Source organism: Chloroflexus sp. MS-CIW-1 (genome assembly GCF_030444705.1).
GTDB lineage: Bacteria > Chloroflexota > Chloroflexia > Chloroflexales > Chloroflexaceae > Chloroflexus.
Genome location: NZ_JAUBWR010000002.1, coordinates 865,072 through 922,742 on the forward strand (window position 1 = coordinate 865,072; position 57,671 = coordinate 922,742).

General features: G+C 54.5%; 50 protein-coding genes and 1 pseudogene (1 of these 51 running past the window's edge). 27 read left to right on the forward strand and 24 right to left on the reverse strand.

Annotated features, from left to right (window positions below; all coding sequences use genetic code 11):
- Positions 1-916 carry the 5' portion of an STAS domain-containing protein gene (locus tag QTO31_RS16470; protein ID WP_031461020.1) on the reverse strand. Its footprint begins 518 nt before the window's first position, so only the first 916 of its 1,434 coding nucleotides appear in the window; its start codon is at positions 914-916; its stop codon lies beyond the left edge, outside the window.
- 278 nt (positions 917-1,194) lie between these two features.
- Here QTO31_RS16470 and QTO31_RS16475 point away from each other — a divergent pair, with 278 nt between their 5' ends.
- The 3 genes from QTO31_RS16475 (at position 1,195) to QTO31_RS16485 (ending at position 3,330) form a co-directional block, all read left to right on the forward strand.
- A complete protein-coding gene (locus QTO31_RS16475) occupies positions 1,195-1,887 on the forward strand; it encodes a histidine phosphatase family protein (protein ID WP_236631291.1) in 693 nt (230 codons plus the stop codon).
- A 4-nt stretch (positions 1,888-1,891) separates the two neighbouring features.
- A complete protein-coding gene (locus tag QTO31_RS16480; protein ID WP_031461022.1) occupies positions 1,892-2,419 on the forward strand; it encodes a DUF3090 domain-containing protein in 528 nt (175 codons plus the stop codon).
- Positions 2,420-2,586: 167 nt separating this feature from the next.
- Entirely contained in the window at positions 2,587-3,330 is a 744-nt protein-coding gene (locus tag QTO31_RS16485; RefSeq protein ID WP_031461023.1) for an SCO1664 family protein, read from the forward strand.
- Between the two features lie 376 nt (positions 3,331-3,706).
- Here the strand turns inward: QTO31_RS16485 and QTO31_RS16490 are convergent, their stop codons facing one another.
- The 9 genes from QTO31_RS16490 to QTO31_RS16530 all read right to left on the reverse strand — a co-directional run bounded on the left by QTO31_RS16490 (position 3,707) and on the right by QTO31_RS16530 (position 14,652).
- Positions 3,707-4,447 carry a response regulator transcription factor gene (locus QTO31_RS16490; RefSeq protein ID WP_031461024.1) on the reverse strand — a complete coding sequence of 247 codons (741 nt, stop codon included), beginning with the start codon at positions 4,445-4,447 and terminating at the stop codon, positions 3,707-3,709.
- Positions 4,410-5,075, reverse strand: a complete 666-nt coding sequence (locus QTO31_RS16495) for a sulfite oxidase heme-binding subunit YedZ (protein WP_301430170.1) — start codon at positions 5,073-5,075, stop codon at positions 4,410-4,412. Before QTO31_RS16495 ends, QTO31_RS16490 begins: the two co-directional genes overlap by 38 nt.
- Positions 5,076-5,298: 223 nt before the next feature.
- On the reverse strand, positions 5,299-6,240 hold the full coding sequence (gene msrP / locus QTO31_RS16500) for a protein-methionine-sulfoxide reductase catalytic subunit MsrP (RefSeq protein WP_031461026.1): 942 nt from the start codon (positions 6,238-6,240) through the stop codon (positions 5,299-5,301).
- 704 nt (positions 6,241-6,944) lie between these two features.
- Complete coding sequence (locus QTO31_RS16505) at positions 6,945-7,529, reverse strand: hypothetical protein (protein WP_301430172.1); 585 nt, start codon at positions 7,527-7,529, stop codon at positions 6,945-6,947.
- Between the two features lie 741 nt (positions 7,530-8,270).
- Positions 8,271-8,846 carry an ANTAR domain-containing response regulator gene (locus QTO31_RS16510; protein ID WP_012257866.1) on the reverse strand — a complete coding sequence of 192 codons (576 nt, stop codon included), beginning with the start codon at positions 8,844-8,846 and terminating at the stop codon, positions 8,271-8,273.
- A gap of 136 nt (positions 8,847-8,982) precedes the next feature.
- The gene (locus QTO31_RS16515; protein ID WP_301430174.1) at positions 8,983-11,691 is read right to left on the reverse strand and encodes a CapA family protein; all 2,709 of its coding nucleotides are present in this window, start codon (positions 11,689-11,691) and stop codon (positions 8,983-8,985) included.
- Positions 11,692-11,776: 85 nt separating this feature from the next.
- The gene (locus QTO31_RS16520) at positions 11,777-12,613 is read right to left on the reverse strand and encodes a metal ABC transporter permease (RefSeq protein ID WP_301430175.1); all 837 of its coding nucleotides are present in this window, start codon (positions 12,611-12,613) and stop codon (positions 11,777-11,779) included.
- Complete coding sequence (locus QTO31_RS16525; RefSeq protein ID WP_301430176.1) at positions 12,610-13,443, reverse strand: metal ABC transporter ATP-binding protein; 834 nt, start codon at positions 13,441-13,443, stop codon at positions 12,610-12,612. The genes QTO31_RS16520 and QTO31_RS16525 overlap by 4 nt, the downstream gene beginning before the upstream one ends.
- A 111-nt stretch (positions 13,444-13,554) precedes the next feature.
- Positions 13,555-14,652 carry a metal ABC transporter solute-binding protein, Zn/Mn family gene (locus QTO31_RS16530; RefSeq protein WP_301430178.1) on the reverse strand — a complete coding sequence of 366 codons (1,098 nt, stop codon included), beginning with the start codon at positions 14,650-14,652 and terminating at the stop codon, positions 13,555-13,557.
- Between the two features lie 347 nt (positions 14,653-14,999).
- Here QTO31_RS16530 and QTO31_RS16535 point away from each other — a divergent pair, with 347 nt between their 5' ends.
- Complete coding sequence (locus QTO31_RS16535) at positions 15,000-15,971, forward strand: GDP-mannose 4,6-dehydratase (RefSeq protein ID WP_367620654.1); 972 nt, start codon at positions 15,000-15,002, stop codon at positions 15,969-15,971.
- A 5-nt stretch (positions 15,972-15,976) separates the two neighbouring features.
- Positions 15,977-16,852 carry a 16S rRNA (cytidine(1402)-2'-O)-methyltransferase gene (gene rsmI / locus QTO31_RS16540; protein WP_301430181.1) on the forward strand — a complete coding sequence of 292 codons (876 nt, stop codon included), beginning with the start codon at positions 15,977-15,979 and terminating at the stop codon, positions 16,850-16,852.
- Between the two features lie 290 nt (positions 16,853-17,142).
- Here rsmI and QTO31_RS16545 read toward each other — a convergent pair whose 3' ends face one another.
- Positions 17,143-18,210: a glucose-1-phosphate thymidylyltransferase gene (locus tag QTO31_RS16545; protein ID WP_031459428.1), complete on the reverse strand. Its 1,068-nt coding sequence runs from the start codon at positions 18,208-18,210 to the stop codon at positions 17,143-17,145.
- A gap of 234 nt (positions 18,211-18,444) precedes the next feature.
- On the opposite strand from QTO31_RS16545, the gene QTO31_RS16550 reads away from it, so the two are divergent.
- The 3 genes from QTO31_RS16550 to QTO31_RS16560 all read left to right on the forward strand — a co-directional run bounded on the left by QTO31_RS16550 (position 18,445) and on the right by QTO31_RS16560 (position 22,521).
- Entirely contained in the window at positions 18,445-19,338 is an 894-nt protein-coding gene (locus QTO31_RS16550) for a dihydrodipicolinate synthase family protein (RefSeq protein ID WP_031459429.1), read from the forward strand.
- Positions 19,339-19,443: 105 nt separating this feature from the next.
- Positions 19,444-20,499 carry a 3-deoxy-7-phosphoheptulonate synthase gene (locus QTO31_RS16555; protein WP_301430183.1) on the forward strand — a complete coding sequence of 352 codons (1,056 nt, stop codon included), beginning with the start codon at positions 19,444-19,446 and terminating at the stop codon, positions 20,497-20,499.
- Positions 20,500-21,105: 606 nt separating this feature from the next.
- Positions 21,106-22,521 (forward strand): ammonium transporter, encoded by a 1,416-nt coding sequence (locus QTO31_RS16560; RefSeq protein WP_301430184.1) that lies wholly within the window; start codon positions 21,106-21,108, stop codon positions 22,519-22,521.
- Between the two features lie 265 nt (positions 22,522-22,786).
- Here the strand turns inward: QTO31_RS16560 and QTO31_RS16565 are convergent, their stop codons facing one another.
- Positions 22,787-23,629: an ECF transporter S component gene (locus tag QTO31_RS16565; protein WP_301430186.1), complete on the reverse strand. Its 843-nt coding sequence runs from the start codon at positions 23,627-23,629 to the stop codon at positions 22,787-22,789.
- A 657-nt stretch (positions 23,630-24,286) separates the two neighbouring features.
- Here QTO31_RS16565 and QTO31_RS16570 point away from each other — a divergent pair.
- Genes QTO31_RS16570 through QTO31_RS16585 form a run of 4 tightly spaced genes read left to right on the forward strand, consistent with a single transcriptional unit; the run spans position 24,287 to position 26,979 of the window.
- Positions 24,287-24,496, forward strand: a complete 210-nt coding sequence (locus tag QTO31_RS16570) for a hypothetical protein (RefSeq protein WP_301430187.1) — start codon at positions 24,287-24,289, stop codon at positions 24,494-24,496.
- An 11-nt stretch (positions 24,497-24,507) separates the two neighbouring features.
- Entirely contained in the window at positions 24,508-24,888 is a 381-nt protein-coding gene (locus QTO31_RS16575) for a DUF2089 domain-containing protein (protein WP_301430188.1), read from the forward strand.
- A complete protein-coding gene (locus tag QTO31_RS16580; protein WP_301430190.1) occupies positions 24,872-25,237 on the forward strand; it encodes an SHOCT-like domain-containing protein in 366 nt (121 codons plus the stop codon). The genes QTO31_RS16575 and QTO31_RS16580 overlap by 17 nt, the downstream gene beginning before the upstream one ends.
- A gap of 38 nt (positions 25,238-25,275) precedes the next feature.
- A complete protein-coding gene (locus QTO31_RS16585; RefSeq protein ID WP_301430192.1) occupies positions 25,276-26,979 on the forward strand; it encodes a DUF4097 family beta strand repeat-containing protein in 1,704 nt (567 codons plus the stop codon).
- A 171-nt stretch (positions 26,980-27,150) separates the two neighbouring features.
- Here QTO31_RS16585 and QTO31_RS16590 read toward each other — a convergent pair whose 3' ends face one another.
- The 3 genes from QTO31_RS16590 to QTO31_RS16600 form a co-directional block, all read right to left on the reverse strand.
- Entirely contained in the window at positions 27,151-27,951 is an 801-nt protein-coding gene (locus QTO31_RS16590; RefSeq protein WP_031459438.1) for an alpha/beta fold hydrolase, read from the reverse strand.
- A gap of 295 nt (positions 27,952-28,246) precedes the next feature.
- Entirely contained in the window at positions 28,247-28,876 is a 630-nt protein-coding gene (locus QTO31_RS16595; protein ID WP_301430193.1) for a DUF4388 domain-containing protein, read from the reverse strand.
- A 314-nt stretch (positions 28,877-29,190) separates the two neighbouring features.
- Positions 29,191-30,159, reverse strand: coding sequence for a COX15/CtaA family protein (locus QTO31_RS16600; protein WP_301430195.1), 969 nt, complete (start codon positions 30,157-30,159; stop codon positions 29,191-29,193).
- 156 nt (positions 30,160-30,315) lie between these two features.
- On the opposite strand from QTO31_RS16600, the gene QTO31_RS16605 reads away from it, so the two are divergent.
- Complete coding sequence (locus QTO31_RS16605) at positions 30,316-31,647, forward strand: M20/M25/M40 family metallo-hydrolase (RefSeq protein ID WP_301430196.1); 1,332 nt, start codon at positions 30,316-30,318, stop codon at positions 31,645-31,647.
- 565 nt (positions 31,648-32,212) lie between these two features.
- On the opposite strand, the gene QTO31_RS16610 is transcribed toward QTO31_RS16605, so the two are convergent.
- The 3 genes from QTO31_RS16610 to QTO31_RS16620 all read right to left on the reverse strand — a co-directional run bounded on the left by QTO31_RS16610 (position 32,213) and on the right by QTO31_RS16620 (position 35,523).
- Positions 32,213-32,548: an STAS domain-containing protein gene (locus QTO31_RS16610; RefSeq protein ID WP_031459442.1), complete on the reverse strand. Its 336-nt coding sequence runs from the start codon at positions 32,546-32,548 to the stop codon at positions 32,213-32,215.
- Between the two features lie 189 nt (positions 32,549-32,737).
- Entirely contained in the window at positions 32,738-34,423 is a 1,686-nt protein-coding gene (locus tag QTO31_RS16615; protein WP_301430197.1) for a SpoIIE family protein phosphatase, read from the reverse strand.
- 8 nt (positions 34,424-34,431) lie between these two features.
- The gene (locus tag QTO31_RS16620; protein WP_031459444.1) at positions 34,432-35,523 is read right to left on the reverse strand and encodes a HEAT repeat domain-containing protein; all 1,092 of its coding nucleotides are present in this window, start codon (positions 35,521-35,523) and stop codon (positions 34,432-34,434) included.
- Positions 35,524-35,706: 183 nt separating this feature from the next.
- On the opposite strand from QTO31_RS16620, the gene QTO31_RS16625 reads away from it, so the two are divergent.
- From QTO31_RS16625 to QTO31_RS16670, 10 genes are all read left to right on the forward strand, one after another.
- Positions 35,707-35,898, forward strand: coding sequence for a hypothetical protein (locus QTO31_RS16625; RefSeq protein ID WP_031459445.1), 192 nt, complete (start codon positions 35,707-35,709; stop codon positions 35,896-35,898).
- A gap of 8 nt (positions 35,899-35,906) precedes the next feature.
- Positions 35,907-36,062: a hypothetical protein gene (locus QTO31_RS16630; RefSeq protein ID WP_173424553.1), complete on the forward strand. Its 156-nt coding sequence runs from the start codon at positions 35,907-35,909 to the stop codon at positions 36,060-36,062.
- Positions 36,063-36,410: 348 nt separating this feature from the next.
- Positions 36,411-37,214: an ABC transporter ATP-binding protein gene (locus QTO31_RS16635; protein ID WP_301430199.1), complete on the forward strand. Its 804-nt coding sequence runs from the start codon at positions 36,411-36,413 to the stop codon at positions 37,212-37,214.
- Positions 37,215-37,266: 52 nt separating this feature from the next.
- Complete coding sequence (locus QTO31_RS16640) at positions 37,267-39,216, forward strand: long-chain fatty acid--CoA ligase (protein ID WP_301430201.1); 1,950 nt, start codon at positions 37,267-37,269, stop codon at positions 39,214-39,216.
- Positions 39,217-39,236: 20 nt separating this feature from the next.
- On the forward strand, positions 39,237-40,118 hold the full coding sequence (locus tag QTO31_RS16645) for a branched-chain amino acid ABC transporter permease (protein ID WP_301430202.1): 882 nt from the start codon (positions 39,237-39,239) through the stop codon (positions 40,116-40,118).
- Between the two features lie 29 nt (positions 40,119-40,147).
- Positions 40,148-41,206 carry a branched-chain amino acid ABC transporter permease gene (locus QTO31_RS16650; protein ID WP_301430204.1) on the forward strand — a complete coding sequence of 353 codons (1,059 nt, stop codon included), beginning with the start codon at positions 40,148-40,150 and terminating at the stop codon, positions 41,204-41,206.
- Positions 41,207-41,228: 22 nt separating this feature from the next.
- On the forward strand, positions 41,229-42,437 hold the full coding sequence (locus QTO31_RS16655; RefSeq protein WP_301430205.1) for an ABC transporter substrate-binding protein: 1,209 nt from the start codon (positions 41,229-41,231) through the stop codon (positions 42,435-42,437).
- Positions 42,438-42,494: 57 nt separating this feature from the next.
- Positions 42,495-43,286 (forward strand): ABC transporter ATP-binding protein, encoded by a 792-nt coding sequence (locus tag QTO31_RS16660; RefSeq protein WP_301430206.1) that lies wholly within the window; start codon positions 42,495-42,497, stop codon positions 43,284-43,286.
- A 70-nt stretch (positions 43,287-43,356) separates the two neighbouring features.
- On the forward strand, positions 43,357-44,577 hold the full coding sequence (locus tag QTO31_RS16665; protein ID WP_301430207.1) for a phenylacetate--CoA ligase family protein: 1,221 nt from the start codon (positions 43,357-43,359) through the stop codon (positions 44,575-44,577).
- A 671-nt stretch (positions 44,578-45,248) separates the two neighbouring features.
- The gene (locus QTO31_RS16670) at positions 45,249-46,364 is read left to right on the forward strand and encodes a Uma2 family endonuclease (protein ID WP_301430209.1); all 1,116 of its coding nucleotides are present in this window, start codon (positions 45,249-45,251) and stop codon (positions 46,362-46,364) included.
- Positions 46,365-46,670: 306 nt separating this feature from the next.
- Here the strand turns inward: QTO31_RS16670 and QTO31_RS16675 are convergent, their stop codons facing one another.
- From QTO31_RS16675 to QTO31_RS16685, 4 genes are all read right to left on the reverse strand, one after another.
- On the reverse strand, positions 46,671-46,853 hold the full coding sequence (locus tag QTO31_RS16675) for a hypothetical protein (protein ID WP_301430211.1): 183 nt from the start codon (positions 46,851-46,853) through the stop codon (positions 46,671-46,673).
- A gap of 629 nt (positions 46,854-47,482) precedes the next feature.
- Complete coding sequence (locus QTO31_RS19360; RefSeq protein WP_367620645.1) at positions 47,483-47,932, reverse strand: glycosyltransferase 87 family protein; 450 nt, start codon at positions 47,930-47,932, stop codon at positions 47,483-47,485.
- A gap of 447 nt (positions 47,933-48,379) precedes the next feature.
- The gene (locus QTO31_RS16680) at positions 48,380-48,943 is read right to left on the reverse strand and encodes a hypothetical protein (RefSeq protein WP_031458892.1); all 564 of its coding nucleotides are present in this window, start codon (positions 48,941-48,943) and stop codon (positions 48,380-48,382) included.
- Positions 48,933-49,514 (reverse strand): PH domain-containing protein, encoded by a 582-nt coding sequence (locus QTO31_RS16685; protein ID WP_031458891.1) that lies wholly within the window; start codon positions 49,512-49,514, stop codon positions 48,933-48,935. The genes QTO31_RS16680 and QTO31_RS16685 overlap by 11 nt, the downstream gene beginning before the upstream one ends.
- 467 nt (positions 49,515-49,981) lie before the next feature.
- On the opposite strand from QTO31_RS16685, the gene QTO31_RS16690 reads away from it, so the two are divergent.
- A complete protein-coding gene (locus QTO31_RS16690; protein WP_031458890.1) occupies positions 49,982-50,851 on the forward strand; it encodes an alpha/beta fold hydrolase in 870 nt (289 codons plus the stop codon).
- Between the two features lie 143 nt (positions 50,852-50,994).
- Positions 50,995-53,805: a helicase C-terminal domain-containing protein gene (locus QTO31_RS16695; protein WP_031458889.1), complete on the forward strand. Its 2,811-nt coding sequence runs from the start codon at positions 50,995-50,997 to the stop codon at positions 53,803-53,805.
- Positions 53,806-53,854: 49 nt separating this feature from the next.
- Here QTO31_RS16695 and QTO31_RS16700 read toward each other — a convergent pair whose 3' ends face one another.
- On the reverse strand, positions 53,855-54,613 hold the full coding sequence (locus QTO31_RS16700; protein WP_301430214.1) for a DUF5131 family protein: 759 nt from the start codon (positions 54,611-54,613) through the stop codon (positions 53,855-53,857).
- A gap of 443 nt (positions 54,614-55,056) precedes the next feature.
- Here QTO31_RS16700 and QTO31_RS16705 point away from each other — a divergent pair, with 443 nt between their 5' ends.
- Both QTO31_RS16705 and QTO31_RS16710 read left to right on the forward strand, forming a co-directional pair.
- Positions 55,057-55,680, forward strand: a complete 624-nt coding sequence (locus tag QTO31_RS16705) for an IS607 family transposase (protein WP_411278406.1) — start codon at positions 55,057-55,059, stop codon at positions 55,678-55,680.
- Between the two features lie 18 nt (positions 55,681-55,698).
- Positions 55,699-57,039 (forward strand): RNA-guided endonuclease InsQ/TnpB family protein, encoded by a 1,341-nt coding sequence (locus tag QTO31_RS16710; protein WP_301430218.1) that lies wholly within the window; start codon positions 55,699-55,701, stop codon positions 57,037-57,039.
- Here QTO31_RS16710 and tcmP read toward each other — a convergent pair.
- Positions 56,966-57,612 (reverse strand): annotated as a pseudogene (tcmP, locus tag QTO31_RS16715) (three-Cys-motif partner protein TcmP). The gene QTO31_RS16710 and the pseudogene tcmP overlap by 74 nt on opposite strands.
- Between the last annotated feature and the right edge of the window lie 59 nt (positions 57,613-57,671).

Here is a 57,671-nt window from a genome sequence, read left to right on the forward strand (position 1 = left end):
CAACCTCCGAGACCAGCAACACCTGACCATTGCTTCGCGCAAACCGACGACTGCCAAGCTCACGATCAGTATCGGTTGTCTGTTCGTTGAAGCCAGCCTCAGCCAGAGCGTCATCAAACGACCGTTCCGTATTCAATGCGAGAACTTGCTGCGCGGCTCGATTGGCAAACCGAATCTGCCGATCAACATCAAGCACCAGCACCCCATCGGGAAGGTGTTCGACAGCAGTTTGTAGAGCAACCTGCGAAGGTCGAAAGATACCGTAACGCAACGTGACCCAGCCAAACGAGAGATGCAACGGAAGAAGACTGGCATAGGCAAGGGCCACCAGGCCCATTTCACGCGAAATATAACCGGTCAGGAAGGTCAAAATAGCCCCTGCCGTCAACCAAACGGCAGGGAGACGTTCTCTCGGATGCTGAATTGCAATCGTAACCAGCATCGTTACTGGAACAAGGATACAACCAATGATGTAGAGCGCAAATACCGGCCAAAAGGCCGGCCCACGGACAAAATTAGTGATCCCACTCTCATCGCGAACCACATCAATGCCAACAAACCCGAAGCGTCCGTACCAGTCTATTGCTAAGCCGATGGTCATCAGAGCATAAGGCGCCAGCACGCTCCACCGTAGAAGTGATTGCTGGTGGCGATGCGGCATAAACAAGATCATAATCAACCAGATCAAAAACCCAAAGATTGCCGCTTGCAGAGACGTCAGTAACCCGGAAAGAAGCCACACTTCAACCGTATTTCGGCTGGCAAAACGTACTGCACCAGCACAGCTCAAGAGTAGCGAACCGGTCGTGAACGCGGCAAAGATACGATTCGGCAGGGCGCGATAGTCTTGCAACAAGACATATACGACGCTTGCGACCAAAACAACGATGGTGAACAGGATAATGAGTAGTTCCATATGAGCTTCTACGGTTCTGTGTGATCTGGCAATCAGGTGAAACGCAGGACGAAGATGAGGTCAACATGAATGGTCATCTTGACACTTTATTATCGGTTTTTTGACGAGGTTTGTCAAAGAATTTCTTATCATCACTGCCAGATAGAAAAATTGTTGCGCAGCCTTGAGATGCAACACCTTGCTGTGAAATTATGTAACCGTGGTATCATGGAAATGGGAAGGCCCCGATTATTGGTCGTATCGCACAGAGTGCAGTTGCAGAGATAGCAGGTGTTGTAGTGTCAAACGGAGAACGGCGGGTAACGACAGTCCTCTTAATCCGTCACGGAATGAATGATTGGGTGCATGGTCGGTTGGCTGGCTGGTTACCGGGGGTTCATCTGAGCGAAGAGGGTCGACGACAAGCGCTGGCGCTCAGTGAACGGCTCGGCGATCTACCGATCACGGCACTTTACACCAGCCCTCTTGACCGTTGTATCGAGACCGCACGGGCAATTGCCGAACCGCGCGGTTTGCCATTGCGCATTGTCGAGCAGATCGGCGAAGTGCGTTATGGTGAATGGGAAGGGGCTGAGCTGAAAGAGTTGTACACCCACGAGCTATGGCCAGGGGTTCAGCACTATCCGAGTGGTACCCGCTTTCCCCGTGGCGAGACCCTCGGTGAAGCACAGATGCGTATGGTGAGCGCGATTGATCAATTACGCGCTCGCCATGTGGGGGAAATGATTGCAGTGGTGTCGCACGCCGATTTGATCCGGTTGGCATTAGCATACTATATTGGTGTGCACATTGATTTGTTTCAGCGGCTAGTTGTCAACCCGTGCTCCCTGAGTGCGATAGCGTTTGAGCCGATGGGGCCTCGTCTGTTGGCCTACAATGATACTGGGTCGCTTGAGCATCTTCGCCCTAAACCGTCATCGCCAACGCCTACACCGGAGGCAGCGTCCCTGTCATCAACGGAGGCAGAGTAGTACCATGGCAGAGTTTACGTTTGATCTCGAATCGGTGCATCGCATCACCGCCGGCGCAGTTGGGCCGCGAGGTCGGCGGGTCTTCTACTTACAGGCCCGACGTGGCAACCGTCTGGTAACCTTACTGGCGGAAAAAGAGCAAATTCGCGAACTGGCAAATGCCATTAATCGCTTGTTGGAAGCTATCGGCGAACGTAATCCACGTCTGGCAACTTCCGACGATCTGCTGGTTACTGATATGAGTCTCGAAGAGCCGCTTGAACCGAAGTTTCGTATTTACCAGATGGGGTTAGGGTACGATAGCGAGCGGGATCGGATTGTCTTGTTGGCCCAGGGGATGCCAGATGGAGAAAATGAAGAACCGTTGTCAGCGCGCTTTTCGGCCACACGTGAGCAGATGAAGGCCCTGAGCATTCATGCAGAGCAGGTAGTTGCTGCCGGTCGCCCAATCTGCGGTAACTGCGGTCGTCCCATTGATCCCAGCGGTCACTTCTGTCCCCATCGTAACGGTCATGGCCCAGTCTATAGTTAGCGAAGTGAAGTGGTTGTTGCACCGGCCTCTGCTTTCGTATTTGTCAGCATTCCAACTGCTTGTTTCCTTACCGCACAAGTTGGCAGAAGGTGGGATCAGGGGAAAGCCGGTGATAACACCCATCTTAGGATGTTCGTAACCCCCTACCTTGTCGTGAAAGGGATGGTATGGAAGGTGGTCACTCACACGAACTGAGCGTTGCGCGGGTGTTGACAGCACTGGCCCAGGGTACCATGAATATTGAGGCAGCGATGCCGTATAGCAGCAACTATACCCTGTTGACCAGCATTGTTCACGAAGACCTGCACCTGCTGGCGGTGTATAAACCACAGCGTGGTGAACGTCCGCTGTGGGATTTTCCGCGTGGAACGCTCTACCGTCGCGAAGCGGCAGCGTACATCGTGAGTGAGGCGCTCGGTTTTCATCTGGTGCCGCCAACCGTGGTGCGCGATGGACCGTATGGCATCGGGATGGTGCAGTTGTTCATTGATAACGATGAAGATATTCACCTGTTCACGATGCTGAAGCAAGGCGGGTACGAGCGCGAGATCAGGCAACTCTGTGCCTTCGATTGTCTGGTCAACAATGCCGACCGCAAGAGTGGCCACTGTTTGCAAGGACGAGACGGACGTTTGTGGGCTATTGACCACGGCATTTGTTTCCATGTTGAACCAAAGTTGCGGACGGTGCTCTGGGATTTTGTGGGAGAACCTTTTCCTGATGAGGTTATGACTGCGTTTACCAGTTTTCGTCAGCAGCTCGATCAGAACGAACACCTGACCCAAGCCCTGCATACATTACTCGACCGGGCAGAGGTGCGAGCGCTGCGGCGGCGGCTTAATAACTTGATCGAGAGTGGACGTTATCCACCGCCGGGGCCAGGGCCGCACGTACCATGGCCGCCAGTCTAAAGGGTATTTCCGAACGAGACCCTCTATGCTGAGAACCTATCCGCATATCTTATACCGTTACGTTCACGACGGATGAACCTGATAGTAGGGGCAAGGCGACATTTCACCTCTACAAGTTACCCTCATAGAAATGGGTAGTACCGGGTTCAGCGCCGGTGCTGAAGAGCACGCCTAGCGTCATCACCTTTCCTCCTAGCCCCCTTTTTACTACCACAAGGGGCGAGGAAGGGCGACCTCACACAATGATTGCGTGGATGCGGTACGTGCCCAATGAGAAATCTGGGTTTTTGATCAGGCTCTAAGCCGTTCAGATAAGTGCCAGAGTAACGCAAAACCTACCCTAATGCCGACGGCATTGTGTTTGTGGTCAGGATACTCATACCGGCACATCGCCGGTGTTTATCCGACGGGCGCCGGGGAAGTCAACGAAGCGATAACCGACACCGCGCTCGGTGAGAATATAGCGTGGATTCGCAGGGTCTTCTTCAATCTTTTGGCGCAGATAGGTAATGTACAACCGCAGGTAGTGACTCTCATCACGGTATTCCGGCCCCCATACCTTGCTCAGCAGCATTTCATGGGTCAGGACATACCCAGCATTTTGCACCAGGTGATACAGCAGCCGGTATTCGGTTGGCCGCAAATTGACTCGTTTCCCCTCAACTAACACTTCACGACGGGCAAAATCAATGCTCAGCCGATCATCAACTTTAACCAGCGTCTGGGGAATTGGCGGTTGCGTGTAGTGACGGCGCAATACGGCTCGAATACGACTGACCAGCTCGCGCTGGCTGAACGGTTTGCCAACGTAATCATCGGCGCCAAGCTCTAGCCCGCGTACCCGATCCTCTTCTTCATCTTTGGCGGTAAGAATGATGACCGGCACCTGCGAGAAGCTCCGAATCCGACGCAGTGCCTCAAATCCGTCCATCACCGGCATCATAACGTCGAGCAAGACAATATCGGGCATCTCCTCGCGCACCTTCTCGACCGCTTCACGGCCATTGGTGGCGGTTGTTACCCGCATACCTTCTAACTCGAGATTCATGCGCATGAAGGTTATCATGCGCGGCTCGTCATCAACGACGAGCACCAGTTTGTCTTTGAGTTCGCTCATATCGCCATTGTACCACACGCTGCCAGACTTGCCTAGCCGGAATGCGGGCGAACAGCAGGATTGCGAGTAGAGTTCCGGCAATGAGCGCCGGACGCGGATCTTTGCTCAGCCACAGATAGTGTATCACGGCCAGGATTGCGGCCGGGTAGACGAGCCGATGCAGACGGCGCCAGCTCTGCCTGAGCCGTCGCTGCCAGCCGGTCGTTGAGGTTATCGCCAGGGGTACTAACAGCATAAAGGCCAGCAGCCCAGCAATGATGTAACGCTTTTCAGTCATCACCTGGAGTATCAGACTCAGGTCAAGACCGTAGTCTATCCCGACAAACACGGCAACGTGCAGACTGGCGTAGCCAAAACTGTAGAGGCCAAGGGGGCGCCGCCAGCGCATCACCTGCTTCCAACCCAACCAACGATTTAGCGGTGTGCAGGCGAGCGTCATCAACAACAAGATCAGTGCAAACCAGCCGGTGCGTTGAGTGAGGTATTGGATCGGATTCACCGTTAATCGTCCGCCAAGGGCATCGCCGATGATAAACCCCAGAGGGAGCAAACCGATCATGTGGGGAAACAAGTGGATGATGTACGCTGTACGGGTAGCAATCCATTGATAGTAGAAGCGAAGAGACATTCGAAATGCTCCAGGTTTTTTGTTCGTCAATCGTTCGTTCTGTCGCAACCGTTACCGATGAGTAGGTTCCGTATGCGCAATGCTCGCTAATAGACCCTGCACACCAATCGCAATCTAGCGCAACCGGCACTGCACAGATGTTTACAATGCCTGCTTTTTTCGTACCCAGAGCGACAGACGGTACCGTCAGAAGAACCGATGACCGACATCACCTGTAATCAGATCAATAGTTCTGGCGCAAATCCATACCGGCATAGAGCGCGGCCACCTGTTCGGCATAGCCATTAAACGGCAACGTCTTGCGCCGTCCTAACTCGCCGATCCGTCGTTCAGTTGCCTGCGACCAGCGCGGATGCGGAACGTCGGGATTGACATTAGCGTAGAAACCGTACTCATGCGGTGCGACCGCCATCCACAATGACACCGGCATCGTGTCGGTTAACTCAATTTTAACGATAGATTTGATACTCTTAAAGCCATACTTCCACGGCACAACCAACCGAAGTGGTGCTCCGTTTTGCGGTAGAAGAGTACGTCCGTAGAGACCAGTACTCAGTAACGTCAGATCGTGCATCGCTTCATCGAGACGTAAACCCTCAACGTAAGGCCAAGGAAAATAACGGTCGCGCTGGCCCGGCATCTGGTCAGGATCGTAGAGAGTTTCAAAACGAACATATTTGGCCTGTGCTGTTGGTTCAACAATGGCAAGCAGTTTGTGCAACGGAAACCCCTGCCATGGAATAACCATCGACCATCCTTCGACACAGCGCAAACGATAGATGCGCTCCTCCTGATCGAACATGGTTAGAATATCTTCGATGGCAAATATGCGTGGTTTGTGCACCAACCCTGTCACTTCGACCGTCCACGGCCGAGTAGCAAAATTCGCCGCCCGCCGGGCCACGTCTTCCTTGTTTGTACTGAATTCATAGAAGTTGTTGTAATTCGTAATCTGCTCAAAGCTGTTGGCCGGATCACCAAGTTCATCACGACGTTCATTTCCATCAACGATAGCCTGTTGGCGCTCCTGGCCGCCAGAAATGCCACATGCACTCAGCACCGCACCCACACCTAGCGTACCTAATCCGCGCAAGAACGCACGTCGGTTAAGATACACCGTTTCTGGGGTAATTTCGGAAGAGCGAATGGTTGGATCGCGATACATACAAATGTCCTTTGCCAAAATCGGGTTTGGATAAGCCGCAGCACTGCAAGCACGGAAATCTCCTTGTACTAGCAGAAAATGTTACTTTAAAAAGAATTCACTATTGATATTATACGTCTCCTTGTGAGGATTGGGAGATTTTCTTACTCATTCCTCATCTTTGCACGTGCCTGACCATCAACGGGCAACGCTATCGCAATCATCGTTGCGTGGCTGAATGATCTCTGCTGTCACATGGAAGATTTGCCACCATACACTATCATAGGAGGGCGGTAATGCCTAGCCCGTATACCAATCCTGTCTGTGACAACCGTGTATCATCCTGCCAGCCTGGTATGGCATCTCGGTTCTGTCAAGAGAACTATGGATTAGCGAAGAAGTTGCAGCGTTTGCTGCGTTGGGGTGCCGATGTAACGACCGAGGGATACCGAAAACGCTCCCGTCTCTGCTGCTGATGACTCCTGCCACACACGGTTACTTGGGTGTGCGGGATACTCCCTACCTCCCCTCCGCTTGCGGGGGGAAGGGGTACTTATGGAGGCAGGGGGAGTGGGAGGAGCCAGCGGAGCGCACCATCGTTCGTCTACACAGTGGAGAATGCGAACTAGAGGCCTGCAAACCAGGATACACGGTTGTTGCGAACAGATTGGTATTAGATCACGTGGGGCGATCACCTCCGCCTGCCTACAAGCTGAGAATAGAACTCATTCATCAACCAACGCCAGTATCAAACGCCGTACCTGCCACAGACGTCGATCAGCACCTTCAGGCCTAACACCGAGATCATCTCGAATCTGGCTGATCTGGAGCCGAATAGCGTCGATGGGACCTTTTTGGGGTTCTGTACTCAGGTTGTAGGCCCGATCAAGCGCACGGCGTGCCATCATCAAGGCCCGGTCAGCTTCGGCGAAATCGTTACGCTGGAGCGCATTGAGTGCCTCATCAAGGGTGATTGCGGCGCGTAAGAGGTGGGTTATTGTGCGTAATTGGGCGTTTTCAGCCTGGAGATCGAGGATGGTCAGGCGCAGTAACCCTTCACTTGGTGGTGGAGATGGTGGGGTGGGTTGCGGGGTTGGGATTGGCGTGGGAGGGATGGTCGGAACAGGTGTAACGGTCGCGATCAACGGTGTGACTGGTGGCGGTACTGCCCAAAACCAGCGGTGAAGGAGGGAGAACAGCAATAGGCTGATCGCGATCGTCAGGACATGCGGTATCACGAATCGGGCATACCGTCGCCAGCGTGCCGATTGCGCTACCGAGACAGATGAAGTTGGTTCAGAAGATGCCATGACGACAAGAATACCGTAACTGCCGCAATATACTATCGTGAGAGCAATTAATACGAGAACACAAAGCAGGACCTTAGAGCATGATCGAAAACCCGGATTTCTTGTTAGGAATATACCGTGCCTGTGCAACCACTGCGTTAGGGGGCTAACGTTCTGTTCTGCTATCCGCGCTGTGGGTGCCCTCACCCCCAGCCCCTCTCCCGCGCTGCGGGAGAGGGGTGAGTCGTGGTCGCGGCATCGTTGCAAGATGCAGACCCAGAATCACCACTGCTCCGCTCCCATCCACCTCTTCCGCTCCCAATGTGTGAGGAGACGGGGCAAGGGGGAAGGTGCGGACTGCCCTCACCCCCAGCCCCTCTCCCGCGCTGCGGCGGCCCTCACCCCCAGCCCCTCTCCCGCACTGCGGGAGAGGGGTGATTGTGGTCTCGGCATCGTTGTAAGACGCAGGCGCAGAGTTGCCACTGCTCCGCTCCCATCCCCCTCTTCCGCTCCCCGTGTGGGAGGGGACGGGGCTGGGGGGAAGGTGAGGGCCGCCAGGCGTGCTCTACAGCACCGGCGCTGAAATCGTTGCAACCCTGTCCCAGCACGTCGCGGAGCCGCATACGTTGCCCGCCACTGTTTCCCTGACCATCATATCGATGTCATGGTCGAGACTCATCAACAGCCCAGGTTTTTGATCACGTATCAGGTGCCCACTTTGCGTTGGTCGTGTATCGGATGAAACCGGTCACTTGATGCACCTTAAATCTCGTGTGCCAGCAAGATGGCCTGCGCAATCTCTTTCATCGACTTGCGGGTATTCATCGAGAGTTGCTGAATTTTACGGAACGCTTCAGCCTCCTTCAAACCCTGGGTATCCATTAAGATGCCTTTGGCCCGCTCAACCAGCTTGCGCGTCTCGAGCGTCTCTTTCAGGTCGGCAACCTGGCGATCCATCTCCAGGAATTCTTGATAACGGGCAATGGCAATCTCGATAGCCGGCAGTAATTCGGCTTCACGGAACGGCTTGACGATGTAGTTCACCACGCCGGCTTCTTTTGCCCGCTCGACCAGATCGCGATCCGAGTACGCGGTCAACAACAACACCGGCGCAATCTTCTCTTCAGTGAGGATGCGAGCAGCCTGGATACCGTCGAGTTTCGGCATTTTGATGTCCATGAGTACCAGGTCAGGGCGCAACTCACGTGCAAGGTTGATAACGCTCACACCATCACCAGCTTCGCCGACGACCAGATAGCCGAGACTGACAAGCGTCTCTTTCAGGTTCATACGGATGATCGATTCATCATCGGCGATTACCAGTCGCGTCTGCGGCATATGCTCTTCTCCTCTATACTGACTGACAACCTGTAATAGGCCGTGAAGTACATTGATTAGGGTTGATGCGTGCAGTATATCATTCAACTGTTTGCTGATCAACCACCAGGTACAATTTTGTGCCTAACTGACACTATTATATCCCAAGCAGTTCCCGTAGCAGGTCATCGTCGTTGGTCGAGCGCACCGGTTTTGCGCCAGACAACACATGCTCATCAAGACGGCTCTCTACCCGCCGCTCCTGATCAGTCGTCGGCTCGGCCAGAACACTCTCATCGAGACGGCGCGTCGTCCGCCGATCATCCTCGTGATTCGCCTGACCTGCTGGCCACGTTGCAGGAGATTGATCCGGCGCCGAGGCGGTCTCGGCCCCGGCCAACTCACTCTGCCAGCGGGCGCGCTCGGTCGGCGGGACATCAGCGGCTGTTTCGTCAACCAGGGGGCCAAGCTCGGCCAGCCAGCGTTCTCGTTCAGCGGCGGGTAGATCGCCCCAGTCTACCGGCTGTTCGGTGCTATACCCGGCCTGCTGTCGCCCGGTAGTTGGCCCACTATCGGGTTCGTCGAACCATTCCGCCAATTCATTGTCCATCAGTGACGGGCCTTTAGGGGACTGCTGGACAGCACCCTGTGGTAAGGTTGGTAGTGCCTGATCAGGATCAGGCACTGCGTGCGCAGGACCCTGGGTTTGAGGCACTGACGTTACCGGCGCAGCCTGAGAAGATGACAGGGTTCGCACAGGACGACGCCATGCCGGACCCTTTGCGGTCGTCGTGCGACCGGCGTTATTGCGCTTGAAGAAGCGACCTAGCCACGAACGTTCACTACTCGGTGGCGGCATCTCAGCTTCAGCAGCAGGCGATGACTCAGCAGGGGTACGCCGAACAAAACCCTGTAGCTGTTCGCGCCACGCCTCAAAGCGAGCAGCTGCTACTTCTGATGGCGAAGATCGAGTGCTATCAGCGGTGCGATATCCACTGCGACGGTTGGTTAAACTGGTCAGATGAGCATAGTGCTCGCTGAAACGGTAAAGATCGTAGATAGCGTAAAGAATCAGCACAACCAACAAGATTGTCAGAACGATAATCATAAGCAAAGTCCAGGAAAAACCATCGCCGCTGTTCTGCACCGTCCTGTCAAGCGCAGTTGGTACATCTGTCGGTACCGCAGTTGTCAGCAAGGTGTTTGTCGTCGGGGCCACGGCAGCCGGACACAGCACACGCACCGTCTGCGCGCCAACTTCCCGCCCCAGTAATCCCAAGCGCACCTGCCAGAGCGGATCGTCAGGCAGCGGAGCAGCCGGATCAAGCTCAAAACGAGCACGCTCAAAGTACTGAACAACAATATTTCGCCCCGTGTTGGGGTCACGTTCGCTCAATGCACCGCTGATTGGATAGCCAAAGAGACTTATCCCGCCGTACCGTTCGTAAAAACTCCGAAAACGAGGATCAGCAAACGCCTGCGGATCGCTTAGATCGGTGCGTGGCACAACCGGCTGATCAGGATAGGTAAGCCGCAATGCCACAACACCCAAATGTGAACCGAGTACCCGATTCGGCCAATCGTTGTTCAAGTGCAACTCCAATCGCTGACGTTCCGTGTAGAGCACCGCTACCTCTTGCCGACAATCTCCGGCTAATTCGCGGGTCACTGCACCCAACGGTAGGCCAAGCAACGCAATACCCTCGATTAGCGAACGGGCCTGCTCGCCGCCGAAGGTCTGGTAAAAGCGGGCAAAATCACCGCTGATCGGGGTTTGCGGCGCTTCTGGCAATATCAGTGGCGGGCAAACTTCAATCTTTCCGGTTGGTGGTATGGGCTGCACCAGGTGCAATTGCCCTGGATCGCCCAAGCGGATAGATAATTCACGGGGTACCGCTGATAACGGCGTCGGTCCGCGATTCCCCTGACCGGGCGTGATGGGTAAATAGCGCATACCGGTTAGCCGGGCAGAACCATCTTCATCGCGTGTTACACCGACGTAAATCAATGCAGCCGACGTCGCCGTTGCGCTTACCAGATCGCCCGCCGAGAAGATCACCAGACCCTCGCGATCAGCGGCGCGCACCCAATCAATCGTTGCCAGCTCACCGGGAATACTGCCGATCACCAAATCTGCGCCACTTGCAATTAAATAACGTGCCGCATTGACACGAGCCTGCACCGGATCGGGATCGAGTGGCTGACTCCATGCCGCCATCACCACCACCAGATCGGTCTCACGGCGCGCCTGTTCAATCGCAGCTACAATCGTCGGCAGCACACCTGCGGAATCGGCTAACAGGTTGAGCTGGCCCTGCGGATCGGCATTCCCATCAAGACCCCAGGTAGCACTCAGGAAACCAATCGTTAATGGCGATTGTGGATGGGGAATGGTTACTTTCAAAAATGGCGGTTTTGTTTCGCCAGCGCCAGTAGCACCATGCTGAAAAATGCCGTAACGCGCCAGCGTTTGCAAGGTGGCATCAACTCCTGATGGCCCGCGATCTAGCAGACGAGGATGTGCGGCGCCTAGCAACAACAGGTTGTGCTCGGCCAGAGCCGCGGCCAATGCCGGAAGCGGCCCACCGGCCAGTGGCCCGGCCAGGGTTGCGATGCCCAAATCAGCAGCCGTAAAAAACGGTCGCAGCGGCGCAAATGCTTCGGCATAGCTGGGTGTCTCAATACCACCAGGGTTTAGAGCGTCAGGGACAATTGCTCCGGCAATTGCTAACGTATATTGAACGGTGTCGCCTGCACCACAGCGGTTAAGCGCAGACCGTGGTCCCTTCGGCGGCTGCGCAGCGACAACCGGAGACCAAAGAACCGTCAATAGCAGCAGTACAAGAAGCGCCAGCCGACCTGTCATTGTTACCTCACCCCCGCCGGTACATCTATCGGCAGAGATTGCTGTCAGGCGATAGGAACCCGACTGCAACAATTGTACTACAGGATCAGCTATTCCGGCGAAGCAGACGTGAACCGGCCCATGCAAGGATGAACATCAAGGTACTAACTAGCACAATCGCGGCGCCCGAGGCAATACTGAAGTAATATGAAGCGTACAGCCCCAAGACACCGGCCAGCATAGCCAGTAAGGCTGCCATAATCATCATAGTGTGCATGCGATGGGTAAAAAGTGCTGCTGTTGCCGGTGGGGTAACGAGCACTGCTAGCGTCAGCGCCACTCCAACTGTCTGGATCGCAACCACAATCGCGATGGCAAGCAGGATCAGCAAAAGCAGATCGAAGGCCTGTACCGGCAAGCGCAAAGTCGCGGCTAACACCGGATCGAAGGTCACAACCATCAACTCCTTGTAAAAGAGAACTATCGCAGCGATCACAACCGTACCAAACAGGGCAATGCGCCAGAGATCATGCTCACTCACGCCTAAAATATTGCCAAACAGAAAGTGCGAGAGATCAACCGCCGAATTCCGCACGGTTGAGATCAACGCCACCCCTAGCGCAAACATCGCAGCAAAAACAATACCAATTGCTGTATCCTCACGAATTCGGGCAGCGCGACTGACGACCCCTATCGAGAGCGAACTGATTATCGCCGCCCCCAATGCCCACCAGAAGAGTGCTCCTCGATTGGCACCATTGACCAGGTAACCCACGGCAATGCCGGGCAAAATGGTATGGGCCAGCGCATCACCCAGGAAGGCCATTCCCCGCAACACCACATACACGCCAACCACGGCACAGACGGTTCCAACCAACAGCGCTGCGATCAGACCACGCTGCATAAACGCATAATTGAGGGGAGCAGTCAAAACATCGATCATAGGGTGTTGTCCAGAGAAGGATTACAGCAACTATCGGCCACGGTGAGCAGGCCATCACCACTGCTCAGGAGATGCAAATGACCACCATAGGTCGCAACGAGATTGGCAGCGGTAAATGCTTCGCGGGCCGGCGCAAACGCAATGAGAGTGCGATTGAGCAACATCACCCGATCAAAATAGCGAGCCGCCTGTTGTAAGTCATGCAATGCTGTCAAAACCGTAACACCCTCTTGCCGCAACGTGGTTAGCGTCCGAAATATCTCGTCCTGCGAAGGAATATCTAAACCGACCAGCGGTTCATCCATCAATAATAATCGTGCTTCTTGGGCCAGTGCGCGCGCCAGAAAGACCCGTTGCTGTTGACCACCCGATAACTGCCCAATCTGACGGTTGGCAAAGGCGGCCAACCCAACTCGCTCGAGCGCCCGCTGAGCCAGTAATCGATCATGACGTGAAGGACGACGAAACAGCCCAATTCGCCCAACACGACCCATCAAGACCACATCACTGACCGAGACAGGAAAGCGCCAGTCGATCTGTAGACGTTGTGGCACATAAGCTATCTCATTCGGCACAATGCGCTCAACACCGAAATAGCGGATAGTACCAGACGAAATTGGCTGAAGACCGGCAATCACCTTGAGCAACGTGCTCTTTCCAGCGCCGTTTGGCCCCACGATTGCCACCTGTTCACCAACATTGATAGTGGCAGAAATATCGTGCAGAGCCTCGTGCTGGCGATAATGCACGGTCACATGATGCAGGCTCAGAGCAGGCACTGCCGCTACCTGAGCAACATCTCTCCCAACAGAAACAGACGGCTCCATCATAAATGAGTTTCTCCGCATGTAGTGTAGCATCATCTGATGCCCAAACCAGCGCAACGTCGGTTAGGACCGTTAACGAAACCGACGCTGCTGGTATTGTACGCCAGAATGCAACTATCCGCGCAGACCATCAACAATCGTCTGCACATTAAAGCGCATATAGTCGATGTACGTTGCCCCCGGCCCGTCTGCATCGGTTAGCGACTCGGTGAGCACCGTAAAGATGCGCACACCCGTATCACGGGCAATCTGTTCTGCTAGTTGTTTATTGGCAATATCACCAACGAAGATAGCAGGTACGCTATAATCGGCAATCATGTCTTGCAACGCAGCAAGTTCTTGGGCCGAAGGTGAAGCACTGGTGCTCACACCGGGAATGATCGATCCCAATTGCCGTAAACCGTAGCGATCAGCCATATACCCGAAGATGATGTGGTCAGCGACAATCAAGCGACGCTCGGCAGGAATGGCCGCAAATTGCTCTGCAATCCAGCGATCAAGTTCATCGAGCTGGCTCCGGTACGCAGCCGCCCGCGCAGCATAAGTATCAGCATTGGTCGGGTCAAGGCGACTCAGAGTCGCGTAAATCACCTCTACCCAGGCCTTCACATTGTTCGGATCCATCCAGGTATGAGGATCGACAGTGCCAGCACCGTGTTCATCACTGTGCTCGTCACTATGCTTATCACTGTGCTCGTCACTATGTTCGTCGCCGTGCGTATGCCCTCCAACTTCCTCCTCACTCAGGGTACGCAGAGTCAGATTCTCCGACAGGGCCACCACTTCAGCCTTCGTCCCTGAACTTGCGATCAGGCGATCAAGAAACTCTTCGTAGCCGACCCCTACGGTAAAAATAATCTGGGCAGCACTGACTCGGGCCAAATCCACAGGTGAAGGCTCGTAGCTGTGCCCATCTGCCCCAATCGGTACAATAGTCTCAACCTGTACCAATTCACCACCAACCTGACGCACAACGTCAGCAACGATGCTCGTACTTGCCATCACCATAAGAGGAGCTGCCGGAGCGGTAGTTGGCTGTGCCATTGATGCCGTTGCTGTAGGCTCCGCTGGGGCACTAGTAGGCTGTGCCATTGATGCCGTTGCTGTAGGCTCCGCTGGGGCACTGGTAGGCTGGCTTGCCGGCGCCTGCCCACATGCAGCAATCAGGAATGCGCCGATCAGTAGTATCACAATCTGTCGAATACGCTGCATAGCTTCCTCCTTCAACCTTAATGAAACATTGTTTCAAGAGATGTTATACTCTACCTGGGTATTGATTGTCAAATCAGTGATTGTTGCTTCCATCACGTATTTCCATATGCAAAAGTAGAGGCCCGGCGCCGCCGGGCCTCTAGCAGTTCTGTGCCGTCGAAACCGCTGTGTCGCCGATGGTGTCAAGGCAGGGGATGATGATCGGGGGTACCAGTGCTACCGGGGCGGCGATGGCGGGGTGGGACGGTTGGGATGACGGTGGCGGTTTGATCGACATCGGCAGTACCGTACCCCATCCGTTCCCCCAAACGTGGTATGATAGCCACGATTGCAATTCTGGAGGCGTTATGCGGGTCTTGATTACCGGTATTACCGGACCGGTGGGAAGTTTTCTGGCCGACTATCTGTTAACCATTCCTGGGCTAGAGATACATGCCTTTAAGCGTTGGCGGAGCGATCCGCGACCGATTGAGCATTTGTTGGGAAAGATCACCATTCACGAAGGTGACATTGAAGATGCGTTTTCGGTAGATCGAGCAGTTGCTACCGCGCGTCCAGATCGAATTTTTCACCTGGCCGCCCAGAGCTATCCGAGTGCTTCGTGGGATGCACCAATTTTAACTATGCGGGCAAATGTCGAGGGTACCTTGAACCTGCTCGAAGCAGCGCGTCGCCATGTTCCCCATGCCCGTATCCACATTGCCGGCACCAGTGCCGAATATGGGCCGGTGCGGCCTGACGAAGTGCCAATAAGTGAGGAACATCCGCTACGCCCGGCCAGCCCGTATGGAGTAAGCAAAGTCGCCGCCGAACTGAGCGGCCTTCAATATCACGCCAGTTATGGGATGCATGTAATCGTTACTCGATCGTTCAACCATGTTGGGCCGCGGCAGGGCGATCGCTGCTCGATCCAAACGTTCTGCCGTCAGATGGCCCTGATCGAGGTCGGGAAACAGGCGCCAGTTATGTATGTTGGTAATTTATCACCGAAGCGTGATTTTACCCATACTCGCGATGTGGCGCGTGCCCTCTGGCTGCTGATCGAGCACGGCGCGCCAGGCGAAGTGTACAATCTATGCTCAGGGCAGGCTATCAGGATCGGTGATATTGTTGATATGGTGGTTGCGATGGGGCGCGTACCGGTCACAGTACAGGTTGATCCCTCTCGGCTGCGACCAGTTGATGAACCCATCTTGCAAGGCGACAATCGCAAACTTCGGGCTACTACCGGTTGGCAACCTGAAATTGGCATTGAGCAGATGGTTGCCGAAGTGCTTGACTACTGGCGTCAGCAATTGGCTATCACCGACGGGCGATAAGCAATATGGGCACTCTCTACATTGTTGCGACCCCAATTGGCAACCTTGAAGATATTACTCTTCGCGCCCTCCGCATCTTGCGCGAAGTTCGGCTGATCGCTGCCGAAGATACACGTCATACGCGCATCTTGCTCGATCATTATCAGATCAATACACCATGTATTTCGTATCACGAGCACAACAAACTCACCCGACGCGATGAGATTCTTGCGGCCTTAAACAGCGGTGATGTAGCGTTGGTTTCTGACGCCGGAACCCCGGCGATTGCCGATCCCGGCCAGGAACTAGTTCAGGCGTGTCTGGCCGCTGGTCATACGATCACACCTGTGCCTGGCCCTAGCGCACCCATCGCTGCGCTGGTGGCATCGGGTATGGCAACCGACCGCTTTGCCTTTATCGGCTTTCTCCCCCGTCAGCAGCGCGAACGGCGTGAGCTACTGCAAGAAATCGCCGATCTTACCCTGACTGTGATCTGTTTCGAGACCCCGCACCGTCTGCTTGAGACACTAGCAGACATAGATACCATTCTTGGTCAGCGTCAACTGGCGGTCGCCAACGACCTGACCAAGCGCTTCGAGGCAATCTTCCGTGGTACAGCAGCGGAGCTACTGACTCACTTTACCCACCAGATGCCCCGTGGCGAATTTACTATTGTGATAGCCGGAGCCGCGGCGGGAGCCACCCGGAAACGTGATCGCTTGCGTTTACGTACCACCCCGGCAACCGTGGAACCGGCAGTGATCGCCGCCCATCTACAACGATTGCGCGCTGCAGGGTTGAGCGGCAGCGCCGCTGTACGCCAGACGGCCCAGGAACTCGGGGTGGCGAAAAATACCGTCTACGCGATCTGGCTGGAAATCGCCGCTGACGAAACTGCGTAAGACCGGCTCAAAACAAGAGTATGGTGGCGTTTTCGGTGCCATTCGCTGAACACGATTCAGCAACCGATGAATAGCACTCATCAATTCAAGGGTGGTAGAGTATCGCTGGCATCACCTTGCCCAGGGGCAGGGAAACCCGCCCCTACGCACATGATGAGCGAGCTAAGAGGGGTAGGGCAGACCACCCCCAACGAGAAGCTATGACATCCGCTCGCACGGCGGTCAGGTCAGGAGTCTATACCACGCTATCCCACTGGAGGGGAGAATAAAAACTTTGGAAAACCTCCGCTTCACAACACGCCAACCGTACTATTGTCGCCCAGCATAAAGCGGTACGCCTTCGGGCGCAACGGACTACGGGTAATCTCCACGTTCCGCCCGATCAAGCTATCTTCCAGGCGATGCGGGAGACCACGGATGGTACAGTATTCAAGCACAATACTGTGCTCAATTTCGCATTCTTCGATGTGGCAGTGGTGATAAATTGAGGTAAATGGGCCAACATAGGCATTCACAATCCGCGTATGCTCGCCGATAATCGCTGGCCCACGGATCGTACTGTTAATGATCTCAGCCCCTGGCTCGATAATCACCTTCCCGATAAGCTGCGAGTCGCGATCCACATACCCATGTACGGCAGGTTCAAGCTCTTCAAGGACAAGACGATTCGCCTCGAGCATGTCATCCTTTTTACCGGTATCGATCCACCACCCTTCATGAACGTAGGGATAGACCCGATAGCCATTGCTAACGAGCCACTGAATCGCATCGGTGATTTCCAGCTCACCACGTGCCGATGGCCTGATCGCCTCAACCGCTTCAAAGATGTGGTGGTCAAACATATAGATGCCAACCAACGCCAGATCAGACTTCGGCTCGCGCGGCTTTTCAACCAGACGCACCACGCGCCCGTCGTCATCGAGTTCCGCTACGCCAAACGAGCGTGGGTCACTTACCTTCTTCAGTACAATTTGGGCATTGTAATCACTCTGCCCAAATTGCTCGATCAATGAGCTGATCCCGCCTTGAATACAGTTATCACCCAGAAACATCACAAACCGTTCATCGCCGAGAAACTCGCGACTGATCTTTACGGCATGGGCCAGCCCAAGCGGCGCTTCTTGCGGGATGTAGGAAATCTTTACTCCCCAGCGCCGACCATTGCCCACTGCTGCCCGAATCTCATCGCCCGTATCACCGATGACGATACCAATATCGGTAATCCCCGCATCACGGATCGCCTCAATAACCCGAAAAAGTACCGGCTTATTTGCGACCGGTACCAGTTGTTTCGCACTGGTATACGTGATCGGTCGCAGTCGGGTTCCTTTACCACCGCTGAGCACAAGACCTTTCATAGACCGCCTTCTTGGTTCGTGTACATCTGCATGTCCTCGCCGGTTGATTCTACACCATGTATCGTAAACGGCAACTTATGGTAGAGTGAAGCCAGCGGAAAGGCAGCCTGGCCTCTCCTGAGATGATTGGTATCTACCGGTTATCAGGAAGATGATCACGACGACAAAGGATGTGGCTGTACACTTTTTGTATGGCATTAGACAGGTATCAACACGGTGAAAGGAGATACGACAATGGCAGACATTCGTGGCATCATCAGTGCAATGCTTACCCCCTTTGTTAGCGATGTTGGACCGGTCGATTACGAATGGCTCCCGGGATACCTGCGTTTCCTGGCTGATGGCGGTTTACACGGGGTATTGGCGCTAGGAACAACCGGCGAAGGACCCTCCATGAGTGTTGCCGAACGGATTCGCACGCTTGAAATCATTATGGCCCACCGTGGTGAACTGAGTGTTATTGCCGGCACCGGCTGCGCAGCGCTTACCGATACGATAGCGCTCAGTCGTGCTGCGGTAGACCTGGGTGTTGACGCAATTCTGGTGATGCCACCATTTTACATCAAGCAACCGAGCGAGGCTGGGATTCTCGCCTACTTCCGGGCGCTGTGCGATGCGCTACCGGCCGAAGCACGGGTCATGCTCTACCATATTCCACAAGTCACTGGCGTGCCTATCACTACTCCTATTATTGACGGCCTGCTAGCAAGCCATGGCGAACAGTTTTACGGTATAAAAGACAGTAGCGGTGATTGGGAACACTCTAAAATGCTGATCGATCGTTATCCCCAGTTGCGCATCTTCACCGGGAGCGACCGTCTCATCGCCCGTGCGCTGGCTGGCGGTGCGGCAGGCGCAATTACAGCCCTCTCTAGCGCCTTCCCGAAACTGGCCCGTGCCGTCTTCGATGCCTTCCACCAGGGTGGTGACGTTTCGGCAGCTCAGGCCCGGCTCAGCGCAGTGCGCGACCTGATTGATCCGATCAATACACCACCCGCACTCAAAGCCGCCTTGACCTGGACGAGTGACTTGCCGGAAACAGCCCTGCGCTTGCCACTCATGCCATTAAGCAATGAGGAAGTAACTGCGCTACGAGTAGCTTATGAGCGGATTATGACCGGCTCGTAAGGAGCTGAAAATCGTCTACCGGCAGTAACCTACCTTAATATGGAGAGCACGAAACCGCGTTATACTTCATTTTGACCAGAAACTATAGGAGAAACCGTTAGTCGTATGAGCCAGACTCCATTAGCAAACCTACACGTTCGCGAACTTACGCCACTCATGCCACCGCGAACGCTGAAGAACGAGCTACCCATCACGCCGACCGCAGCCCAGACGGTCGCCGAAACACGAGCGGCGATCCGACGCATCTTGCGCGGTGAAGACCATCGCCGCATCATGGTTGTTGGTCCGTGCTCGATCCACGATCCCGAAGCTGCTCTTGAATATGCCCGCCGCTTACAGGCATTGCAGGAACCACTAGGCGATCAGCTCCTGATCGTGATGCGCACTTACCTCGAAAAACCGCGCACCACCGTAGGTTGGCGTGGTCTGATTAACGACCCGCACCTCGATGGATCATTTGACATGGCTGCGGGTCTACGGATTGCGCGCCAACTATTACTCGCCATTAACGAGCTAGGTGTGCCGGTGGCAACCGAAATGCTCGACCCGATCAGCCCACAATATCTTGACGACCAGATCAGTCTGGCAACCATTGGCGCCCGTACCAGTGAAGCTCAAACGCATCGCGCACTGGCCAGTGGTGTCTCGATGCCGGTTGGGTTCAAGAATGGCACCGATGGCGGTATTCAGGTGGCGGTGAACGCATGCGTTTCAGCAGCGGTTCCACACAGCTTTCTAGGGATCGATGAAGACGGACGCAGTGCGGTGGTACGCACGACCGGCAATCCCGACAGCTTTGTGATCCTGCGCGGTGGTCGCTATGGTCCCAACTATCACCTGGAATACATTGTGCAGGCAACTCGTCTCATGCGCGAGGCCGAACGCACGCCAGCAGTGATGATCGACTGTAGCCATGCCAACTCTGGCAGTGATTTCCGTCGTCAGGAAGCTGTTTGGCAGACAGTCCTCGGCTACATGGTCGAGGAGTCGCTGCCGATTATCGGGATGATGCTTGAAAGTAATCTCTTCGAGGGCAAACAACCACTGGTCGCCGACCGCAGCGCTCTGCGTTACGGTGTGTCACTTACCGATGGCTGTGTTGGTTGGGATACAACCGAACGGCTGCTCCACGAAGCTCATCTGGCTCTTGCGCGACGGTAACCGGCACGGGCAGGAAGAAAGCAGGGCAGGTTCCCTTCCCGCCCTCTGCGATACACGATGTATCCCCCATGATGAGAAACAAGCGGGCGCGGCAATGTCGCGCCCCATCGTTATGCATCCATCATCGTGGACTGACGTTATCCGGTGATGATACCGCTATTACACCAGTACAGTCATTCCGATTTAGACAAAACATCCAACCTTCGCTGCACAGATATTAGTACTCCTATCCATTGGCAGCACCATTAAAGCCTGTTATCATACCAGCGTCTACAAAAGCACAAATTGGTGATTGCCACGACGCATTGGCAGTAAGGGGGTGAGCGTGCGTTACGCGGACATCTTCTGCGCTGTTGCAGTTTGAACCGCAGACGTAAAGAGCAGATCGCTTTTGAGTAACACCATTATTCGTCTAGTATTCCTTTTACAAGTTCATAGCAAGGGTTATCAGACTCTTGCAAACGCGATGGTGCCCATTCGGCCTGCGACGAGGCAGAGGCAGATGGTTTGTGCAAAATATCTAAATGAATGCCGGTCTCTTTGGGAAGACCAAACATTCATCACATGCAGGACCTTTTTTAGTACAGGGGATAAGGAGTAGTTCTCATGAAGCTTGCATGGCGCACAAAGATCGGTCTCGGTCTCGGCTTTGGCCTTGGTCTCTGGCTAGTAGGAAGTGGACGCGCTTTTGCTCAGGATGGACCTACCACTACCGAGCTGGCGGTAGCAATGAACACGTTCTTCCTACTTTTATCTGCTTTCCTGGTCTTCTTTATGCAGGCCGGTTTTGCAATGCTCACGGCTGGGATGACCCGCTCGAAAAACACCACGAACATCCTGTTTAAGAATTTGATGGACTTCGTGATGTGTTCGATCGCCTTCTGGGCGGTAGGTTGGGGCATTGCTTACGGCACTTCGGCAGGAGGATTTATCGGCACCGACCAATTTTTCCTTTCGGCAGTAACTGCCGAGGGAGAGGTACCAGTGTTGGCAAGCTGGCTCTTCCAGGTCGTGTTTGCTGGCACTGCTGCGACAATTGTTGCCGGTGCAATGGCCGAGCGCACAAAGTTTACCGCATATCTAGTCTATAGCTTCATCATCTCCCTCTTCATCTATCCAGTAGTTGTGCATTGGGTCTGGAGCGGCTCTGGCTGGCTAAATACGTACAGCGGTAGTACTGAAGGCAACTGGGGATTCACCGATTTTGCCGGTAGCACAGTCGTACACAGTGTGGGTGGCTGGGCCGCGTTGGTTGGTGCGATGATACTGGGTCCGCGCCTTGGTCGCTTTGGATCGGATGGTAAGCCGCGATCAATTCCAGGTCACAGTATGTCGCTGGCCGCACTTGGTACATTCATCCTCTGGCTCGGCTGGTTTGGTTTCAACCCTGGTTCACAGTTGGCAATTGCTTCGCAGAGCGATGCCGATGCAGTTGCTATGGTTGCTGTGACAACTAACCTGGCAGCGGCAGCCGGTGCGCTGGGCGCTCTCTTCACCGCCTGGCTGCGCTACGGGAAGCCCGACTTGGGACAGACCCTCAACGGTGTCCTTGGCGGTCTGGTTGCGATTACGGCTGGCTGTGCTTACGTTGATCCGCTGTCGTCAATTATCATTGGCTTCATCGCCGGACCAATCGTCGTCTTCTCGGCTGAACTCCTCGAAAAGCTTAAGATTGATGATCCGGTTGGTGCAGTGCCAGTTCACCTGTTCAACGGTATCTGGGGTACGCTAGCGGTTGGTCTGTTTGCCTCGATCCCTGGGAATACTGGTACGACGGGGTTGTTCTACGGCGGCGGTTTAACACTGCTCATCTCGCAGATTGTCGGTGTGGTGGCAATCGGTCTGTGGACGGTAGCAACTACAGCGCTGATGTTCTTCGCAATCAAGGCCACCATTGGTCTGCGCGTGAGTAAGGAAGAGGAAGAGGCTGGCCTCGATATTGGTGAGCACGGCGTGCAGGCCTATCCCGATCTGGTTGGCACACCGGCAGGCGGTAGCGTGAGTGGCGCGCTGGCTAAGTAGTAGACAAAATATCCCTCTCCTCCTTGCACCCCGCCTCTGTGATGCAGAGGCGGGGGTTTTTATCCCGTCATCCCCATCTGTACAAACCGTGTATGGTGCTCCTTACCGCTATCCTTCAGCAAATGAACCAGGTGCTCAGCCGTGGATGGTGTTTTGATGTTCTCAGCCTCCCCAGCAGCGATGAGAAGAGTGTGAAAAGAAAAGCGAAACAAGCGCAGCAGTGTGCGTAGAAGCGGCAGAGAAACATCCCCCTAGCAGGGCACGGCTAGGATGGAGGTGCATCCTCGACCGTGAACCAAAAGCGGTCACGAAAGCGACGCAATTCTTTGAGCACAGTACGCCCTAAGAGTGCGATCAAGATTGCATTGCCGATGGCCCGTACCGCATCCCATGCCAGCGACGTCACGAGGTAGAAGGTCATATACTGCTGAATTGTCTCGCGCAGACCGCTGCCGGGTATCCAACCCAACTCACCGGGCGGCGCAAATGGCCAGAACCAGAGATTCATCAAACCACCGAAGAGGAATCCCCAACCGTAACCAAAAGCACTGAGGAAGCCAATTTCAACCCATCCCCCTGCACGTAGATACTTTCCCAATCGACCGAGAAGACCGGCGCTCATTCCCATCCAGCCACTGACAAACATTTGAAATGGGAGCCAGGGACCGACACCACCGGTCAACAGTGCCGAAACGAGCAAGGCTAACGCGCCAAGTAGAAAACCAAAACGCGCTCCATAGGTGTAACCAACCAGAATGATGAGAAAAAAGAAGGTCGGTGAGTCGCCCGGCCCGGCCGGTAGCCGTAAGATGGCGACAACCCCGGTGAGCACTCCAAGCACGGCAACCATGCGCGTGTTGAGCCGGCCAGCGCTGAGTTCGGCAATCAAAACGATCAGCAATGCCGGACCAAGGAGGGCAAAGAAGATGGGAGCAGTAGTGGCATGCGCTGCCGTAAAGCCTGTTTCAGCCCGTCCCAGGAAAAAGGGATAGAGAAAAGCAATCGCGCCAAGCAGACAAATTAAGACCAGAACGAGATTGCTGGCGGATGCTGCCAGTTGTTTGCGCAGTCGTGATGAGGTCGCTAACGGTGCTATCGCGTGAGACATAAGTGCACTGCTCCAATGTGTTGATCTTCCTGGATATAAGTTTACCCGCTTTATCAGGGGAACGGCGCTGCTCGCTCATCATACCCGCCATCGCTCCCTTTCCCCTCCTCACAGCCTGATCAAAAACTTCTCATTGGGCACGTACCGGACCCGTGCAACCATTGTGTGAGGGGTTGCCAACATGCTTTCGCTCCATCCATTCTACATTCCCCGCCGTTTGGAGAGTACCGGATCGAACTCAGATTGCCAACGTGTTTTCGCTCCAGCTACCCCATATTCTCCCTACCTCTCCCCCATGGGGAGAGGCAGGGGGCCAGGGGGAAGGTGAAGGCGTGCTCCGCAGCACAGACGCTGAAACCGTTGCAACCCTGTTCCATTGCAAGCCTAGGTTTTTGATCATGCACCTTAGAAGAGGAATACTGTGTTTCGCCCGATCACTCGCAACTCTGACCATAGCTGCTCTCACTTTCCCGTCGTATCAGCTCATTGGAATTGGAGGCAACCGCGACAACCGTTTGCCTGCTAACCCTTCCATAGTCATTTTTCAAAGTATTGATAAGAATAGCCAATTTTTATATTGACTTTCTCTATTGGACATGGTAATATTTTGCAAGAATTGGTAAATATTGACATCTCATTGGTAAAAAGGAGGGAGACATGCTGCGAGAATTGTACCACCACGAGAAGCTTCATGCTCGTGAGCTAAACGAGCGCTATGCGCAGCTTGCGCATCGACATCACCTTCCACCTTCACGCTTCAGGCGTCGCCTTGCCCGCTGGACAGGCTTACTCTTGGTGCGGCTGGGCGCCAGCCTGCTCCGCTACGCCGCTGACCGTCGTTCTCGTCGCCTGACGTATGCCCGTTAAAGGAGGTTCCCGTGTATCCCTTACTTACCCGCGACCCTATCACTGGTGGCGAATTAATCGTCACCCGTCTCGAATCACCTGACAGCGGAATCGTGATTGAAGGACGCTTTAGCCTCGGCTGGATCGGTCGGCTTACCCCCGAACAACTAACCTTCGTCGAGCTACTCGTCAAGAATCGCGGCAATATTCAACGGCTCGCTGCCGAACTCGACATCGCCTACAACACTGCCCGTGCTCGTCTCGATGAAATTGTCGCACTCTTGGGTGGTGCTCCCGAACAGGAACCACGGCTTAATCGACGCCAAATTCTTGACCGCCTGGCCGCCCGTGAAATTTCGGTTGAGGAGGCCCTGCGCTTGCTAAAAGGAACGGAACATGAACAGCGTAAATGAAGAACGTCATCGAATTTTACAGATGGTTGAGCAGGGACAACTTTCGGCTGCCGAAGCTGCTCGCCTGCTCGACGCTCTCAGCGCTGATCCGCGACCACTCGAACGGTTACAGGCGCGACTGGTACGGATTCGCGTTACCGACTTGTCATCACAACGGCTGAAAGCATCAGTCGCTATTCCGGTGAGCCTGATCAATGTTGGACTGCGTCTCGGTGCACGTCTGGCGCCCCAATTGCAAGGTAGTGCCCTCGAAGACCTGATCCGCAGCGTTGAACGTGGAACAACAGGCCTGCTGCTCGAATGGCAAGACTTGGAAGAGGGCGAACGGATCGAAATTATTGTCGAATGAACGCTCTGCCTATACTTCAGGATCATAAGGAGTCTTGTATGAAAAAGCAAATTCCCGTCGATGTGCCGGTCACCCTGGTCATTCAGGCAGTTCACGGCGATCTGACGATTCGCGGTTGGGCGGAACCACTGCTCGAATGGCAATGTGACGATGAACAGGTAACAATACAAGCTCAGGAAAGCGGTCTGGCGTTGAGTCCATGCCAGAGCGATCTCGTGCTCAAATTGCCGCAGAGCGCCGAAGTTCACATTGCGACGATCCATGGCGACGCGCACGTGACACATCTGCGCCGCGTGAGTATTGACCATATCAGTGGTGATCTCACGTTACGCCAGATTACCGAACAGGTAACCATCGGCGTTGTCAATGGTGATCTGACAGCTTCCGCCGTCGCTGAACTGATTGTCACGAGCGACATTCAAAGTGATGTCACATTAACCGACGTACCGGTTGTCCGTCTGACAGGCGTGAACGGTGATCTGACCGGTCGTGGTGTGCTGAGTCTGTCGCTCGATCAGGTTGCCGGTGATCTCGAACTCAGCGGTTTAAGTGAGCAGGTGCAGATCAGGAGTGTAAACGGTGATGTGGCACTGGTAACCACCGGTACCGCCAGTGTAACCCTCGACCGGGTAAACGGTGATCTAACGATCCGCGGGCAGGCCAGCAGTGTCCAGTGCCTCGTAGTGAGTGGCGATATTGATACGACAGAAGCCCAGATCGATCAGCTTACTGTCGAGACGGTCGCTGGCGATGTTGAGACAGGCACCCTTGCTACCGGTCGTATAACGACCATCGGTGGTGATCTGGAGATCGGGAACATCACGAGGGAGTTGACAATCGGTACGGTTGGCGGTGATTGTACGATTGAACAGGCGACCGGTACCGTTACGCTTAACACCATCGGTGGTGACCTCTGGTTACGGGCCGCGATCACCGCTCACACAACGCTGCAAGCCCGCGTTGCCGGCGATGCAACCATTGTTCTTCCCGAGTCGCCTGATGTTACAGTGACGGCTGTTGTCGGTGGTGAAATCAGAGGTATCGAAGGACACCCATCATTGTCCGGCCAAACGGTCGAACTACGTTATGGGAACGGTACAGCCAGCATCCATCTGCATGTTGGTGGTGATCTGATGATAAAAGGTACCGATCATCCCGGTTCGTTCAGCAGTATCAGCGCGCAGTTAGGCAAAGAATTAAGCGAACTGGGCCGTGAGTTGGGTCGCGAACTCAGCGAACTGGGCCGAGAGTTAGCATCTGAACTCCGCCGTGCACTATCCGGTAGTGATCCCGATGCTGCCAAACGTGCTCGTGATGTTGCCGAACGCTTCTCCGCCCAGGCTCAGCGCTGGCGCGATACATCCGGTTCTGAACAGGTACGGGTGCGGATTAATCAGCGTGAATGGCGACTCGATCCCGAACGTATCGAGCGGATCAAAGATCAAGCGCGTCAGGCCGCAGCTACCGGTTTGAGTAGCGCTCTCGAAGCGGTCGAGCGGGCACTGAGCCGGATTCAGCCACCTCAACCACCAACAGCGCCACAGCCGCCCCAACCACCTACCCCACCACCACCGGCGACCGGCCCAACCATTCAGCTTCGCAACCCGTCCTCTCAAACACCGCTCAACGATGCTGAACGTGAACAGCAGCGTGCTTCAATTTTACAAATGGTCGCCGAAGGCCGCATCTCACCCGCTGAAGGCGATCTGCTGTTAGCCGCACTCGATGACACCGGTGCGTGAACAAAAAGCTAATAGACATGCGCGGTAGACGAGGTAAACCCTCTATGATGAGCGGTAGGTGATGTTGCGTAATTAGTCTCTACCCCCTGCCTCACACCGCTTGCGAGAGGCAGGGGCTGACAAAAAGGCTGGAGTACCAGGCGCATCGCGCTAGCGAGCTGCCAAACAATCCTACTGTTGCTGTAGCGCATCAACCTTCATTACCAGCTCGACCAGCGCCAGATTAAATTCAGCCGGTCGTTCAATAGCACTGAGGTGACCCGCCCCAGGGATTACAACGAAGCGGCTCTCTGGAATGGCTTCATGCATCGTGCGCGCTTCGGCAGGCGGCGTCAGCGCGTCTTCGGCGCCAACCACCACGGTTGTTGGCACACGAATATTGGCAAGTAATGAGGTCGAGTCTGGGCGTGCGGCCATCGCGTGAAGCGCAGCCGCAATTCCTTCCGGCGGATTGGCGGCCGCAATCTGTAATAGCTCAGCCCGGAGTGCTTCACTCGCTTGTGGCGCAACCAGATTGGGCAATACCCTGCTGGCGAGCGCCGCACTCCCTTCGCGTAACACAAGCTCGGCATTGGCTGCCCGCGTCGCACGAACCTCATCACTATCGGCAGTGGCGCGCGTATCAGCCAGTACCAGACCACTGATCCGTTCTGGTGCTCGTCGCAACAGGGCAAAGGCAATGTACCCGCCCATCGATAATCCGGCCAGCACAACCCGTTCAAGCCCCAACGCATCGAGCAGCTCTAGCACGTCAGATGCGTAGTCATCGAGCGACTGAACGAGCGGATTTTCTCCTGAGCCACCAAAACCGCGGAGATCAGGAGCAATCATTCGCATTCGATCGCGCAAACTCATTAACTGAACACGCCATAACGCTGCACTCAATGGGAATGCATGCAGCAAGACGACCGGACGCCCGGTTCCTTCATCATCGTAGCGTAGACGTACACCGCTTGGGAGGGTTATCTGCATATCTGCCTCCGTGTGGTACATCAATAGTGTGATAGATATACGGGTAGTATAGCAGATGGCAGGGAAGGATATAAGGATGAAGACCGGATTGACATTTTTAGCAGTTTCATCTTTTAGTGCCATAAAGGCTTCTTGCCACCCCCCTTCCTCGCCCCTGACGAGAAAGGAAGGAGGCGAGGGGAAGGTGAGGGGCGAAAGATGAAAATACCAGGCTTGGCCATCCCTACCAGTGACATCAAAAAGAGAGGAAGGGCTGAAGCCCTTCCCCTCTCCTTACACCCTCATACAACCCGTATCACGAACGCAGGATTGACAGCAGCCGGTCGAGCGATGGTACGACCGCCGATTGTTGCTTCGGTTGCAATGCTGGCTTATGCTCTCCTCGTTCTGTTGCGACCGATTCAAGACGAACAACCTGTTGCGCAACCAACTGTGCAATACCTTCAACCACATCTATCGCTGCCCACCGCAGTTCACGGGCAATATCGCTCAGCCGCTTGCGTCCATCTATCACCTCAAGTAAGAGATGCAACGCCACGTTCGTCTTCTGCAATGCTACCTCGCGAGGTACAGTCAACACCGGAACCAGTTCCAGGGAAGGCACCTGATGCCATAAGCGCCGCCAGCGCAGGGCTGTGTGCTCAGCGTTACGCAACAATGTCTCTGCATCGCCCCATACCGATTGCTGTTCGCTGTACGCACCACTGGTAACATTAAACATTCCCTGCTGGACATTGAGCAGCATTCCCAGCGCCTCGATCCCGATTTGTCCGTCACATTCAACGTGATATATCTGCCCATTGGAAAAATAAATCCGTCCCGACCGTTCACCATCAATATCAAGCGAGCCAGATAGAGCACTGTACACGGCCAGATCAATCAATTCGCGTAACGGCACTTGCTGCAATGATCCATGTAATGCCATTCGTGGGCCTCCTGGGCAAGAACACAACAAAATAGGATACCCTTTAAAATTGGTTATACTACAATTCTGGCTGTATCACAATATGACTATAGTCCACTCATTATGGAAGTCGTCATAGTACCGGTTCAAGTAACGCAACGTTCTTTTTTCCTGACAGTAGTGGTCGAACATGAGCGGAATGGGTTTATCTGGCTCAGGCGGCCCTTCCTCTCGCTGAGTGCAGAGGAAGGGGCCGAGAAGTGCGAGGAGAGAGGAGCGTGCTTTACAGCCTTATCGCTCACAATGCACGACAGATCATTCGCGAAACAAAGTTGCTATACCGAACGAGCTGGAGCAGAAGCTGATGTCGCCTGCGCGATCCGCACATCACTCGGTCGGGCTAACAGCGTTGCACTCAACAAGACCAGGGCTAGCCATGCCAGATCGGCGAAGAGCAGGTGAATCAGTTGCATCCAAACCGGTGCCTTAAGCATTACATTCAACGCACCCAAAAAGATTTGGCCGACAAAGATTGTCGCCGTAGCCCATGCCAGGCGACGGGTTGTCGGTGAGGGATCGTAACGTATAGCTCGTTGCGCCAATGAAATCATTGCTAATCCGACCAGCGTGCCCAGCACCGGATGGATAATGCGCATCAGTACCAGCGGATGGCTATCGCGATTGATCGGCTGCGAGACCCCGCCGGGTAAGACCCCCAATTGCAAAAGTGTATCACCTAGCGCGGTTACTGCACCGCTCGAACCAACCAACGCCGTGCCAACCAATGCAGCAATGAGCAGGGCCAACAATCCACCTTTGCCCCGCAGATCGGGCGCCGGTTTGCCACCGGCATACCAGGCGGTAAGCGCCATTGCACCGATAAGCAGGAATGTATTGATCAGATGGAGACCCAACGATAAGGCTCGGGTTAATGACGCATCGTGCGCAACCAGTTGGAAAAGGACTAAGGCGGCACCGATCAGCGACTCAACAATCATGAGCACCATCGCGGCAATCGCAGCCCGACGGGCCGGATGACCGGCAGCAAACAATCGTAAGGCCCAAACCAACAGAACAATCGTTAAGAGCAGTGCAATGCCACTGGTGACGCGATGCGAAAACTCAATAAGCTGCGCTACATCAGGCGCACGAGGGATAACCTGTCCGTCACACAACGGCCAGTGATCACCACAACCGGCGCCGGAACCGGTGGCACGGACAAATGCGCCCCACATGATAACCAACAGGTTGTACCCGACATTCAGCCAGGCAAAGGTAACAAAGGTGCGGTGCCGGGGTTCCATGTAACTTCCTCCCGCTGCGACCTGACAGTCGCAGATTGCAAGAATAATGTGACATTTCGCACTTTATTCTACCATGGTCATGATGCAGTAGGCAGTAAACACCGTGTTATAATTCGTTCACCAAACACGATATTGATCCTGAGAAAGGGTGCTTGGGTGACTGTACACGCACCGCCGTCAACTGAACAGCTTGTGCAAATATTACGGCACCTCTGCCGGCGACCATCGACCAGTGGTCAGATCGAAGAGTTGCACGATACTGCTGAATTCATCGCACTCTTCGTCCGACAGCTTGGGATGCATGTGCGCATCGCAACCACCGGTATGGCGCCAGTGGTCATTGCCCGTCGTGCGGGCCGGCGTTCACAGACGATCTTGCTATATCACCATTACGATACACCGCCGACCGGCCCGTGGCGTCACTGGTCGCACGAACCCTTTGATCTTGCCGAGCGTGATGATAAGCTGTTCGGACGAGGTGTGGCCGGCGGTAAAGGTGCGCTGGCTGCTCATCTTGCTGCATTGCAAACCATTTTGCAACGTGAAGGTGAACTGCCGTGTGGTGTCACCCTGGTCATCGAAGGGGCTGCCCTGATCGGTAGCGCCGGTTTAGCTGAAGCATTACGAGCGCACGATGATCTCTTGCAATGTGATGCGATCCTGGCCAGTATTGGTGATCGGGATGTTACCGGCACACCTATCTGTACCAGTGGCAGTAAGGGATGGATTCGCCTGCGTCTAACCGCTCACGGCCCGGCTTATCCCTTACCACCTGGCTTTGCAGCCAGTGTCGCTAATCCTCTCTGGCGTCTGATCTGGGCTGTGGCTTCGCTGAAAGGTGACGACGAAGATGTGCGCATCGAAGGTTTTTACGATGCTGTCGAAGGCCCATCGCGCACCGATAATGCGGTCATTCGTCAGTTGCAACTGGCCGCTGCTACTCGTCGTCAGGCCTGGCAGATCGACCAATTTCTCTTTGGTATCGACGGTGCGGCACTGAGTCGTTCAGAAGTCACTCTTCCCACCTGTAATGTGAGCAGATTAACCGTTGAACCTGCCGGTGATACACCAGCAATACCGGCACAAGCCAGTGCATTGCTCGACATCCAGTTAGTCCCGCATCAGCAACCTGACACCACAGTGACATTGATACAGCAACACCTTCACGATAAAGGGTTTGCCGATATTGCCCTCGAACGGTTGCCCGGCGGATACCCACCATTGGTCACGGCGACTGATAACCCCTTCGTGAGCCGCGTTGCTACTATCGGGGCGACGGTGTTTGAACGTCCTCTATCGGTGGTACCGGCCGGTCCGTATACAGTACCGTTTAGCTTGTTGGTCGGGCAGCATCCCATTCCTACGGCAAGTGTTGGTTTTACGCCAACGGTAAGCGCGCTCTTTGCCCCCGATGAGTATGTTCCGCTCGCAGACCTCATCCGGCATAGCCGACTACTGATCGAGATTCTCGACCGCTGGTGGAGCTAGCTGTTGTTTGTGCACGGGATCAATATTCACCAGTGTAGAGCGTGATCAGAAACTCATGGGTCAGGCGCTCAGCAGGGTCGTCGGCTGAAGTGGTGAGTAACGAAGCGCCTCATCAACAATCCGGGCTTTCGATAAGGACCATAGGGAAACGTTGGTGGGGAACGCATACGTCGCTTTGGCGCGATAGAAACAGGTGGCATCGGGTTCAGCACCGATGCTGCGGAGCACGCCTGGACCCCCTCACCTTCCCCTCGGCCCCCTTCCTCTCCCGCAGTGCGGGAGAGGAAGGGGGGATGTTGGCAATCCCGCATACAATGATTGCACGGGTACAGTACGTGCCCGATGAGAAATCTGGGTTTTCAATCAAGCTCTTAGAACCCCTCATCTGCTCCGTTTCCTCTGTGACCTCTGTGGTGCAACACGACGCGAGCCTGATGGATGCAACCCGCTGCTGTCTCTCTTCGAGAAACAGATGACGCGGTGTTCGTTGGCAGGATGAACATGCCCCTCATTCCAGAAGAGGAGCCATTTCAGGCGTGGTTGCGAGAAGGAGTAAAAAAACTGCCTAGTGACTACGATACGCCGCTAACGCAGATTCGCGGTCGGGATAAATCTTGAACAGCGTATCAAACCGGCTTTTACGAAATATTTCGGCAATTTGTGGTTGCAAATGACACAGACGGAGATCGCCACCGTAGGCTTGTACAGCACGCAGATTGGTCAGCAACATTCGCAAGGCCAGACTCGCCACAAAGTTAACTTCGCTCATATCGGCCAGTACTTTCCCGCGATGCTGGTTCATCATTTCAGCTAATTCATGCTCGATTGCTGCAATACCAGCCGCATCGAGACGAGCTGGCAGACTGATAATGAGTACATCATCTACACGATCGGTTTTCACGCCGAAATCTCTCTTTCTAGCGGAGAGTCGCCCGCTTTACCACGTTGCAGGATGCAGGCATTATACCACGCTGACGGGTGATGGTTCATACCTACCACTCTCATTGACCAGCGTGGCAATCACCATCGTACACTCCCGCAGATGAAGAAGATCGCCCTGCCCTATACTCTTCGCCATCCAGTGTATTTCCTAATCGCTCGCTAATCGCTCGACGATCAACAACGTAATATCATCAGCCTGCGGTGCTCCGGCAGCGAATGTGTCAACCGCCGCTACCAGCCCGGTCACCAGATCGGCGGCCGATTGCTGAGCGTGAGTCTGGAGATAGGTTTGTAACCGTTCATCACTAAATAACTCGCCGGCAGGATTCATTGCCTCCGTAATCCCATCACTAAACGCAACCAATTTTTCGCCAAGGTTAAGCTGCAATTCGTGCACATCATACGTCTGTGCGGCAATGATCCCTATCGGCAGGGAACCTTCTTGCAATTCTTCGACCAGATCGCCGTTAGGGCTAACCCGTAGCGGTGGATTATGACCGGCATTGATATAGGTCACGACACCGCTTCTCGGATCGAGCAAGCCGTAGAAGAGCGTGATAAACATGTTGGCGTCACCGTGCTCACGACAAATATAGTCGTTGGTGAGACTGACTGCATGGCGCAACGCTGCTGCGCTATCGTTGCTATCACGTTGGGGCAGACCAACTGCCTGCGAGGCGGCGCGGAGCAATGATCGGCTGAGGGCAACAAACAGGGCCGCTGTTACCCCCTTGCCACAGGCGTCGGCAACTACCAACCCAACACGACCGTCAGGAAGGGTGATCGTATCGAAAAAATCACCACCGACCGCCTGTGCCCCCCGGCTGAAGCCAGCGATTCGCCAGCCTGGCGGTTGGGGAAGGACACGCGGCAAGAACGATTGCTGAATACGACGGGCGATGTCTAACTCCTCTTCGAGACGGTTGAGGCGAATCAATTCGGCCTGCGCTGCCTGTAATTGCTGATAGGCCGTTAGCAACTCGGCATTTTTGCGTTCTAGATCGTGGATCATGCGCAGATTGGTATTGCGCACCCGACTGACAATGCTCCGCAGCATATTCATCGCCAGCGCTGGACTCGAACTGATTAGCGTGGCAAAAACGGTTTCGTTTAAGCCAACGAGACGGCTAGGTTCGATAGCACGGACTGTTGCCGAGCGCGGGCTATGGTCGATCAGGCTCATCTCGCCGATGATTTGCCCCGCCTGAAACACTTCCAGCCGCAGTTCAGTACCGTTCACAAATGTGATCACTTCAACGGCGCCACTCAAGATCACAAAACATTCGTTACCCGGATCACCCTGATGAAACAGGACTTCCCCTGCCGCCAACCGACACTCTGCCAGGCGCGGGGCCAGTTCGGCCAGTACTGATTCAGGCACCACCTGAAACAACGATAGGCTCCGCAAACGATCCAGCATCGTCATCGTTTTCGTGATCACTAGTTCGTTCCAACCGCTTACCGGATCGTGCCGATAATCGAGCGCGTCAGCGTATTCGCGCACAAAAAAGAGACCGAGTCCACCGACGGCCCGTTGCTCGACAACACTGCTGAGATCAGGGGGAGGTGCGTCGCGGGGGTCGAACGAGCGACCACGATCGCGAATGGTAATGGTCAGAGTTCCCTGGTCATACTGACAAGACAGATAAATCTGATCGCGGTTGTTGTCATCATAACCATACTTGATAATATTGGTGGCAACCTCTTCGATGACCAACCGCAGGAGATATACATAATCGTGTGACAACTGCCAGTCAGCCTCCAGTGCATCACTGAAGGCCAACAACGTAGGAATAGCGTTCCAATCTGCAAAGACACTAATTTGCCGCTGCATGCCCATCTCTACACGGCTAGAGGCTCAGTCGGATGCCGGCTAGGGCTAAGCGGCAACGTTGCACGGAGCTTGCGCAGACGGGTGATCGCATCAACGGCCGCTTCGTGCACATTGGGGTCGCTATCGTCAACGGCCTGGGTCAGCGCATTGAGAACAGTAGTTGTGGCGGCAGCGACCCCAAGGCGGCCAAGCGCACGCGCCGCAGCTTCACGAGCGTAAGCATCATTATCGGTAAGCATCGGGAGGAGATGTTCAATCATTTGGGTTGTACCGGCCATCTCCCCCAACTGACTGACAACCAGCGCCGCTGCTGAGCGCACAAAACTATCGGAGTCGTCCAAACACTCAACCAGATAATCAAGCAACTGGGGAGATGCGATGCGGTCACGTAGTTGTCCTAATGTCCGTGCAGCCGCAAAACGGGTCTCCAGATCGCAGTCGTGAATAGCCAGTCGAATGAGGGTCTTCACCAACGGTTGTGGTGGGATACCAGCAATCAGACCCAGCATACGAGCAGCGGCTGCTCGCACGTGTGAGGCACTATCACTCAGACCATCGTGAAGCAGGACAAGATCAGCAGCGGTATAGTGACCTTCGCGCACGCGCAGGCGACGAATTGCTTCGTAACGGCTCTGCCAACCGGGGTCTTGCAATTGACGACGTAACTGTTCAAAATCACCGCTCTCAAAAGTATCAAGTTCAGCGAGCAGTGTTAACCGCAGCCATTCATCCCGCGAACTATTAAGCCGTTGGCGAGCGAGATGAATGACATTCAATGTTAGCAAGATTTCTTCAATGGTAAGGCGCAACTCAGGGCGCGACCGTAGCTCACGTTCAATGAGATGAGATACCTGGTAACGCCAATGACCGGCACGTCGCACGATATGATTAGCGCCAGGTCCACGCGAAATGTCGGCTAGCGTTAAGACAGCCGCTACCGGTTCTTCATGAAATGCAATGAGAAACGGCTCAAGTGTGCGCAGGGCAAGGAAACCGAGCACGGTACTGACCCCAGCAATCTGAATCTCTTGCCGCGGGTTACGGGCAAAGTTATTAAATCGTTCCGCTATCTGCTGCCGCCATGTCTCACGATCAAACATTGGCAGCTCCTTTCCCCTGCGCTACGATCGCAGATTTCTGTCCGTATATACTTGTAGTATAGCATGCCAGCGTACAATGATACAGTACTTTGGTACTATTCTCGGATTGCAAAACTATTACAACTAGCAAGCTCACCGTCTTGTGGTAAGATACTGCAGGAAGCAGATATTTATGAAGGTTGTATGACACAAACACCAGAAGACCCTGACGTTACGACCAGCATTCGCCGTGTACGCCGCGGCTGCATCATGATGGCAATTATCGTCATCGCGATGACGATTTTTCTCATCAGTGCGACGGGAAATCTGGCCTTCTCTCTACTCTTGTTCGTGGCTGCTTCCCTGCTCGCGTTAGCCTTTTTTGTGGTGCGGTGAGGCTTTCCATGTCACCAGTCTATCGCCGTGCGCTCCTGGCCGTTCTTGGGTTAGTGTTCGTCCTTATCTCTGTCGTCGTCGCCTTTCAGCAACCGTTTGGGCTGTGGCATTGGTTTTGGCTGGCGCTGGCCGGATTGTGTCTGTTTGGTGTCCGCCGCCAGTAAAGTGTGGGGTAACAACTCAGGATGCACAGGTTGCGGCGGATCAGACACTCGCTGTCGTGTCCCGACACTTTTCCCCTGGCGCCCTATTCGTCCCTCTTTCCTCCGTTTTAACGTTCGATCATCGCAGAAGAGCCAAATCTGCCTCCCTGTGCACACCAGACCCCATTTGCACGATTGCTCAATCTTCGCTATAATAAGAATTGGAATTTCCCCACCCCATAGGACATACCGAAAAAACGGTGATGTCTTTAAAGAAATAACGAGTTCGTGATACTCAATACATCGCGCAGCGGTGCGTATCTGCTTTGCGCATTATCAAAGAGGATATGCATCATCGATGAGGATCGCATGACACATCATGATTCAACCACGCTACCAGCACCGCAAATGGAGATTGACCACGTCGGGCTGAGCTTTGGTGGCGTGCGAGCGCTCCTTTCGGTCACATTCAATATCTATCCCGGAACAATTCAGGCAATCATCGGGCCTAACGGCGCTGGCAAGACCAGCCTGCTCAACTGCATTAGCGGGCTATACCGTCCGCAGGAGGGCCAAATTCGCTTTGAAGGACGGAACATCATTGGCCTGCCGCCACACCAGATTGCCCGGCTGGGGATTGCACGCTCCTTCCAGAATATTGAGCTGTTTCGCCACATGACTGTTGTCGATAACCTGATGCTCGGTCGACACATCCACATGCGCAGTGGGGTCTTAAGTGGCGGTTTCTATTGGGGACGGGCCCAGCGTGAAGAGGTTGAGCACCGCGAGTTTGTCGAGCAGGTAATCGATCTGCTCGAAATTCAATCGATTCGTAAGAAGATGGTCGGCGCGCTCTCGTATGGGTTGCAAAAGCGCGTTGAACTGGGGCGGGCGCTGGCCATGAATCCACGCCTGTTGCTCCTTGACGAGCCAATGGCCGGAATGAATAGCGAAGAAAAAGAGGATATGGCCCGCTTCATCCTCGACATCAACGAAGAGTACGGTACAACGATTGTCCTGATCGAGCACGATATGGGTGTCGTTATGGATATTAGTGACCGGGTAGCAGTGCTCGAATTTGGGCAACTGATTGCATACGGTACGCCAGCCGAGGTACGGAGCGATCCGAAAGTGATTGACGCTTATCTTGGTCGGGAACACGCGATAGTGTAGGAATCCACAACCTGTCAGTACTGATTACCAGATCTGACACGCGGGTGAGACAATGATCCAAATACCAGAGACTACACTTCCACGGCTGTTGTTTCAGAATGCCGAACGTTTCGGTGACAAGGTCGCTCTGCGTGAAAAGGATTACGGCATTTGGCAGACAGTCACCTGGCGGCAGTTTGCCGATCATGTACGTGCCTTTGCGATGGGCCTCTATGCGCTTGGCGTGCGACGCGGTGATGTGGTCGCCATTCTGGGAGATAACCGTCCTGAATGGCTGTACGCCGAGTTTGCTGCTCAGAGTATTGGCGCTATGTCCATCGGCGTCTACCAGGACTCAGTTGCCGAAGAGGTTTATTACACCGTCTCAGCCGCAGAAGCAAAGGTGATTGTCGTCGAGGATCAGGAGCAGGTCGATAAAATTATCGAAATCTGGCCACGGCTCCAAGGTGTTCTCAAGGTTATCTATTACGAACCGAAGGGAATGCGGAATTACCGTCAACCCTACCTTGCCTACTTTCCTGATATTGAAGAGCTTGGCCGGAAGTTTGATCGCGAGCATCCCGGTCTGTTTGAAGCTGAGCTGGCCGCCGGCAAGCCCGATGATGTAGCCATCCTTTCCACCACTTCGGGAACCACCGGTAAACCAAAGCTGGCGATGTTGACCCATCGCAATATGATCAGTCAGGGCGCCGGTTTGCTTGCCGTTGACCCACTTGGCCCAGATGATGAGTTTGTTAGTTTCTTGCCGCTGGCATGGGTAGGTGAGCAGATGGTAACCGTCGCTGCCGGAATGCAGTGCGGATTCACCATCAACTTCCCCGAGTCGGCCAGTACGGTGCAAGAAAATATTCGCGAGATTGGGCCACGGGTGATGTTCTCACCGCCCCGTATCTGGGAGAATATGCTGTCGCAGGTGCAGGTAAAGATCCAGGACTCGACGCCACTGAAGCGGGCAATTTTCGAGTGGGCTATGAAACAGGGATACGAGATGGCCGATACCCGTTTTAGTGGGAAGCAGCCCGATTTCTGGTTGCGCCTGCGCTATGCTCTTGCTCGCCTGCTAGTGTTCGAGATGTTAAAAGACCATCTCGGTCTGCGTTTCCTCAAACGAGCTTATACCGGTGGCGCTGCACTCGGCCCTGATGTCTTCCGCTTCTACCACGCAATTGGCGTCAACCTGAAGCAGGTTTATGGTCAGACTGAAAGCGCTGGCCTGAGTGTGATCCACCGTGATGGTCAGATTAAGTTTCAAACGGTCGGTACGCCACTGCCAAACACTCAGATACGGATTGCCGAAAACGGCGAAATCCTGGTCAAGAGTCCGTCAGTCTTCGTGGGCTACTACCGCAATCCGGAAGCCACTGCCGAAGCACTGGAAGATGGCTGGTTGCACAGTGGCGATGCCGGTTACTTCGATGAAGACGGTCATCTGATCGTGATTGACCGAGCGAAAGATGTAATGACGCTGCACGATGGCACGAAGTTCTCGCCCCAATTCATTGAAAATAAGCTCAAGTTTAGCCCGTACATCAAAGAGGCGGTGGTGTTCGGCGGCGACTGGCCCTTCGTGACGGCGATGATCAACATCGATTTTGCGAATGTCGGCAAGTGGGCGGAAAATGCGCAGATCTCATATACAACGTATACCGATCTGTCTCAGAAACCGCAAGTCTACGCTCTGATCCGTAAAGATGTTGAACGAGCAAACGCCGATCTCCCGCCGGCTGCACGGATTCGCCGCTTTCTGTTGCTGCATAAAGAGCTTGACGCCGACGACGGTGAATTAACGCGGACTCGTAAGGTTCGCCGTCGATTGGTTGCGCAACGCTATCAGGAGATTGTCGAAGCCCTGTACAGCGATCAGGACGAACTGGAGATTGAGACGACGATTACTTATCAGGATGGCCGTACAGCACTCATCAAGACGCGCCTGCACATTGAGGAAATAGACGATCCAACGGTGTCAATACCGACCTCGGCATCACGTGTGGCATCTCACTGACTGGTTATACGGAGAAGGTTATGGATCGGTTTATCCAACTGGCGCTCAGCGGGATTGCAAATGGCGCAATCTTCGCACTGGTAGCGCTCGGTTTTGTCTTGATTTACAAGAGTAGTGATGTCATCAACTTCGCCCAAGGCGAGCTGCTGCTGATCGGTGCGTATCTGACTTACGCTATGGTTGAGCAATTTGGCCTCTGGTGGCCGGTGGGTGTGATCGTTGCCGTGGTACTGGCAGCAGTGGTTGGAGTGCTCATCGAACAGTTAGTGCTGCGCCCCCTGATCGGTGAACCGGTGATCTCGGTGATTATGGTTACGATTGGCCTTTCTTCACTCCTGCGCGCAATCGTCGGTGCAATCTGGGGCACAACCCCACGCCCAGCACCACAGTTTTTACCAACCGACACGGTGACAATACTAGGTGCCAATGTCAGCATTGATCGCATCTGGGCATTCGTCCTGGCAATTACGCTCTTCGTTATTTTGACCCTCTTTTTTCGCTATAGCCGTGAAGGTATTGCCATGCGTGCCGTGGCCGATGATCAGCAGGCGGCACTCAGTATGGGAATCAGCGTCAAAAAGGTGTGGGCCGTGGCGTGGGCAATCGCCGCTATCACGGCAGCCGTTGGCGGCATCCTGTTGATGAGCATCTTTGGTGGCGTATCGGGAACCATCGCACGGGTTGGCTTGATCGTCTTTCCGGTCGTTATTCTTGGCGGTCTCGATAGTATCCCAGGTGCAATTATTGGCGGACTGATCATCGGTCTGCTGCAATCGTTTGCCGGTGGCTATCTTCCCCCGGAATGGGGTTTAGGCGAAGTGGTCCCGTTCATTGTCCTCTTGTTGATCCTATTGGTGCGACCGTATGGGCTGTTTGGGCAGCGGATCATCGAACGGGTGTAACCCGACACGTAGAGATGAGGGTGTGAACGATGCAAAGTGGAACCTTTCACACAACATACGCCAGTGATGTCAGTCTGCGCCCATACTGGCCGCAACGGATACGGATCGTCATGGTGTTGGTGGCAGCGCTGATCTTCCCGTGGTTTGCCGACCGCTACTGGCTAAATTTAGCCAACACCATTGCAATTGCTGCCATCGGTGCTATCGGCTTGAATATTCTGGTAGGTTATACCGGTCAGATCAGTATCGGTCACGGTGGCTTCCTGGCGGTTGGCGCCTACACTGCCGGTCTGCTGGCCGTTCATCTTGGCACCCCGATGTGGTTGACCATTCCTATTGCCAGTTTCTTCACTGCTGCTGTTGGCGCCTTCTTCGGGTTGCCATCACTCCGCTTAAAGGGGTTGTATCTCGCTATCGCCACCCTGGCCTCACAAGAGATTATTATCTGGTTGCTTACCCACGGAAAACTGCTCGGTATCGGTGAGTCGCTTTCCCTTCCCCGATCAACAAATAATCTGTTTGGTTTACCGGTTGAATGGCTAGGGAACAACGACTTCGCTTTCTACTGGATATGCCTTGCGTTTCTGATTTTTACCGTTATTTTTGTCAGTAATCTCTTCCGTACCCGTGCCGGTCGTGCGTTTGTGGCGATTCGTGATCAAGACATTGCCGCTCAGGTCATCGGTGTTGATCTGTTCCGCTATAAGCTCCTGGCCTTTGCTACCTCGTCATTCTTTGCCGGTTTAGCTGGCGCCCTGACTGCCCACTATCGCGGTGTCATTTCCTGGGAACGCTTTACTATCGATACCAGCATTCTCTACCTGGCAATGATTATTATCGGCGGCCTGGGAAGCGTCTCGGGTTCGATCTACGGCGCAGCTTTTATGGTGCTACTGCCGGCGTTCCTCTCTAACATCGCCCGTGCGCTCAGTGGCATTGTTCCCGACATTAACTCGTATTTGCCGTATTTGCAACAAGGAGCATTTGGGTTAGCGATCATCCTCTTCCTGATCTTCGAACCAGAAGGCATTGTCAAGATGTGGCGGAATGTTAAAGATTATTTCCGGCTATGGCCGTTTAGTTATTGAGGTGTGTAGCAAGGAGGATGGTATGCACAGGTGGAAACGGACGTTCGGCTGGTGGATTGTCATGGCGCTTTTTGCCACAATGCTGGCCGCATGTGGCGGTGGCGGCGCCGGAGGAGGTGGTGGCGCAAGCAGCGAGCCAATTAAAGTAGGCGCAATTTTCGACTTGACCGGCGCAACGGCTGACGTTGGTACTCCCTATGCCCGTGGACAGATTGCCTTTATTGATTGGAAAAATGAACAGGGAGGGATTAAGGGCCGCCGTCTTCAGTTGATCAGTGAAGATTATGCCTATCAGGTTCCCCGCGCAGAGGAATTGTACACGAAATTCGTTACGCAAGATAAGGTATTAGTCTTCTCGGGCTGGGGTACCGGCGATACTGAAGCCTTACGCCCCAAGATTACCGAGGACAAAATCCCGTTTATCTCGGCATCGTATTCGGCAACGCTGGCCAATCCGGCCGAGACACCCTACAACTTCCTGGTTGCCCCAACCTACTCCGATCAGTTGATTATCGCGATGAAGTGGGCAATTGATGACTGGAAAGCAAAGGGCAATAGTGGTCTGCCGAAGTTCGCGTATCTCATCAACGACAGCCCCTTCGGTCGATCACCGCTGGCCGACGGTACCGCTTTTGCGAATTCGCAGGGGATCGCTACGCCGCTAGAGGTGCCTTCACCACGTGGTGCAACCGACCTCACACCACAGTTGACCCAGATTCGCGATTACGGCGCTAACTACATCTTCTTGCAGAATGTCTCTAGCCCGGCAGCATTGGCGATTAAGAATGCGAAGAGTCTGGGGTACGATGTGCAATTCGTCTGTCTCAACTGGTGTGCCAATGAGATTCTGATCAAGCAGGCGGGGGCAGATGCCGAGGGTGTGGTGGGTGTTGTCCCCTTTGACCACCAGGCCGAAGGCGCGAAAGTGGCGCTCGAATTTGCCCGTAAGAAGAATATTGACTATGGCGGCGCCGATAGCACCTTCGTGCAGGGATGGACGGCTATGTCGATCCTAATCGCCGGTATTGAGAAAGTGGTGAACGATGGCAAAGAGCTGACCGGTGAAAATATCAAGAATGCGCTGGAGACGATGGGTGAAATTGACACTAAAGGGGTAACGTTACCGGTCAAGTTCAGCCCAACCGATCACGCAGGGGTAAAGTCAACACGCATGTTCCGCGTTGAGGACGGCAAGTGGGTCGCAATTACCGATTTCATTAGCGCACGATAGCAAGTCGATCACTGGCGTGTCGTTATCAAACGACACGCCGGAACTTTTTCTCTGCCTATGCTTGTACTCAACAACATTGAAGTGATTTACAACGATGTCGTGCTGGTGCTCAAGGGTTTATCTCTTGAGGTGCCAGAAGGTCGCATCGTTGCATTACTCGGCTCGAACGGCGCTGGTAAAAGTACAACCCTGAAAGCCATTTCGGGCCTGCTCAAGCCGGAAAACGGTGAAGTGACCGACGGTGAAATCCTGTTTCAAGGCCAGCCAATTCATAAAAAAGATGCCGCTGAGATTGTGCGCATGGGTATCTTCCAGGTGATGGAAGGTCGGCGGGTCTTCGAGCATTTAACGGTTGAAGAGAATTTGCGGGCTGGCGCCTATACGCAATCACCGCGCCATTTCAGCAACGATCTAGCCCTGGTTTACGACTATTTTCCTCGCTTGAAGGAACGACGCAACCAGGTGGCCGGGTTCCTCAGTGGCGGTGAACAGCAGATGTTGGCGATTGGTCGGGCACTGATGGCGCATCCGAAACTGATCATGCTCGATGAACCGTCGCTCGGGCTGGCGCCGTTGTTAGTCGCCGAGATATTTGAGATTATCCGGCGCATCAATCGCGAACAAGGGACAACCATTCTGCTGGTTGAACAGAATGCACGTCTGGCCCTTGAAGCAGCGCACCATGCGTACATTATGGAAAATGGACGGATTGTGCTCGACGGATCACCTGCTGATTTGAAAGATAATGCTGACGTGCGCGAGTTTTACCTCGGTTTGAACGAAATTGGTAGCCGCAAGAGTTATCGTGAAGTCAAGCATTACAAGCGGCGGAAGCGCTGGCTCTCTTGAAAAAGATGTATATTCTACTTCGTTAACGCTCATAAACGGCAATCGCCAGCTAAGAGGCAGCGAGGACGGTATGGATATTCAGGCATTTTACGCTGGCTTTGATCAGCGAGTACGCGACATTGTGGCCTTCGGTTACGAACATTCACCAGCGTTTCGTCGCCGAATGGAGGCTGCCGGTCTGACGCCTGCCGATATTCAGACCACCGCCGATCTCAGCCGACTGCCGATTTTGCGTAAAGAACAGTTGGTCGAATTACAGCGACAAGGTCCCCAACTCGGTGGTATGCTCACCGTACCTCTCTCGCGTCTCCGACGTATCTTTCAGTCGCCAGGGCCGATCTATGACCCTGAATCTGATGAACCAGACCCCTGGCGTTGGGCGCCAGCATTTCGAGCAGCCGGTTTTGGCCCCGATGATATTGTGATCAACTGCTTTGGGTACCATCTCACACCCGCTGGGGTGATGTTTGAAGAGGGAGCACGTGCGGTTGGTTGTGCCGTGATTCCCGCCGGTGTCGGTAATCAGGCTCAGCAAATTGAAGTGATGGCCCAACTCGGCGTCACGGCGTATGCCGGTCTGCCAAGCTACCTCAAAGCGCTCCTTGAACGGGCAGTTGAACTCGGCCACGATCCGCGATCCTGGCCGCTCAATAAAGCGTTTGTCGCCGCCGAACCGTTGCCACCATCGCTACGCGCCCTGTTTGAAGAGCAGTATGGCATTCTGGTCTACGATGGCTACGGCACTGCCGAAACGGGGAATCTGGGCTATAACGGCCCTGAACGTCAGGGCTGGCATCTACCCGAAGATGCGTTGGTGCAGATTTGTGACCTTAACACCGGTGAACCGGTACCGCCCGGCCAGACCGGTGAAGTGGTTGTCACCCTCTTCCGGCGAGATTACATTCTCATCCGCTTTGCTGTCGGTGATCTGTCGGCCTTGATGGAAACATCTACGCCAACGGTTATCCCCACACCGCGCCTGGTGGGGTGGCTCGGTCGCAGTGGTGAAAGTGTCAAAGTGCGTGGTTTGTTTGTGCACCCCCGTCATCTGGCCGAGACAATGCGCCGGTTAGAGGGCGTCCAGGCTTATCAAGCCGTTGTCATTCGCGAAAACCACCGCGATGAGCTGATCTGTCGGATTGTGCCAACGGCTGATGCCGATCCTGATCGGCTCCGTGATGCTGCAGCCCAGAGTTTGCATGAAGTACTCAAACTTCACTGCAAGGTCGAATTGGTGAGCGAACTCCCTGCCGATGCAAAGCCATTCGTCGATTTGCGAACCTGGGAATAGGGCAGGCGTGGGAGAATAAATGTATTAGATGCGTTGCTGCTCACCGTTTTCTTCGTGAGGCAGGCAATATTTCCAAGAACGCTGAATACTCTTGGGCAAGGGGTTTCAGCGTTCTTTGCTGCACCTCGCCCCGACCGGTCCCCCAATACAGCAATCGTGCCCACACGGCCTAACCCACAGTGCCGCCATCGGGCGCTTCCCGTGGTCATCGTCCCGGCGAATTGCAACGCAACGGATGCCGCGCCGACCGATGCTTCCCCGTGTACGGGTGCAGCGGCGCTGCACCCCAACCGATCTTCTCCTGCGACTGGATAGCTCGGCGAGGCGAGTCTCGCCCATCGTCGTGACCACGTGGAGGAGCGCGACGCCGCCTTGCTCCTATTGACGGGGTTCAACTGTCGTGGGTGTGACGATACAAGATATTCGGATCGGCGCTTCGTACCGCTCACACCGGTATGCTCCACACCCACGATTGCCGCAGGTTTTCGTGTAACTTTTTGGTCGCTCAAACGGTTTCTTTATTGAGCACCGTTTTGAGCACCAGGAAGACACGATGAATGGAAAACACCACCACCCGCTGCCCGTTGCGCTGCCGCCGTTGCCCCTGCATCCTGCCCAGCGCTGTGCTACAATACCGGCAGACCCACCTACCACAGCAAGGAGGAACTGCGATGACCCATCCTACTGCCACCGCACCTGCACCGCTCCCCGAAGAAGACCCCTTCCGCTACGGCTGGCGCTACGTCCGTCGGCCTACCCCCGACGACCCCGACCACCTCGAACCGGTGCCGCTCACCCTCGAAGACGTGTTGCACCCCGAAGTGGGAGACTTCATCGTGCACAGTGACCGTCACGAAACCGACCGGATGTACCTCACGGCGGTGTTGCGCGCTCGGCTCGAAGCGCACGGGCGGGCTATCGTGCTGAGCGACGTGCGGGTGGCGTGGGACGTGCCCGACCTACGTCCGCACGGGCCGGACGTGATGGTCATTCCAGGGCTGCGCGAGCGGCGCGACTGGAGCACGTTTGACGTGGCGGAGGAGGGGGTACGACCGGCGTTGATGATTGAGATCACCTCGCCGGAGACGCGGGAGAACGATGTGGTGTGGAAGGTGGCGCACTACGCACGGGCGGGGGTAGCGCAGTATGTGATTGTGGACAACGTTGGACGGCGGGGGGAGCGGCAGCTCCGGTTACTCGATTATCGGCTGGTAGGGGACACCTACCGGCTGCAACCGCCGGACGAGCGGGGGTGGGTGTATCTGGAGCTGGCTGAACTGTGGGTAGGAGTGGAAGGCGACCACGTGGTGTGCTACGCCGACGACGGCACGGCGTTTGGCGACTACGCGACGGTGGTACAGCAGGCGACAGAAGCTGAGGCGCGAGCGCGACAGGAAGCGGCAGCGCGGGCCGAGGCAGAAGAACAGGCCCGACGCGAAGCGGCAGCGCGGGCTGAGGCAGAAGAACAGGCCCGACGCGAAGCGGCAGCGCGGGCCGAGGCGGAAGCGCAGGCACGTGCAGCAGCGGAACAGGCGCAGCGGGAAGCGGCCGCACGGGCCGAGGCAGAAGAACAGGCCCGTCGGGAAGCAGTAGCACGGGCGGAGGCGGAGGAACAGGCCCGTCGGGAAGCCGCAGCACGGGCGGAGGCGGAGGAACAGGCCCGTCGGGAAGCCGCAGCACGGGCGGAGGCGGAGGAACAGGCCCGTCGGGAAGCCGCAGCACGGATCGAGCTTGAAGCCCGTCTGCGTGAGCTAGAGGCCGAGATGCGGCGGTTGCGTGGTGGATGAGCGGAATGATCAGCGATACGTACAGCAGCGCTCCCCCTATCGCGATTGGCGATAGGGGGGCAACATATCCAATCCTCGGTCACCTTACGATACTTAGGATGCGGGCCAGAGGCCCGCGCACCCTGGCAAAGGGGCATCATATCCAATCCTCAGTCACCTTACGATACTTAGGATGCGGGCCAGAGGCCCGCGCACCCTGGCAAAGGGGCATCATATCCAATCCTCGGTCACCTTACGATACTTAGGATGCGGGCCAGAGGCCCGCGCACCCTGGCAAAGGGGCATCATATCCAATTCTCGGTCACCTTACGATACACTGACGAAGGTCTGTGTGTGCGCTGCTTCATCCAGTCCTCGAAGTGTTCCGAACCCGAGCACGCTGAAAAGCTGTCGAGACAGTGCATCTTTCACATCAGAAGTCTGCGTCTGAGCATGCGGCATCTTTCCTGGCCGACGATTACCAATGGTAAGCGTGAGGTTGTCTGCCATGACGTTTGCAGGCGCTTATGCGCAAGGTATCAGAGCATCTGCCCAATATGCGCACATCAAGCATGATCGCTCAGAGCCTGATCAAAAACCCGGATTTCTTATTGGGAACGTATCGTACTCGCGCAATGGTCGCACGAGTACGGGACGTGCCCAACGAGAAAGCTAGGTTTTTAATCAGACTCTAACTGTGTTTGTGCTCGATGCGGTTGAAGACTACTTCTGCCGGGAATAAAACGCTCGTAATTGCCAGAGCAATATCGATAATAATGACAGATGCCCAAACACATGGATTAATAATCCATACGTCCACCATCGACGGTCTATCTGAACGATGAGCAGTCCTACCAAACACCAGGTCACTACCCTCCAATTCAGGCGACTCCACCCCATCCATATCAGGATTGGAAAGAGCATGAAAACATAGTGATGATACCACATGACATTTGGTGAAAGCATCATTCCAAGGGTAGTGATCATAAACATTGGTTCTCTTGGCTGTTCGCCGTACCGAGTCAATAAACCACTTACAACAATCACCATCAAGATATAAATCGTCAATATTCTTTGAATGGCAAGATGATTCGAGGAAAGAAATGAAGAAAAAGACAAAATTAGCTTCTGCAACACTGTTAGTGCAACCCGGTTATAATATCATTAGATCGTATTGTGTTGCCAATAGCAGCAAGTTTTGAAACGAGCGACTGTGAGTTAGCTCCCATTGGAAATTGAACTGTAAGCCATTGAAAAACACTAGGGTATTCCAGAACAGGTAAAAAACCATATCTTAGAGCGCTTAAATAAGTTATACAAACAATGAAAATAGTTGCAAGAACTAAAATAGAATATCTGCGATGAACAAAAAGATATAAAAAGAACAGAACAGGGGACACTTTGGTAATGACTGCCAAACCTAGTCCGATAGCGCTGAGAAAAGGAAATGTACTCATCCAAAAGAACAACATAAATATTCCAAACAGTGTGATTATGTTTATTTGACCAATGTGAATTAACTCAAGAAATGGTGCAAAACCCAGACATATAACATACCAATACCAGACTTTTTTCAGCGCTATAGCCATAATATCGAGCCGTGCCGTATACAATTAAGATCAGGAGAACAATATTAACAGTCGAATATAGTAACGCTTTCAAATAAGGATCGATGTAGTGGAAAATCTCGATAATTAATAGAGCCGGAGGTGGATACAGATACCCTATCCCGATTGATCGTGTGGCATAAGGATTTTGTCCATTCAGTGCGTCATGAAGTGCCCGCTCGTAGTACCCGAAATCTTCAAGTAGCATGTCAGGAATCGGCTTTATTTCGATTAACTTTAGTTCAGTGTAAATCCCAAGCATTATATATAGGAATAAGTATAAACAAAGGAGAACTTGATAAAATAGAGATGACTTCATGACCACTTTAAGATTATTCATTTCCATACCATCGGAGATACGCGATCTGTAGCTGATATGATTTACTAGAAACAGCACCCGTTAATCTCTCATCCCTCACCCATCTGTAGTTATTCTACTTGCCTGATACACGCGAGAATATCAATCCGCGAACGATTGATCTCGATCCAGTCACCGCTCGTTAATCGCTCGCAGCCGATGAGATCGGCCAGGTGGGGGGCGCTGAGGGTTGTGCGCAGACCAATCGTCGCCGCTTCACCCACTCTGATCACTAATTCGGTGTACAGCGTTTCAAACGGGAGCTGTGCCCGTTGCACCTCCCACTCCAAAACGTCACTGATTCGACCATAAATGATCGGATTGCTCAGCGGCTGGTGTAGTGATTCATCGGACGATGGCACAAAGCCGATGCGAAACGGCGGTGTTTGTAATCGGATAGTGCTGAGAGCGCACAGCAGGCGAACCGTGGTGGTTTGACCGACGAGCGCTGGGTCAACCCGATGATGACGATCGACCAGCCAGAGGCGGGTACCGGGATGTGTGTCAGGGCCGGCGTTCAAAGGGGTAACGATAATGCCTGGTAAGTAGCGCCGACCATCCTCGTGGAGTTCACCCGGAATAAACTGCTCGTAGCGGCAGCGGAGATGGATTCGATCCAGTGCGCTAAACCTCATGGTCCACCCCAACCGATTGCTCCATCTTTCTGGTCGCTGAAGCCAGGCGTCGTTCATTGAGGGCGTTGATAAAGTCGCGTGGCCGATCGGGGCTGATCAGCAAGACAGAGGCATCATAACGGGCAATCGCGACCAATCGCTGACGGTTCGTAGCAAAGAAGACAACTTTGCCATACGGATCGAGCCGAAATGGCCCCTGATAGCCAAAGACGCCGGGGTTAAAGGCAAAGCGGAGTCCGAAACGAGGCATATCGGCCAGCCCACTGGCCAGCGAGACACCACTTATCTGATCGAAGGGAATGGTCAGCGCCGGTACCCAGCGCCGTTCAATCACCAGCGCATCGGCATCGATGCGGTATGCCCGTGGTTGAAAGGCGTAGCTCAGCAGGAGGTAACATGCTAGCGCCGCGGCCAGTCCTAATGGTACCTGCAAACCATTCCAGCGCAGATTGGCAAGGTAGGCAAAAAATTGGGGGAGAACCAGTAATCCCCCTAGATACGCCAAACCATACGTAACCTTGGCAGCGTAGTCATCGAGTGGTGCTGGCGTAAAGCGTTCAGGTGCAGCCATTGAACAACCCTTTTCTCATTTCAGATATGAGTGCACTGAAAAACTCACCACGGAGCACACAGCGTACACAGAGCGTATAAGGAAAGGATCATTTTTGGCCATTGGGCGCATGGAAGAAAAATGTTCACAACCCTCTGTTCAATGAACGATAACATTATCTTTCGTCTCTGCGATCTCCGTGGTCTCTGTGGTAGAAAGATCACCGTTGGAACCAGAAAGTACGCTTCTCCGCACGCATGATACTTCAGGTTGAAAAACGTACCGCTCGTTGCACCATCACTGCGGTCGGGTAAGATGGCGGGTGGCGCAAGTTTCTTTCATTATAACGCGATTGATCGCCGTAAAGAATTTTTACATATAAAACAGATTATTGCATTTCATTTGATCCTGTTGCATAATGACGATTGACCTGCCCTGCTCTTCGTTCGGTCATCCGGCTAAACTGCATCGTCAACAGGATATGGTTTATGGTACCAGAAACCGCTGGAACGCCGTTGCCCCTCTTACCGGTGCCCCCTGTGTACACCACGTGGCGCGATCAGGCGATTGCCACCTACCATGCTGGCTCCGGTCGCCCGGTTCTGCTGGTTCACAGTATCAATGCTGCAGCCTCGGTCTTCGAGATGCGTGAACCGTTTCAACGCCTGCGTGATCACGTCGCCGTGCACGCAGTTGATCTGGCTGGATACGGCAATTCGGCGCGACCAGCCTGGCGTTATCGTGCCGCAATGTACATCGATCTGATTGAGACATTGCTCGCCCAGATCGGACAACCAACCGCACTCATTGCCAGCTCACTGAGTGCAGCTTATGCGGTCATCGCGGCCACTCGTCAACCACACCTGGTTGACCGCCTGGTGCTGATTTGCCCAACCGGCATTAGCCAACTTGCCCGCCCACCTGGCATTACCGCTTACACGATATATCAAATCTTGCGCAGTTCGTTCGGTCGTTTGATCTACCGTCTGCTCACCACCCGACCCAGTATCCGTCTTTTTCTGTCCTCACAGGCGTATGCCGATCCGGCCAGTATCACCGACGAGCGGTTGGAGATGTTCTATCGAACCTGCCGTCATCCTGGCGCCTACTATGCCCCAATCTGCTTCCTCAGCGGTCTGCTCAATTGTGATATTTCGACAGCCTTTGCCAGCCTGACCCAACCAACACTGCTGGTATGGGGCAGCGATGCCAGAACGACTCCACTCTCGCAAGCTGCTGGTTTTGTTCGGATCCGCGTTGCAACGAAGGTAGCGGTGATCGACCGGGCCAGTCTGCTGGTGCAAGACGAACAGCCAGAAGCATTTATTGAACAAGTGTTGCCGTTTCTGAGCCGCTGATCATCAACGGTAGAGGGGCGGGTTGATAACCCGCCCCGACCTTCCGATCCTCGCTATCATACGTTCCTCTTTCGCGTGGTACAATTGTCTGTGTTACGGGCAACGATACCGATCACCCGCCACCATTTGGTCTGCAAAACTGTATGAACAACCGCATCTATGTTGCTATTGATGTCGAGACCACCGGTTTACAAAGTGGTCTCGATGAAATTATCGAGGTTGCAGCGGTAACCTTTCGTGGCCGTGAGATTCTCGACCGATTCAGCCAATTGGTTCGCCCCCGCCAATCGGTTCCGCTCAAGATTACCCGGCTGACCGGTATTGATCCCAAAGCTCTGGCACAGGCGCCGCGTTTCAACGAGATCGGCGCCGAGCTGGCCCGCTTTATCGGCAATCGCCCAATAGTGGGGCACTCGATTGGCTTTGATCTAACGATGCTGCGGGCACAAGGGATGCATTTCAACCAGCCGGTGTACGATACGTTTGAACTGGCGACGTTGCTCTTGCCACAGGTCACCGGTTACAAACTCTCGACGCTGGCAGCCCATCTCGGCATTCCCCACCCCGATGCCCATCGTGCGCTCAACGATGCCGAGGTAACGGCTCAGCTTTTCGTTGCACTCTGCGAGCGGATGTTACACCTTGATCTGGCAACGCTCAGCGAGATCGTGCGTCTAACCGGTAAGATTGGGCTGCCACTCCGCGATCTGTTTGAAGAGGCGTTGCGACAGAAGGCGCGGAATGCTTTTCTTGAACCGATTACAGCACCGCACGATGCAGCCGATGCGACCGATACCGAGGTACCGCCACTCAGGCCCACCGGCTACACCCGTCCGCTCGATCTCGAGGCGATTGGTGCCTTCTTTAGTCCTGATGGGGTGTTTGGGCAGACCTTCCCTGGCTATGAGCCTCGTCAGCCGCAGATCGAGATGGCGCAGGCGGTGGCAACAGCGTTTAATCAGAGCGAGCCGTTGATTGTAGAAGCTGGTACCGGCACCGGTAAGAGTATGGCGTATCTGGTTCCGGCAGCAATGTATGCTGCGCAACGTGGTGAGCGGGTGGTGATCTCGACCAATACCATCAACTTGCAAGATCAACTTTACAATAAAGACATTCCCGATCTGCAACGAATCTTCGCAACGGCAGGATTACCGCCATTTCGCGCTGTGCTCTTGAAAGGGCGCAGTAATTACCTTTGCCTGAAGCGGTATCACGAGCTGCGTCGGCTCGATACTCTGAGCAGCGAAGAGGTGCGGGCGTTGCTGAAGATTCAACTCTGGCTACCAACTACCAAGAGCGGTGATCGTACCGAGATCCCACTGATCGACCGCGAGCAGGCAGTGTGGAACAAGGTCAATGTCTCGGTAGAGACCTGTACCGGCGCCCGTTGTCCGCATTTTCGGGAGTGTTACTTCTTCCGTGCCCGCCGTGCTGCCGAAGCTGCGCATCTGGTGGTCGTCAATCATGCGCTGTTGATCGCCGATTTGGCGGCGGCCTCGCAGGTATTGCCTCCTTACGATCATCTGGTGATTGACGAAGCCCACAATCTGGAAGATGTCGCAACCGACCAGCTCAGTTTTAATCTTGATCAGGCTGGCATGCTCAAGTTTCTCGATGATCTGTTTCAGACCGGCGGGGCACAGATTGTCAGTGGTCTGCTCAGCGAAATACCGGCAGTACTCACCGAAATCGGTGGCGGCGGCGCAGCCGGAGAGCGCATTACCGCCGCTATTGAACGGATCCGCCCCACCCTGATTCGGATGCGGACTGCGGTCTACGAGTGTTTTCATCTGCTTACCCGTTTTGTGCAGATTGATGCCGATCCCAATCAGCAGTATGATCTGCGGATCCGCTTGACAAACGATGTCAGAAAGCGCCCGGAATGGCAAGAGATTGAACTGGCCTGGCAAAATCTGAATGATATGCTGGCGCTGATTGGCAAAGAGCTGGCAGTGATCGAAGAGCAACTCCACGCTTTGAATGAGGCCAACGGTACGCTCGATGATCTGCTGTTGCGAACGGAAGTCTTACGCCGGTTTGCTACTGACGTTCGGGTACGCAGTGGTCATGTCATTTTTGGCGATGAAGAAAGTATCTGCTGGCTGACGTATGATCGACAGCGTGATACGCTCACGCTGACGGCGGCGCCGTTGAGTGTGGCCGACATTTTGCAGAGTCAGCTTTTTGCCCAGAAGCAGACCAATGTGCTCGCTTCAGCAACCCTGAGTATTGCCGGTCGTTTCGATTTTGTGAAGAGTCGGATCGGCCTATCAGATTGCCAGGAGCTGATGCTCGATTCGCCGTTTGATTACGCACAGCAGGCCTTAGTCTACATTCCCAACGACATTCCCGAACCAAACCAGCGTGGCTATCAACAGATGATCGAACGGGCAATTATCGATCTGGCTATCGCGTCGGAAGGTCGGATGCTGGCGCTCTTTACCGCCTCCAATGCCTTACGACAAACCTACGCCGCTATTCAAGAGCCGCTTGAAGATCGGGGCATTGGCGTGATGGCCCAGGGTATCGACGGTTCGCGCCGGGCGCTAGTTGATCGGTTGAAGGAGTTTCCGCGCTCGGTGTTGCTCGGTACCAACAGCTTTTGGGAAGGGGTGGATATTGTCGGCGAAGCGCTCTCGGTGTTGGTGATCACCAAACTACCGTTTGCCGTACCGACCGATCCGATTGTGGCAGCCCGCAGTGAGCTGTTCGATGATCCGTTTAACGAATACAGCGTTCCGCAGAGTATCCTGCGCTTCAAGCAAGGGTTTGGCCGTCTGATCCGTTCCCGTGAGGATCGAGGCATTGTGGTGGTGCTTGACCGGCGGTTGCTGACCAAGAAATACGGACAACAGTTTCTCGATTCGTTACCGCCAACGCGAGTACGCACTGGGCCATTGGCTAACTTGCCGGGGCTGGTGGCGCGCTTTTTGCAAAGGCAAAATGGCGGGTAGGCAGCAGGGCGCAGCGGCGCTGCGCCCGTACAAGTCGTGCTGAAGATGCTCATCGGCGCGGATGACCCAGGACAGGGTGAGAATCCGTCTCAATTGGTAGTGGCTCAGGCGGCATCTCATCCCACGTCCGGCCATCGAGCAGTCGCCCAGTTCGTTTTTTCACCGTTCCGCCCCATTGCTTGAAGAAGAAGGCAACGCCTGCGCTGAGACACTGGTCGCGAATGTCGCGCACCCATTCGACCGCCATCGGACGCGCCCCCGGCCCCGACTCGCCACCCACGATCACCCAATCGATGCCACTCAGGTCGAGGTTAGGCAGCGGCCCCAAGAGCGGTTCCAGCGAGAGAAATTTGATCGCGGCGCCCGTCTGACGCAGCAGATCAATGCGGTAGGTGTACGTTGCGTTCTCGACACTGACCCCCATCCAGACGTTCGCCGGCCATGGGAGCAGCGGATCGAGTTCGTGTAACCGCTCGGCGCGTTTGGTTAACACCTGGAAACAGTGCCAGTGCGCACGCTGCATCACGTCGAAGACCTGCTGAATGAAATCGAGCGGCACCTCGTGATGGAACAGATCACTCATCGAGTTGACGAAGATCGTGCGGGGGGTTGTCCAGCGCAACGGCTCGGCGAGAGTATCGGGATGGAGAGTCAGGCGGAATCCGTTCCGATATTTATCCACCCCCATCGCCCGCAAGCGAAGCGCCATCCGTTCGGCGTAACAGTGTTTACAGCCCGGACTAATTTTGGTGCAGCCGGTGAGCGGGTTCCAGGTGGCTTCGGTCCATTCGATCCTTGTGTTGGCCATTATGGTACTCCCAATGGCGATTGAAGATTAGAATATTTGTTCTATTATATATGAAAATGGTCGCTTCGTAAAGTATTACCGTTTCTTCTCCAGAATATGTTCAGCAATCTTGAGTGCGGTCGGTGCTCCTCTTGGGTTAGACGCTGCAAAACATAATGCGTATAGCGGGTTATTCCGAGAATTTCTGAGAATGAGCGGATTTGGCGCAACCGCTTCAAAAACGGTCTCCAGGCGTTGAACGAAAAACCTCAAGATGTCGTGGAAGTCGGCATCTTTCTTCAGTTGTGTCTCATCACCACCAAGGAGAGGCAACATCTGATAAGATCGGTAGAACGCATCACGCCAATCTTCGGTTCCGAAGATTCTGGTCAGCCGTTCGGCCCAGGATTCAGGAGCCGGACTCTAGCTTGACTTCTAGTACGCGATAGTGTAGCATGGTGCTCGTGGAAAACACCATGCGCACAGGGAAAGCCGCACAACTCCTTGGTGTCTCGGTCAAGACGTTGCAGCGTTGGGAACGCGAAGGAAGGCTGATTCCGGTGGCCCGAACGGACAGCAACCGCCGTCTCTCCCCTGAGACGCAAATCCGTGAGGTCATCGGTTTGCGGCAGGCGAACCATGCGCCACCCACGCTGGTCGCCTCCTGTCGGGTATCGAGTGCAGCACAGAAGCCGGACCTGGCGAATCAGCGCAACGTGCTGGAAGAGGTCGTGGTGGCGAAGGGATTGGCGGGGGTCGAGTGTATCGAGGAAGTGGGCGGCGGGTTGAACGTCACGCGCAAGCGGTTTCTGGCCCGTATGGACGAGATCGGGCGACGGGAAGTCACGATGCTGATCCTTGCTCACCAGGACCGCCTCACCCGCTTCGGCTTTGAGTGGTTCGAACATGACGCCAAAACCCATGGCTGCGCAGTGCTGGTGCTCACCCAGGAACGGCTGTCTCCCGAACCGGAAATGGTGCAAGACGTGATGACCATCGTGCACGGTTGTTCGTCTCGGCGATACGGTTTGAGGAACTATCGAAAGAAGGTGGATGAAGCGCTGAAACAGGATGCGAGTCATGAGTAATGCCAAGAAGGCCAAACGATGCAACTAACCCACAAGATCGCCCTTTGTCCGACTCCTGAGCAGGTGGATTACTTCAAGCGCGCCTGCGGCACGGCCCGGCGCGTCTGGAACTGGGCGCTCAATGAATGGAACAAACAATACGCAGCAGGCGGCAAGCCGAACGCAATGGCGCTCAAAAAACAGTTCAACGCCATCAAATACACCGACCCACAGTGGCTCGATGAGAACGGACGACCGTGGTTGCGAGACATTCACCGGGACGCACACGCCCAGCCGTTTGCTCATCTCGCCAAAGCCTGGGAAAGATTCTTCACCGACCTCAAGGCTGGCAAAGAGGCGCACGCACCGCGCTTCAAGAAAAAGGGGCGTTGCCGCGACAGCTTTTATGTTGCCAACGACACGTTCACCCTGGATGGCAAGACGATCCGTCTGCCCAAGATCGGCGACGTCGCCATGACCGAGGAACTGCGCTTCAAAGGAAAGATACTGGGCGCGACGGTCTCGCGCACGGCGGATCGTTGGTTTGTGGCAATACAGGTCGAAGTGCCCGATGCGCAATGCTATCGGCGTCGCACCTCCCATGAGGTCAACGGCATCGACTTGGGCGTTACGGCTGCCGCAACGATCTCCAGCGGCGAAGTCATCGAAGCGCCAAAGCCGCTCAACGCAGCGCTGCGTCGCCTCAAGATTCGCGGTCGGCGTCTCAGCCGCAAGCTGCAAGCCGCCAAAGAGATGGCGGGGTTTGGACGCCATGCCCGCCTGCCCAAAGGAACGCGCCTGCCGGTCTCGAACAACCGGCGAAAGTCCGCTGCGACATTGGCAAGGCTCCATGCCCGCCTTGCCAATCTCCGAGCGGACGTTACTCATAAGCTCACGACTCGACTCTGCCGTGAAAACCAAGCGTTCGTGATCGAGGATGTAAACGTCAAGGGGATGCTCGCGAACGAGAAGCTCGCTCGCGCCATCGCTGACGTGGGCGTTGGGATGTTGCGCTCGCAGTTGGAATACAAGGCGAAACGCTACGGAACGCGGTTGGTTATTGCCGATCGCTGGTATCCAAGTAGCCGACTGTGCTCCATCTGTGGCTGGAAGAACGAGGCGCTGACATTGAGCGATCGAGAATGGGTGTGTGCGCAATGTGGTGCGCACCATGACCGTGACCTCAATGCGGCGCGGAACCTGAAACGGCTGGCAACCGAAACTGCCCTACCTGTGGCGAGTCCGACCAGTAATGGCGGCGCTGCAGCGGGGACCGTCCCCGCCGCAGCCGGGAAAGTCACGCTTGTCAGAGACGACGGTGGTCAACAAGACACGTCGGGGCAGGAAGAGAACCGTGCGCACCTTTGCGCACTTTCTTGATAGCAGGTGGTCCTGATCTAGTGAGAAGACGATTCACACCTATACCAAGCGGAAAGAGGTACCATAAATCAACTGCCTCTGTACGAGCTAGCGCTTCAATGACGTTCCATTCAACTTCCATGCCGTATGGATCGAGAAAAACAACAGCCCGCGCTGTCCTCCAGTTAGTCGATTGGCACCATCGTAACAGGTACGAATTTGCATCTTCGTTGACAATTTGAATCTTGTGGCCAGCAAATTCGTCTTTAAGTTGCTGAAGTTGTTGTGCATATTCAGATTACGTTCGATAAAAATATATTCTCTGAAAGGAGGATTAATCTCTAAAGCAATTCTGGCGCTGCCTTTGAGGAATTCTTCGACTTCAGGAACATTATCACTGAAAATATCTGCCTGACCGGTAACTTGTGACTGTGTTTTTTGAAAAGAACCGGTGCCAGCGAATGCGTCAACGTACATAAAATGAAGTTTGCGAGCTTTTTCATTGCTGTTGAAAATGGTAGTGTACGCTTTAAGGTATTTCTGTAACCTAAGCAACTTTTCTTTTGTCCATTCGCCGCCAAACTGGTGCGCCATGCAAGACTCCTATACTTTCGCCACTGAGATTAGTTCCAAAGTATACCAGAAAAGGTCGT

Excerpts from the sequence above, each read along its gene's own strand:
- QTO31_RS16650 (WP_301430204.1), top strand. The coding sequence starts at position 40,148 with ATGCAAAGTGGAACCTTTCACACAACATACGCCAGTGATGTCAGTCTG.
- QTO31_RS16535 (WP_367620654.1), top strand. The coding sequence starts at position 15,000 with ATGCGGGTCTTGATTACCGGTATTACCGGACCGGTGGGAAGTTTTCTG.
- QTO31_RS16675 (WP_301430211.1), bottom strand. The coding sequence starts at position 46,853 with ATGGCAGACAACCTCACGCTTACCATTGGTAATCGTCGGCCAGGAAAG.
- QTO31_RS16635 (WP_301430199.1), top strand. The coding sequence starts at position 36,411 with ATGACACATCATGATTCAACCACGCTACCAGCACCGCAAATGGAGATT.
- msrP (WP_031461026.1), bottom strand. The coding sequence starts at position 6,240 with ATGTATCGCGATCCAACCATTCGCTCTTCCGAAATTACCCCAGAAACG.
- QTO31_RS16485 (WP_031461023.1), top strand. The coding sequence starts at position 2,587 with ATGGAAGGTGGTCACTCACACGAACTGAGCGTTGCGCGGGTGTTGACA.
- QTO31_RS16640 (WP_301430201.1), top strand. The coding sequence starts at position 37,267 with ATGATCCAAATACCAGAGACTACACTTCCACGGCTGTTGTTTCAGAAT.
- QTO31_RS16710 (WP_301430218.1), top strand. The coding sequence starts at position 55,699 with ATGCAACTAACCCACAAGATCGCCCTTTGTCCGACTCCTGAGCAGGTG.
- QTO31_RS16580 (WP_301430190.1), top strand. The coding sequence starts at position 24,872 with ATGAACAGCGTAAATGAAGAACGTCATCGAATTTTACAGATGGTTGAG.
- QTO31_RS16585 (WP_301430192.1), top strand. The coding sequence starts at position 25,276 with ATGAAAAAGCAAATTCCCGTCGATGTGCCGGTCACCCTGGTCATTCAG.
- QTO31_RS16685 (WP_031458891.1), bottom strand. The coding sequence starts at position 49,514 with ATGGCTGCACCTGAACGCTTTACGCCAGCACCACTCGATGACTACGCT.
- QTO31_RS16590 (WP_031459438.1), bottom strand. The coding sequence starts at position 27,951 with ATGCAGATAACCCTCCCAAGCGGTGTACGTCTACGCTACGATGATGAA.
- QTO31_RS16670 (WP_301430209.1), top strand. The coding sequence starts at position 45,249 with ATGACCCATCCTACTGCCACCGCACCTGCACCGCTCCCCGAAGAAGAC.
- QTO31_RS16555 (WP_301430183.1), top strand. The coding sequence starts at position 19,444 with ATGAGCCAGACTCCATTAGCAAACCTACACGTTCGCGAACTTACGCCA.
- QTO31_RS16680 (WP_031458892.1), bottom strand. The coding sequence starts at position 48,943 with ATGAGGTTTAGCGCACTGGATCGAATCCATCTCCGCTGCCGCTACGAG.
- QTO31_RS16525 (WP_301430176.1), bottom strand. The coding sequence starts at position 13,443 with ATGATGGAGCCGTCTGTTTCTGTTGGGAGAGATGTTGCTCAGGTAGCG.
- QTO31_RS16630 (WP_173424553.1), top strand. The coding sequence starts at position 35,907 with ATGTCACCAGTCTATCGCCGTGCGCTCCTGGCCGTTCTTGGGTTAGTG.
- QTO31_RS16655 (WP_301430205.1), top strand. The coding sequence starts at position 41,229 with ATGCACAGGTGGAAACGGACGTTCGGCTGGTGGATTGTCATGGCGCTT.
- QTO31_RS16645 (WP_301430202.1), top strand. The coding sequence starts at position 39,237 with ATGGATCGGTTTATCCAACTGGCGCTCAGCGGGATTGCAAATGGCGCA.
- QTO31_RS16495 (WP_301430170.1), bottom strand. The coding sequence starts at position 5,075 with ATGTCTCTTCGCTTCTACTATCAATGGATTGCTACCCGTACAGCGTAC.
- QTO31_RS16565 (WP_301430186.1), bottom strand. The coding sequence starts at position 23,629 with ATGTCTCACGCGATAGCACCGTTAGCGACCTCATCACGACTGCGCAAA.
- QTO31_RS16620 (WP_031459444.1), bottom strand. The coding sequence starts at position 35,523 with ATGTTTGATCGTGAGACATGGCGGCAGCAGATAGCGGAACGATTTAAT.
- QTO31_RS16550 (WP_031459429.1), top strand. The coding sequence starts at position 18,445 with ATGGCAGACATTCGTGGCATCATCAGTGCAATGCTTACCCCCTTTGTT.
- QTO31_RS16510 (WP_012257866.1), bottom strand. The coding sequence starts at position 8,846 with ATGCCGCAGACGCGACTGGTAATCGCCGATGATGAATCGATCATCCGT.
- QTO31_RS16600 (WP_301430195.1), bottom strand. The coding sequence starts at position 30,159 with ATGGAACCCCGGCACCGCACCTTTGTTACCTTTGCCTGGCTGAATGTC.
- QTO31_RS19360 (WP_367620645.1), bottom strand. The coding sequence starts at position 47,932 with ATGGCTATAGCGCTGAAAAAAGTCTGGTATTGGTATGTTATATGTCTG.
- QTO31_RS16660 (WP_301430206.1), top strand. The coding sequence starts at position 42,495 with ATGCTTGTACTCAACAACATTGAAGTGATTTACAACGATGTCGTGCTG.
- QTO31_RS16695 (WP_031458889.1), top strand. The coding sequence starts at position 50,995 with ATGAACAACCGCATCTATGTTGCTATTGATGTCGAGACCACCGGTTTA.
- QTO31_RS16570 (WP_301430187.1), top strand. The coding sequence starts at position 24,287 with ATGCTGCGAGAATTGTACCACCACGAGAAGCTTCATGCTCGTGAGCTA.
- QTO31_RS16690 (WP_031458890.1), top strand. The coding sequence starts at position 49,982 with ATGGTACCAGAAACCGCTGGAACGCCGTTGCCCCTCTTACCGGTGCCC.
- QTO31_RS16520 (WP_301430175.1), bottom strand. The coding sequence starts at position 12,613 with ATGATCGATGTTTTGACTGCTCCCCTCAATTATGCGTTTATGCAGCGT.
- QTO31_RS16530 (WP_301430178.1), bottom strand. The coding sequence starts at position 14,652 with ATGCAGCGTATTCGACAGATTGTGATACTACTGATCGGCGCATTCCTG.
- QTO31_RS16515 (WP_301430174.1), bottom strand. The coding sequence starts at position 11,691 with ATGACAGGTCGGCTGGCGCTTCTTGTACTGCTGCTATTGACGGTTCTT.
- QTO31_RS16700 (WP_301430214.1), bottom strand. The coding sequence starts at position 54,613 with ATGGCCAACACAAGGATCGAATGGACCGAAGCCACCTGGAACCCGCTC.
- QTO31_RS16545 (WP_031459428.1), bottom strand. The coding sequence starts at position 18,210 with ATGAAAGGTCTTGTGCTCAGCGGTGGTAAAGGAACCCGACTGCGACCG.
- QTO31_RS16560 (WP_301430184.1), top strand. The coding sequence starts at position 21,106 with ATGAAGCTTGCATGGCGCACAAAGATCGGTCTCGGTCTCGGCTTTGGC.
- QTO31_RS16595 (WP_301430193.1), bottom strand. The coding sequence starts at position 28,876 with ATGGCATTACATGGATCATTGCAGCAAGTGCCGTTACGCGAATTGATT.
- QTO31_RS16490 (WP_031461024.1), bottom strand. The coding sequence starts at position 4,447 with ATGAGCGAACTCAAAGACAAACTGGTGCTCGTCGTTGATGACGAGCCG.
- QTO31_RS16625 (WP_031459445.1), top strand. The coding sequence starts at position 35,707 with ATGACACAAACACCAGAAGACCCTGACGTTACGACCAGCATTCGCCGT.
- QTO31_RS16665 (WP_301430207.1), top strand. The coding sequence starts at position 43,357 with ATGGATATTCAGGCATTTTACGCTGGCTTTGATCAGCGAGTACGCGAC.
- QTO31_RS16615 (WP_301430197.1), bottom strand. The coding sequence starts at position 34,423 with ATGCAGCGGCAAATTAGTGTCTTTGCAGATTGGAACGCTATTCCTACG.
- QTO31_RS16505 (WP_301430172.1), bottom strand. The coding sequence starts at position 7,529 with ATGGCATCTTCTGAACCAACTTCATCTGTCTCGGTAGCGCAATCGGCA.
- QTO31_RS16480 (WP_031461022.1), top strand. The coding sequence starts at position 1,892 with ATGGCAGAGTTTACGTTTGATCTCGAATCGGTGCATCGCATCACCGCC.
- rsmI (WP_301430181.1), top strand. The coding sequence starts at position 15,977 with ATGGGCACTCTCTACATTGTTGCGACCCCAATTGGCAACCTTGAAGAT.